This window comes from Actinoplanes sp. NPDC049802 (assembly GCF_040656595.1).
Classification (GTDB): domain Bacteria; phylum Actinomycetota; class Actinomycetes; order Mycobacteriales; family Micromonosporaceae; genus Actinoplanes.
In genome coordinates, this window is the sequence record NZ_JBFAMR010000057.1 from 1 (window position 1) to 56,771 (window position 56,771).

Below are 56,771 nucleotides of genomic sequence, written 5' to 3' on the forward strand. Positions count from 1 at the left end.
TCGTCGTTGAACGATCTACCGGAGACCTCTTCATTTATCGATCACCGACACACCCGTACAGCCGGTCAGGCAAGCCACTTCTTAAACACGGCCTAATGGGCCTCCCGGCGTACGGGGTCCACGCCCGTGAGCTGTCACTGCAGCTCCAGCTCGACGCCCTCCCGGATGAGGAATCGGACTAGGTCATCGAAGGTGAGAGCGGGCCGCCAGGTGTGCCGGTCGTAGCCGGGAACCAGGTGGGCTCGCGCCACCGCGGAGTCGTGCCAGATCAGCCGGAAGCCGGGGGTGGCGCCGTCGCCGGTGGCGGCGCACTCGTGCACCCAGAACAGGTCGGTGCCGAACCAGCCCCCAGGACCGTTGATCGCCTCGCCGAGCGCGCAGTAGAAGGCGTCCTCGTCGGTCACATGGCGTCCGTCCAAGTGGTACACGATGCCGGCGGGTTTGTCCGGCTCGTGTGAGCGGTGCAGCGCGGCTGCTCGCACCCAGCGCCGGCGGCCTCCGCGGTCGAGGGGCGCCCATAGGTTGGGCTCGGTGGGGCCGCCGGAACGCCACATGTCCCAGAGGGCGCGATCGCCGCCTGCGAGCGGATCCACGATCGGCCGGTTGAGGGTGAGATCGACGAGACCGTCACCGTGGGCCGACGGGCGGGTGGCGACGATCCTTCCGTTCACACAGTGCTCCCAGGTCATCCTGCTGACCGTGCCGTCGGTGCGCACGTGTGCCAGTTCGGCCGCGATCGAGCCGGTGGGACCGGGGCGGCAGCCGAGCAGCGTGACCGGTGGACCCGGAGGCCAGGGATCCGGCCGCTCCCGGAAGAGCCCGGCGATGTCACCGCAGTCACCGGCCCGCTCGTCCAGCCGTCCGTCCATGCCCGTGACGATCAGCCGGTATCCGAAGGCTTCCGGCGCGGTGGTGCCGTGCCGGTTGTTGTCGTCGTCGTAGCGGTGACCGGTCAGGTCGACATCGAGCCGGTCCGAACCGTCGGCGGCGGGCCGGTACCCGACGAGGCGAACGTCGAGAAGTTCCTCCACGCTGAAGGCGCACTCGTGGCAGGCGCTGGGATCGCAGTATTCATCGACCGGGCGGCCGGGGACATGCGCGGGCTCGATGACCAAGATGCCGAGCCAGTCCGGGCCGGTGCCGTCGATCGCGGCCCGCAACGGCCCGGCGGGGTGGCAGCTGACCAGCGTGTAGCGCTCGTACACCGGCGCGACCGGGAACACCCGGTCGGTGAAGAGACCCTCGATGTCGCTGCACTCGGTGATGGTCTTGCCGCTCTCGATGTCGAGCAGACGCCAGCGGAAGGGGATCGGCACGAGCCGAGCCTAATCGGGGCGGGCTAACCAGAAGAGGACGGCCGCCGCTGCTAGGCAACGTTGGTAGCGTGAATCCGCACGTCAGCAGCATCAGGGTCTACGTTCTCCGGTGCGAATCCGCATCAGATGCTGTATGACACCTTCTGCCGGGCACGTACAGATATTCCAGAGGTGTGAATGGGTCGGCTCAGCCGACCGTTGACCTTCGGCTCCAGCCCGGCGAACCTGTCAGCCCAGGCGGACGGACCCGCAACTCAGACATGAAACTCTCCCGGCGGTCGTCAGGTGATCAGTGAATAGATGCCGTACAACGCGACGTCCCCGAGCAGGACCAAGCCGCCGGCGATCGCGAGCCGCCGAGCCGACATCCGCGGATCGCGAGCCACCATGCTCAACACCGCGAACACCACACCGACGAGGTTTACCGGTGCCGCGACGATCACCGGCACCCACGCGTTGTCGGCAACTGAATCCGACGCCACGAGCGCCATACCGACGACTGGCACAGCCGCGAAGAAGATCAATGCCAGGCCCGCGTACCAGCGCATCTGTTCGGTCGGGTCGTCCGAGCTCACGGGTTCCTCCGGCGGCGACAGCAGTCGCTGAACGTTATCGATTGAAACGGGCGCCCGCCGGCACCGGCGGCTCTCATAAGCGGAGCACCCCACGTGCGTGGGGGTGCTCCGGCCACCCGGTCCCGTACGACAGGTGATCAGGGTCCTCCCCACGCACGTGGGGGTGCTCCGCTCCTCGACGGCTGACCCCGCCGCAAACCGTCAGTCAAGACAGAATTCGTTGCCCTCGACGTCCTGCATCACGAGGCACGACTCGTCATAGCCATCAGCGGTCAGCAGTCGCACGCGTACCGCGCCGAGCGCGACCAGCCGGGCGCATTCGGCCTCGAGGACCGCCAGGCGCTCGTCACCCACGAGCCCGGTACCGACCCGTACATCGAGGTGCACCCGATTTTTCACGACCTTGTTCTCGGGAACGCGCTGGAAGAAGAGGCGCGGGCCGACGCCGGTGGGGTCGACGCACGCGAACCAGGCGCCGCGCCGCTCCTCCGGCTGCGACCGCTGGTAGTCGTCCCAACTGCCGAAGCCGCGCGGTGGCGGCGCCTCGTAGCCGAGCACCTCGCACCAGAAACGCGCGACCCGCTCCGGGTCCGCGCAGTCGAAAGTGACCTGGAACTGTTTCACCGATGCCATTCGATCACCATAAAGCCTGACAGAGGCCCTTGCAGGGCCGCCATACAGTCATCGACATGAATGGCGTGACGGCTGGCGCGATCATCGGTGCGGCGCTCCTGGCCGCCGTTCTCGTCGTGACCGTGGTGATGCGGCGCAGACGGGCCCGGCAGGTTCCGGACCGTGACGAGATCCTGCGCCGCGCGCGGGCCGCCTCCGGGCGGATCGCCCGCGGCAACCGGCGCACCGGCCGCGGATCGATGCGCGGCGGCGGCCTCGGCGAGGGCACCGAACCCCACCAGTCCACGTACGGCTCCGACTCCGGCGGAACCCCTTGACCGGGTCGCGCCGGCGGGAGCAGGCCGGCGTGCGGATGTTCGAGAATCGGGTATGCGCGCCGCCCGGCTGATCAATCTCGTCCTGTTGCTGCGATCGCGGGACACGATGACCGCCGCCTGGTCCGGCGTCCGGTTCGACGGCACATTCTTTCCGGTACGCGTGACCCCGTCCCGCCGAACAGGACCGTCCCGCCCGAGCGGCGCTCACCTGCCGGCCGGTCCGGCCTCTGCCGCGCCCGCCGGGCTGAGCTCGGTGGTCACCCGGGGCGCGGGAGTGGGTGGGACGGCGTCCCGCGTACCGGTCAGGCGGATTCGAGGCCGGAGGTCCGGCCGGCACCGCCGCGGGCGGCGGCCGCGCTGCCGCTCGATGCGGCGCACACACTGCCGCTCGATGCGGCGCACACACTGCCGCTCGATGCGGCGCACGCACTGCCGCTCGATGCGGCGCACGCGCTGACCGTTTTCCTCAGATCCGGCACCTGAGGGCCGACCGTATGGCCCGTGAACCAGACAGGGCCGGCCGTGCCGGGACTCAGCGCGCTGGAGCCGATCGGCCGGGGCGCGCACAGTGTCGTCTACCGTGCCGAGCGCTCCGACGGCACCCCGGTGGCGGTGAAGGTGCTGCTCGACCCGGCGGGCCGGGCCGCCCTGCGCCGCGAGGCGACGTGGACGGCCACCTGCGGAAACGGCCTGCCCGAGGTGTATCACACCGGGGAGGCGGACGGGCTTCCGTACGCGGTCATGGAGTTCGTCGCCGGTGATTGCCTCGCTGATCTGCTGGCGGCCGGGCCGCGGGACGCCGCGACGACGGCCCGGATCGGCGCGGACGTGGCGACGACGCTGGCCGCCCTGCACCGGCTGAACCTGGCGCACCGCGACGTCAAGCCGGAGAACGTCATCATCGCCCCGGACGGCCGCGCCCGCCTGGTCGACCTGGGCCTGACCAAGCGGGCGGGCGGGCACGCCGGGGACGAGGTCGCCGGCACGCTCACCTACGCGTCGCCGGAGCAGAACGGCACCCTGCAACGCCCGGTCGACGCCCGCAGCGACCTGTACGCGCTGGGCGCCGTCCTGCACGAGTGCCTGTCCGGGCGGCCGCCGTTCCAGGCCGCGGACGCGGGCGAGCTGATCCGCCTGCACGCGGTCGCCGTCGCGCCCGTGCTGCCCGGACCGCTGGGCACGGTGATCGCCCGGCTGCTCGCCAAGGACCCCGACGACCGGTACGCGGGCGCGCCCGCGGTCGCCGCGATCCTGCGGGCGGTGGCCGCCGGCGGCCCGGTTCCGGAGGTCGCCGACGAGCCGGTCCGCCCGATCGAGACGCCGTTCGCCGGGCGGGCGGCCGAGACGGCCGCGCTCACCGCCGAATGGGCACTCGTCCGGGAGGGGGCACGGAGCGCCGTGATCCGGGGCGGCGCCGGTCTCGGCAAGACCCGTCTGTTGCGCGAGTTCACGGCCGGGGTGCGGGCCGCCGGTGTGCCGGTGCTGCGCGCGACCTGCCGCCCCGGCGACGCGCCGCTCGCGGTGCTGGCCCGCGCGGTCGACAGCCACCTGAAGTGGATCGCCCGGCACGCGGACGCGGCGGCCACCGCCCGAATCCGGGACGCGGCCGGCACGGCGGCCCCGTATCTGAGCCGCCTCTCCCCCGGCCTGCGGGAGGTGCTCGGCGCCGCGGCGGCGACCGGCGACGCCTATCCACGGGCGGTGGCCGCCTTCCTCGCCGAACTGGCCGCCCGGTCCGGTGGCGCGATCCTGGCCTTCGACGACGCGCACTGGCTGGACGACGCGACCGCCCAGGTGACCCAGCGGATCCTGGCCCGGCACGCCGGCGAGCCGCTGCTGATCCTGACCGCGACAGCCGCTTCCGGCGCCGGCGCTCCCGGGGTACGGGCCATCGATCTGAAACCGCTCGACCGTGCCGCCGTGGCACAGCTGATCGAGCCGTACAGCGGTGGCTACCCACTGGCCGGCGGCCTGTTCGACCGGCTGCTGGCCGGCGGCGGCGGGCTGCCCCTGGGCATCTTGACGCTGATGCGGGTGGCCGTCGACAACGGCCTGGTCGCGCCCCGCGACGGCCGCCTCGACCTGGACGGCGACGGGCTCGCGTTCGTGGACATCCCCACCGACCTGGAGGGCCTGCTGCTGAGCCGGATCGCGGATCTCGGCCCGGCCGGCCGGGACCTGCTCACCGCGGCCGCGGTCGCCGGCTTCCAGTTCGACCCCGCGTCGGCGGCCCGGGTGGCCGGGACGGATGAGGGCGAGGCACGGGCCGGGTTCGACACCGCGGCCGGGCTCGGCGTGCTGGAGCCGGTGGGCGGCGGTTTCGCGTTCGTCCACGAGCGGATGCACCGGGCGCTGCTCGGCGCGCTGTCCGCGGGCCGGTTGCGGGACCTGCACCAGCGGGCCGCCGACGTGGTCGCCGGGCCGGCCCGGGAACTGGCCCGTCACCTGCTGGACGGGCATCCGGAGCGGGACCCGGCACGGACCGTGGCCGCCTGCCTGGCGGCGGCCCGCGCCGCCCTGGACGATCACGCCGGCCAGGACGCCGTGGTGTTCCTGGAGGCCGCGGAACGGTTCCGGGACCGGGTGGACGCGGCGACCGCGGCGGCGCTCGACACGTCATTGGGCGCCGCCTACGCGCAGGCGGGCCGGCCCACCGAGGCCGGGCACCGCTTCCGGGCGGCGCTCGCCGCCGGCCCGGATCGGCGGACGCGTGCCCGCCTGCACGAGCAACTGGCCCAGCTCGAACTGACCCGCTGGCACGTCGGCGCCGCCCTCGACGAGGTGGACCGGGGACTCGCGGCGCTCGGCGACACGGCCGTCACCGCCGGGGCGCGCGGGCTGGCCGGCACGCTCGGCCATCTGCTGGCGGCCGTGGCGATCGAGCGCACCGGCATCGGGTTCGGTACGGCCGACCCGGAGCGGCTGGCCCGGTTCCGGCAGCGGTTCGCCCTGCACGCGATCGGCTCGTACGCGGGCATTCTGACGACGAACCCGGCGATGCTGGCCGGGCACGAGATGCGGTCCCGGTACACGGCGGCCCGGATCGGGATGTCTCCCGAGTACGCCCGTCAGGTCGTCCACCGGGCGGCCCTGAAGCAGACGATCACCCGGCGGCCGGCCCGCCGCGAGTTCGCGCGGGCGTACCGGCTCGCGGCCACGGTCGGTGACCCGGCGGTAATCGTCCACGCCGAGTACATGCGGCGGCTCGCCGAGATCCAGACCGGCGAACCGGATCTGCCCGAGTTCTCGCGCTGGCTGCGGCGGCACAGCGCGCTGCTGAACACGACCGAGAACCTCAGCTACGCGCTGTCGGTCGGCTCCCGCTGGTTCCTGCGCGGCCGGATGGGCGAGATGCGGGCCTCGGTCGCCCAAGGGGTGGGCAGCCTGGACCACGAGGACCAGCACCGGGTGCCGGTCGCCCGTCTCCACGGTGACCGCCGGATCTCGGGCGCCGCCGACGTGGTGACGCCGCCGGCGGACCAGTCACGCGGCCAGGACACCGTGGCCCGGCTCATGATGCTCAGTGCGGTGCTGGACCAAGCCTTGCAGGACCACGAGTTCGGGGAGACGTTCGACCGGGCCGCCGCCGAACTGGCCGCGCTGCGGATCCGGCCGATCGCGCTGCCGTCCACGATGCGGACGGTGTTCCTGACGGTGGCGTACGGGCGGGTGGAGCAGCTTCGCACCGCCGCGCCCGGGTTGCGGGCGGCCCCGCTGGCCGAGGCCCGGCGCGCGCTCCGGCAGTTGCGGACGGCCTCTTTCTCCGGCCGTGGCGCCTGCCGTCAACTGGCCGCCCACCACGCCGTCCTCAAGGCACATGTGGACTGGCTGGGCGCGGACGGTGACCGGGCCCGTCGCCGGGCCGTCCGGTCACTGGCCGCGGTGGACCGGCGCACCCGCGACGACGACGTCCCGGTGGTCACCGCGTCGGCGGCGCTGCTGCGGGCCCGGGACGCGGCACGGTCCGGGCACACCGAGGAGGCGGTGACGTTCGCCGAGGCGGCGGCCGGGCTCGCCGACCGGATCGGGATGCTGCAGTTCGCGCACGCCGTACGCCGGGAATTCGCCCTGACCGCGAGCGACACCGCCCGACGTGCCGCCTCCGGCGACGGTGGCGCCGCGGACCGGCGGCGGCTGGCCGCGCTGGAGCGGCTGAGCCGCACGGTGTCCGGCATGGTGAACCTGGACGCGCTGAGCCGTGCCGTCCTCGACGAGACGGTGCGGATCCTCAACGCCGAGCGGGCCTACCTGTTCCTGCTCGACGACGCCGGCCGCCTCCAGCCGCACAGCGGCCGCGACGCCGGCGGCCAGGATCTGGAGGTGCTCACCGACTACGGCTCGACGATCGTGGACCGGGTACGGCGGACCGGGGAGCCGGTGGTGGTGACCGGCGCCGAGGAGGGGGCGGCGCTGGGCTCCCGCAGCGTGGTGCTGCACGGGCTGCGCAGCATCATGGCGGCGCCGCTGATCCTGGACGGCCGCCTGCTCGGGGTGGTCTACCTGGACAGCCGGGTGGCCAAGGGCATGTTCACGGCCGCCGACGCCGGGATTCTCGCCGCCGTCACGCAGCACGTGGCGGCGGCGGTGGAGACGGCCCGGGCGGCGCAACTGGCGGTCGCGGTGCGGGCCGCCGAGCAGCAGCGCGACATGGCCGACACGCTGCGCGAGTCGATGATCCGGTTCAGCCGTTCGCTGGAGCCGGAGGCCGTCCTCGAGGAGTTGCGGGCCACCCTGGCGCGGGTGCTGCCGGCCGCGCGGTCGCACCTGGTGCGGGCGTCCGGGGACGGTGATCTCACCCTGGACGGGACGGTCGCGGTGGAGCGGACCGCTGCGCTGAACGCGCTGCTCGCCGCCCCCGGGCCGGTGCCGGTGGACGGCCTGCCGGCGATCACGCCGGACGCCGGGTGTCTGGTGGTGCCGCTGCACCGGCCGGACACCCCGGTCGGGCTGGTGGTGCTGACGGCGGAGGGGCCGGGCGCGTACGGGCCGACCGAGGTGAAGCTGGCCGCGGCGCTCGCCGAGGAGGCGATGGTCGCCTACGACAACGCGGTCCTGTTCGCTCAGGTCCGCTACCTGGCGACGACCGACCCGCTGACCGGGATCAGCAACCGGCGGCACTTCTTCGGCCTGGCCGGGGACACCCATGCGGCGGCCCACCGGGCGGGTGCGCCGTTCGTGGCGGTGATGGCCGACATCGATCATTTCAAGCAGATCAACGACCGGTACGGGCACCAGGCCGGCGATCAGGTCATCGCCACGGTCGCCGCACGACTGCGGGAGGCTCTGCCGGAGGGCGGCCGGCTGGGCCGTTACGGCGGTGAGGAGTTCGCGGCCGTGTGGATCTGCGACGGCGCTCCGGAGGCGGCGGCCGAACGGCTGCGGCGGGCGGTCACCGGCCGGCCGGTGGAGACCGGCGCCGGGACGCTGGCGGTGACCGTCAGCGTCGGGGTGTTCGCGGCGCCGGCCACCGGGACCGGCCCGGAGGCCGCGCTGGGTGCCGCCGACGGCGCACTGTACGCGGCCAAGGAGGCGGGCCGGAACCGGGTGGCGGTCGCCGCCGGTCACCGGGGCATCGCCCGGAACCATCCGTCCCGGTCGGCCGGGTCGGGTCCCCGCCGGGGCAGCGCCGGCGGGTCCTCGCCGGTGACCGGCGCATAGTGGTCGAAGTGGGTGGTCAGCACGGCCTCGCCACCGGTCAGGTCGGGCAGCGCGGCGACCACCAGCGGCACCCGCGACGACGGCAGGGTGCCGGTCATCTCCAGGTATCCGCCGGATCCGCCGGTGTCGTCGATGGCCGCGCCGGCCCGGCCCAGCAGCGCGGTGACCGCGTCGGCCTGGTGGTGCGGCAGGTTGACGTCGAACCGCTCGACCGGCTGGCACACCCGGACGCCGGCCCGGCGCAGCGCGGCGGTCACCACGACCGGGGCCAGGTTGCGGAAGTCGCCTGCCACCGTGGAGATCGACTTGTCGAACTTCTGGTGCGGTCTGCTCTGCCGTGGACAGTACTGCGACGACGTCATGGTGACGACGCAGTCGGTGACCGGCCAGCCGTGCCGCCCGTGCCGGAGCGCGGCCCGCACACCCTCCTCGGTCGCCGCGACGAAGGCCGGGGGCAGCCGGCCCGGCTCGATCCCGGGACGGAACTCGATGCCGTGACCCACCGGCGCGGCCTCGATCCGCAAACCCAGGCCCGCGAGGTACGGGTTGCCGCGTTCCCGGATCCGGTCCTCGGCGGTTCCGGTGCCCACCACCCGTTCGATGCAGGCGGTGAGCGTGCCGGAGAACCGCACGCGTACGCCGTACCGCTCCTCCAGAAGCGCGGCGATCACCTCCTTCTGCACCTCGCCGTGCAGCCGGATCACCGCCTCCGACCGGTGCTCGTCGAGTCGCAGGTCCACCAGCGGGTCCTCGTCGGCCAGGTCGGCCAGCCCGGCGAACAGCGCCAGCCGCTGCGCCGGATCCACCGGCTCGACCAGGGCCTGCCGGGTCGGCGGAGGGAAACGGTAGAGGTGGCGGCGCGGCGGATCGCCGACGTGCTGGCCGATCCGCGCCGACAGCCCGCGCACCGCCGCGATCTGCCCGGCCGTCGCCGCAGGGCGAACCAGGACACCGTCGGGCTCGCTCACCGCGATCTGCGTCACCGTCTGCGGGCGGGTCCCGCTCAGACAGACCCGATCGCGTACGCGCAGACGACCCGACCACAACCGCAGCCAGGCCCGCCGCCCGTGGGTGTCCCGGTCGACGGCGAACACCGTGCCCGCCACCGGGCCGTCCCGCTCGTCACAGCGGGGCAGCAGGTCGGCCAGAAGGTGACGCAGTTGCGGCACACCGGCGCCGGTGATCGCCGAGCCGCACGCCACCGGGACGAGACTCGTGACGCGGACCCCGGCCCGGACGGCGCGGCGCACGTCGCGTGCCCGGACCGGCTCGCCGCTGAGCCACCGCGCGGCGATCGCGTCGTCGGCCTCGGCGACGGCCGCCACCACCGGCTCGGCGTCGAGTCGCAGCGCCCGCACCCGGGCGTCGCGCCCACCCTGGCCGGCGACGGTGGTGAGCATGACCGGGCAGGTGGCGAGGCGTCGCCGGATCTGGGTAAGCACCCGGTCGACGTCGGCGCCGCGACGGTCCACCTTGTTGACGAAGAAGAGCGTGGGCACGCCGATGCGGCGCAGCGCCCGCCAGATGGCGACGGTCTGCGGCTGGACGCCCTCCACACTGGACACCACGAGCACGGCGGCGTCGAGCACGGCCAGGGGCCGCTCCACCTCGGCGATGAAGTCCGGGTGGCCGGGAGTGTCGAGCAGGTTGACGGTCAGGTCGCCGAGATGCAGAGAGGTGACGGCCGCCCGGATGGTGATGCCACGACGGCGCTCCAGCTCCATCGAGTCGGTGCGCGTGGTGCCGTCGTCGACGCTCCCCGGCCGGGACACTGCCCCGGCCTCGTAGAGGAGGCGCTCGGTCAGGCTGGTCTTGCCGGCATCAACATGGGCGACGATTCCGAGGTTCAGCAAAGGCAAAGCAGGTCTCCACGGTAGGACGGGTCGGGGTCCGGAGCGTGGAAGCTGCTCGCATGGGTCTTCTCCTCGTTGAGACGGATGTTGTACGAGCCCACCCTGGCATGCCGCGCCGTGGGTCCACCACCGATTTGGCCCGCCGATCCGCTCCGGCGCGCTTAGCCTGGGAGGCATGTCGTACGTCGCCGCCCGGGACGGACGCAAGAACCGCAGCGCCGCAAGCCGGGCTCCCGCCGTCCCTGACCGGATCGACGATCTGCACGGCAACAGCCTCGGGATGCTCGAGGTGCCGCATCACATGGCCTGTGGTCATGCCAGCCGCCGCCGCTACGACCTGGAGGATCCGGTCCAGCTGCGGCACGCCTACGAGAAGGTGCTGTGCGAGGCCGTCGAGTGCGGCGAGGTCGCGGATCTGATCAATCCGATGATGCTGCGCCGCGTGTGGCGGGACCTGCACCTGCCGTCGCGGGTGCGGGAGGCGTGGGAGTCCCGGCATCCGGGCTTGCGCCACACCGTGAACCGCAGCATCGCCGACGACGAGGTGGTCGCCACCCGGACCGGCAGCAGCCGGTCGTCGGCGTCCGGATTCACCCGTCAGAGCCGGGCTCCGGTGAACCGGAAGATCACCCGCGCCGGGATGCCCGTCTGAGGCGCGGCCGCCGTCCAGGCCGCGGCCCGCGGCCTGGACCGGGAACGGGTGTGCTCAGCGCTGACAGGACAGACGTCGCGGCCTGGTGAGAACAGCCCGCTCAGCGCTGACAGACGTCGCGGCCTGGTATGGAAACAGCCCGCTCAGCGCTGGTAGACGTCGCGGCCTGGTATGGAAACAGCCCGCTCAGCGCTGGTAGACGTCGGGGATGTCGTCGCCGTCCCGGTCGGCGCGCTCCTCCTCCGCCAGCAGCCGGTAGGTGCGGTTGCGGACCCGCAGCAGCACGCTCGCCAGCAGGGCGGCCGTCAGCGACCCGGCCAGGACGGCGATCTTGACGTGGTCGTTGCGGTCGCTGCCGGCGCCGAACGCCAGCTCCCCGATCAGCAGAGAGACGGTGAAGCCGATGCCGGCCAGCACGGACAGGCCCAGCATGTCGATCCAGGTCAGCCCGTCGCCCATCCGGGCCCGGGTGAACCGGGCGAGCAGCCAGGTCGCGGCGAGGATGCCGACCGGCTTGCCGAGGACCAGGCCCAGCACGACCCCGATCGAGGCCGGGTCGGTCAGCGCCGTGCCCAGCCCGGCCAGGCCGCCGATCGCCACTCCGGCCGACATGAGGGCGAAGACCGGCACCGCTATGCCCGCCGAGATCGGCCGGAACCGGTGCTCGAAATGCTCGGCGAGACCGTGCCCGGCCGTGTCGGCGGACGGGTGCGCCGGGGTGAGCACGGGCACGGCGAAGCCGAGCAGCACCCCGGCCACGGTGGCGTGCACCCCGGAGGCGTGCACCAGCGCCCAGGCGGCGAACGCCAGCGGCAGCAGCAGCCACCAGGACCGGATCCGGCGCTGCACCAGCCAGGTGAACAGGCCGAGCGGCACGAGCGCGCCGAGCAGCGGGAGGACCGCGAGGTCGCTGGTGTAGAACACCGCGATGATCATGATGGCGAGCAGGTCGTCGACGACCGCGAGGGTGAGCAGGAAGGTGCGCATGGCGGTCGGCAGGCTGCGCCCCACGACGGCCAGCACGGCGAGCGCGAAGGCGATGTCGGTGGCGGTCGGGACGGCCCAGCCCTCGACCGCGCCGCCCCAGTTGACCGCCAGGTAGAGGATCGCGGGCACGGCGACCCCGCCGACCGCCGCGGCGACCGGGATCGCCGCCCGGCGCGGGTCTCGCAGGTCGCCGGCGACGAACTCGCGTTTCAGCTCGAGCCCGGCCACGAAGAAGAAGACCGCCAGCAGACCGTCGGCCGCCCAGGTGGCCAGCGTGAGGTCGAGATGCAGGGCGGCCGGGCCGATCGTGAAGCCGGTCATCCTCTGGTAGGAGCCGGACCACGGCGAGTTGGCCCAGATCAGGGCGATCAGCGCACCCGACAGCAGCAGCACGCCTCCGACGGTCTCCTTGCGGAGCACGTCGGCGATCCGGCGGGCCTCGGCCCAGGAGCCGCGGCCGAGCAGGGGCGGGGACGGGCGGGAGTCGTCTGGCACGGGGCCTCCATATCCAGGGTCGGTGAAACACCCGCCGACCAGACTTCCCGGCACACCTCCCGCCAGCCTATCGAGCACCGGCCGTTCCGGGACCGTTCCCGCACCGGATCATTGCGTGACCTGGCGCACCGGCTGAGAATCGCGACGAGCCGGCCGGCGGATACCAGCCATTGGCAGATGTCGAGCAGCGTACGCAGGCCTTCTTCCATCACGATCCCCCGTGCCTTTTCCGGCGTCGTTTCCGATGTGGGGCAATCGTCACCCGGGTGGCCGGGCCCGCACATCGAGCCGCGGCGGTAGCCGTCCGCGGTAGGTGGCGGGTTCCGGGCCGGTGCCGTCTACCGCGCGGGCATTAACGCGACCGCGGTAGCGAGGGCGGCGGAATTACCGCCGAAGCCGGTCGCGGTGACCGTTTCCAGCGCCGACGATAGGTGCATGTCAGACAAAACCACTATTTCGTACGGCGTACGCTGGCTGACGGGCCTCGTGAGCGTGGCGACGACCGCTTCGGTACTTCTCGCAGGCCCGGCCCCGGCCGTGGCCACCCCGCCGCCCGGCACGCCCCTCTCGATCGCCGACCAGCTCAGCCCCTCGCCCGTCCCGTTCCCGGTCGCCTGCCCCGTCTGCGCGCCGGTCCAGCAGGTGATCACGAACGGTTCGTTCTGGGACCTGTTCAAGCCGCGGAGGCCCTGAGGATGATCCTGCTCGATCAGGAGCCCGGCCGGAGCGCGGCGGCGCCGGGATGGCTCCCCGAACTCGCGGTCCTCTTCGTCACCGGGTCGGTCGACCTGCTGGTGTGGTCCGGCGACAACGAACTGCGCGGCGGCGCCGGGGTCGCGGCCGGCTGGCTGGTCCCGGCGGGCAGTCTCACAATGGTCGCCGCGCTGCTGTTCCGGCGCCGGCACCCGGTGGCGGTGCTGGCCGTGCAGATGTCGTGGGCGGGCGCGTGTGCCCTCGTGTTCACGGCGTACACGCCGGTGACCGCGCTGCTCGTCGCGGTCGGCGCCGCCGGCCGGCAGCTGCCGCCGGCCCGTTCCCTGGCCGGATGGGCGGCGTGCCTGCTGCCGTTCGTCCTCCAGGCGCGGGGTGCCGGGACGTGGCTGTTCGAGACGACGTACGTGGTCGTGTTCATGCTGGTCGCCGGCGCCGCATGGCTGATCGGGTATCGTGCCCGGCTGGCCCGTCAGCAGGCGGCCGAGCAGGACGCGGCAACCGCGGAGGCGGTCCGCCGCGAACGCCTGCGCATCGCCCGGGAGCTGCACGACATCGTCGCCCACGCGGTGAGTGTGATGGTGCTCCAGGTCGCGGGCGCCCGTGCCGTGCTCGCCAGCGACCCCCGCCGGGCCGAGGAGGCCCTCGACACCGTGCAGGACGTCGGCCGGCAGTCCATGAACGAGCTACGCCGCCTGCTCGGCCTGCTGCGTTCCGCCTCCGGCGGCCTCGCGGTCTCCGGCGGCGAGCCGCAGCCCGACCTGGACGCCGTCGACGCGCTGCTGGCCGGGGCCCGCGGCGCCGGGCTGACGGTGGGCAAGCAGGTGTCCGGCGTACCGGGATTGCTCGACCCGAGCGTCGGCCTCGCCGCCTACCGCCTCGTGCAGGAGGGGCTCACCAACGCCGTCAAGCACGCCGGGCCCGGCGCCACCGTCCAGGTCGGCCTGAGGTGGACGGCCGAGCACGTCACCGTGACCGTACGGGACGACGGTCCCGGCCCGGGCCGGCGGGCACGCGGCCCGGCGCCGCTGTCCACCGGCCACGGCCTGCTCGGCCTGCGGGAACGGGTGCAGATCGCCGGCGGCGTCCTGCACGCCGGGCCGTCCGGCGACGGCTTCCTGGTCGAGGCGGTCCTCCCGGTGGTCGTGCCGGCGGCGGCCCTGCCGGAGAGGATCGCCGGCTGATGCCCACCACCATCCTGCTCGCCGACGACGAGAGGCTGGTCCGCAGCGGACTGCGCATGATCCTGTCGGTGCACCCTGATCTGGAGGTCGTCGGCGAGGCGCCCGACGGCGCCGAAGCCCTGCTGATGACCCGCGACCTGACACCCGACGTGGTACTCATGGATCTGAACATGCCGGGCGTCGACGGCATCGAGGCCACCCGGCGGCTCACCGCGGACGACTTCACCCCCGATCCGAACTACACCGCCAAGGTGCTGGTCCTGACCGGGCTCGGCGACGACGAGCACGTCTTCGCGGCGCTGCGCGCCGGGGCGTCGGGTTTCGTGCTCAAGGACGCCGCCCCGGCCGAGCTGGCCTCCGCCATCGGATGCGTGGCCGAGGGCAACTGCTACCTGGCGCCCTCCGTGACCCGCGGCGTGATCAGCGGTCTCGCGCCCCGGCCCGTGCCGCATCGCCCGGTGGCCGGGATCCTCGACCGGCTGACGCCCCGGGAACTGGAGGTCCTCAAGCTGATGGCACACGGCCTGACCAACGAGGAGATCGCCGCGCGACTGCATCTGGCCATGCACACCGTCAAGACCCACGTCTGCCGGGTCATCATGCGCCTGGAGGTGAAGAACCGCACCCAGGCGGTCGTCGTCGCGTACCAGAACAGGCTCGTCGAACCCGGCGGCGAGCTGCCCGGCTGAGCCCGCTCCCCGGCCATGGACCGGGTGGCGCGGCACGACGCCGGCGGCGCGGGGCCGGGCCGGGCGGTGCCTGGCGCGGCGTGAGCCGGTACGGCACCGTGGTGGGTTCGCCGGCCGGCCGCGGGCGTCAGCCGGACCACATCTGCCTGACGGCCCGGGCCGTGGCCGGCGCTGCACGACGTCACACTGCACCGGATTCGAGATCGGCGGTAAGAATCCGGTCTCCCGGCGCATTACCAGGTGACAGCACACCTTCACTAAGGACGGCCCATCAGTGGCAGACCCTGAGAATGCGCAGGAGTTCACCGCGCTGTATGCCGAACACCACCCCCGGGTGTACGCCTACGCGGTCGCCCGCGCCGGGCGACCGCTCGCGGACGAGATCGTGGCGGAGACGTTCCTGGTGGCCTGGCGGCGCTTCGCCCGCATGCCGGCCGGAGCGGCGCTGCCGTGGCTGCTCGGCGTCGCCCGCAACGTGATCCGCGAACGCTACCGGGACGAACAGCGGCAGCGGGCGCTCGCCGCCGAGATGCTGGCGTGGGCGGCCGACACCCCCGACGTTGCCGACGCCGTCGCCGAACGGTCGGCGGTACTGACCGCCCTCGCCCAGCTCTCCGAGAACGACCGGGAAGCGCTGACCCTGACCGCCTGGGACGGGCTGCCGGCCCGTGCGGCGGCCCGGGTCATGAACTGTTCCACCGCGACGTTCCTGGTACGCCTGCACCGCGCCCGCACCCGCCTCGAACGCGCCCTCGCCGCCGCCGGGGAACCGACCACCACCACCATGCCGCCGCCGGTCCTGAGACCGGCCGTCATCGAGGAGCCGAGCCGATGAGAAACCAGCCCGACGTCATGAAGGCCCTGGCCGACGCCCGGCCGGCGCGGCTCGACCCGCCCGGCACGCCACCGCTGCCCTTCCCCCTGACGGCCGCGCCCGGCGCGGCGCGGCGGACCCGGCGCCCGCGGGCCGCCGCGCTGATCCCGGCCGGGGCGCTCGCGGCCGCGGCCGTCGCCGCGGTCGCCGCGGTCGTGATCGACGGGGAAGCCTCGGCGCCCGCGCCGCCGGGAACCGGCTCGTCGGTGCAGACGGCCACCGGGCTGACCGCGCCGCAGCTCCTGCTGGCGGCGGCCGAGCACAGCAGCACGGACGCCCCCGGCACCGGACGGTATCTGGTCCTCCGGACCGAGAACGGCTCGGTGCTCACCGTGGGCTCCGGCGCCGCGACCTACCGGATGACGGCGAAATCGTCGTCCGAGATCTGGTTGTCCCGCTCGGGCGGCGGACCCACCCGGGTGGTCTCCCAGCCCCTCGGCCTCACCCCGGCGACGCCCGCCGACGACGACGCCTGGCGTGCCGCCGGCTCACCCGGGCAGGTGCTGGTCGGCAAACCCCTGCCCAACGGCGAGACCGGGCCGGGAACACCCGTCGGCATCGGCGCCGGGCCGCGGACCGTGTCGACGAGTGACGCGCGGGTGCACGCCTTCCTCTCCGTACCCGATCTGGAGAAACTGCCGGCCGAGCCGGAGGCCCTGCGGGCCGCGCTGCTGAAGCATTTCGACGGCGGCGGCGGGGACATGCCCACCGACCGGGACCAGTGGCTGCTCAACGTGGCGTCCGGCCTCGTCACCGAGATCCCGGTCAGCGGCGAGGTCCGGGCGGCCGCGTTCCGGCTGATCGCCACCCTGCCCGGCACCCGCTCCCTGGGCGTCGTGGCCGACCGGCACGGGCGGACCGGCGAGGGCTTCGCCTTCACCACCGCGAGCGCCTTCACCGGCTCGATCGAACGCCGCTTCGTCATCGACGCCGCGACCGGGCGGGCCCTCGGCCAGGAGTCCCGCGTGGTGCGGCCGGCGGGCACGACCGCGCGGCTGGCGCCCGGCGACCTGCTCACCTACAGCGTCGTGCTGGAGCAGAAGATCACCGACGCGGTGCCGCCGCGGCGGTAGGTCACCAGGTCCGCAGGTTGGGCAGGGCCATGTTCAGCAGGTGCCGCAGCTCGGCGAGGCGCATCAGCCGCCCGGCGAGCAGGTAGCCGGCGCCACCCGCGGTCACCGCGCCCAGCAGGGTGAACAGGGCGCCCGTCCAGGTGGCCGGGGCGGAGGCCCACACGACGAGGCCGGCGCATCCCGCGCCGGCCACCGTCGCGACGAAGACCCGCAGATGGGTACGCACGAGCCGCCGCCCGTCGATGTGACCCAACCGCCGGCGCAGCACCAGAGCGGTCACACTCAGCCCGGTGAGATAGGCGATCGCGTACGCCACCGGAATGCCGACCACGATGTCCCGGGCCGGCAGCAGCGCCCCGGCGGCGGCGCATCCGGCCACCCCGACCGCGGCGACCAGCACCGTGATCAGCGCCGACGTGCGGGTGTCCTGCAAGGCGTACAGGCCGCGTTGCAGGATCATGTAGCTGGTGAACGGGACCAGCGTGAACCCGAACGCCGCCAGGACCAGCCCGAGCACGCGTACCGTGGCGGGGTCGCTGTTGCCGTGCTCGAAGAGCACCACCGCGATGGTGGGCCCGAGCAGCACGAAGGCGGCCGCGACCGGCGCCATCACGACCAGCGCGGTCCGCACCGCCCGGGACAGTCCGACGGTGACCCGCTGGTGGTCGCCGTGGGCCGCGTGCCGGCTGAGCCGCGGCAGCATGGCGGTCATCACCGACACCGCGATCACCGCGAACGGCACCAGGTAGACGGCGCTCGCGTTCTGGTAGGCGGTGATGCCGCCGACGCCGCCCCACGACGCGGCCCGGGTCGCCGCGGCGGTCAGCGTCTGCGAGGCGACGACCGCCACCAGCACCCACACGCCGAGTTCACCGATGCGCCGGATGGCGATGCCCCGCGGGTCCAGATGCAGCCGGATCGGGAATCCGCTGCGCCGCAGCTGCCACCCCACCAGCAGCGCCTGCGCGAACACGCCGAACGTGGTGCCGACCGCGAGCAGCAGCAGATGCCCGGTGCTCAGGTCGGTGCCGGTGGCGCCGCCGACCGCCAGGTAGGTCAGCCCGACCGCGATGACGATGACGCTGTTGCACAGCGGGGCCCACGCCTGGGTGGCGAACCGGCCCCGGATGTTGAGAATCGCGCCGGTGGTGGCGCTGACGCCGTAGAACAGGATCTGCGGCAGGAAGAACCGGCTGAACACGATCGCCAGGTCGCGCTGTTCCGGGGTGAAGCCGGGCGCGTACAGGTCGACGAGCAGCGGCGCCGTGAGGACGGCCAGCACGGTGACCGCGCCGAGGACGTAGACGATCAGCGACAGCAGCCGTTGCGCGTAGAGCACCCCGCCGTCGGGTTCCCGCAACGCCGCCCGGGTGAGCAGCGGCACCACGACACTGGCCATGGCACCGCCGACGATCAGCTCGTAGACGGCGTTCGGCAGGGTGTTCGCCAGGTTGTAGGTGTCGAGCAGCTCACCGCCCAGCCCGAGCGCGGCGGCGAGCACCAGGATCCGCAGGAACCCGGCGATCCGTGAGGCGAGCGTGGCGACGGCCATCCGCTTCCCGGCACGCCCTATCGAAGATCCGTCTGTCACGTGACGTGCATACCGTCTCCCCCACCCGGCGGGCGAATCGGGTCGGCGCGCCCGGCGCGAACGTGGCCGGACGCCGCCGGGTGAGAGAGGATCGGGCGATGCGGACATTGGGACGGTACGGAGTGTGGGCCCCCTGGCAGATCTGGCCGCGCGAGGCCGGCGCGATCGCCGAGGCGGCCCGGGAGGTGGAGGCCCTCGGCTTCGGGACACTGTGGATCGGCGGCAGCCCGGGCGACGACCTCGACCTGGCCGAGTCGGTGCTCGCGGCCACCACCACGCTGGTCGTCGGCACCAGCATCGTGGACATCTGGACCAGCGACGGCGCCCGGGTGGCCGCCTCGCACGCCCGCGTCCGGCAGCGCTTCCCGGAGCGGTTCTACCTGGGTGTCGGTTCGGGGCACGCGGTCACGGCCGAGGCGCACGGGCAGGCGTACACGCGCCCGCTGACCCGGCTGCGCGAGTTCCTGACCGGCCCGCTCGCGACGGTTCCCGCCGGGGAGCGGATGATCGCCGCCCTCGGGCCGAGGACGCTGCGCACGGCGGCCGAGCTGACGGCCGGCGCGCTGCCCTACCTGATGCCCCCGTCGCACACCGCCGAGGCCCGCCGGGTCCTGGGCACCGGCCCGCTGCTCGCCCCCGAGCAGAAGATCGTCCTCACCGCGGACCCGGCCGTGGCCCGGCAGGCGGCCCGCCGCACTCTGCGCCCGTACCTGTCGCTGCCCAACTACACCAGGCAGCTGGCCCGGTACGGCCTCGACGAGTCCGACCTGACCGGCGACGGCAGCGACCGTCTCGTCGACCAGGCGGTGCTGTGGGGCGACGCCGGCACGATCCGCGCCGGCGTCGACGCCCACCTGGCGGCCGGTGCCGACCACGTGGCCGTGCAGGTTCTGACCGAGACCGGCAACCCGGCGACGATCCCCCGCCCCCAATGGCGCGAGCTGGCCGAACTGCTCGGCCTCGGCACGGCTACAGAGCACAACCGGGAAACACTGCCTTGAGGGCCGGCAGGTTGCCCGAAGCGTGGCGGGCGACCTGCGGCGCGACGGCCTTGTGCCCGAGCCGGCCGGTGGCGATGTCGTGCACGAAGTGGTGGAACGCGTCGACCACCGGCAGAAAACGTAGATCCTCCACGTCATCGGCGCTGAGCGCGCGTTTCTCCCGAGCCGCCTGCGCGAAGACGCGAACAACGCCACGCCACGATCGGTACCGGGCCTCCACCAGCTCACTGCGGGCGTTGAGCCCCAGCACCTCGATGGTTTCGCGGCCCTGTGCGGTCAGGTCGATGAAGTGGCCGGTGCTGGCGAGCGTCATGTGATCGGCGGAGTCGTCCACGCTCGGGTCCAGCAGAAGTGGGCGCCCTGTCGTGTCTATCGGGAAGGCTTCCCGCTTGGCCTGCTGGTTGCAGTAACCGCAGGCGAGGATGTGGTTGTCCCACACGAAGGTGCGCAGCGGGTCATGGGCGATCGGCACGAAGTGGTCGACGTCCGTGCCCCGGCTCTCGTAGCAGTACATGCAGAAGGACGGCCGCGCGCACATGGTCGAGAGCTCGGTCTTGAGCCGCCGGCGGGTGGTCGTCGCGCCGCTCCAGCTCGTACGGGCGGTCTGCCGAGGGGTCGAACTGGCGGCGATCGTGGCGGTCGAATCGGCGAGTTGCCGGCAGATCCGTGCGGGGAGCGGCCGGCGCTGGATCGGGATCAAGAGCCGTCCCCGAGCACGTCGCGTACCCGGCTGCCGGGCGACGGCGCGATCACCTCGGACAATCGTGCCAGCTCAGCGAGGTCCTCGCGACGCGCCTGGCCGCGGATGGCGAGCCGTTCCAGGCGGGTCAGTGCCGATCGCAGCTCGTCGACACGTTCCGAGTAAGGGGAGTCCAACCCGAAGAGCTCGGTCAGAACGGCGTCGTCTCCGCTGCCGTTGACGACCCGACGAAAGAGCTCCTCGTCGGCGACCCGGGGCGGGAACTCGTCCTCGGGCCCGGGCAACTGGATCAGGCCGCCGGGTGAGGCGCTCTGACAGATGTACGGGCTGTGACTCGTGACGATGAACTGCAGGTAGGGGAAGTGCTTCAGCAGCCAGGGCGCGATGCGCTTCTGCCAGGAGACGTGGAGATGAACGTCGATCTCGTCGATGAGCACGACCCCTGACGTCCAGATCTCCGGGCGGCCGTTCGGGGACCATTCGATTCCGCCGTCGTAGCATTCGTGGATCTGGCGCACGATGTCGGTCACCAGCGCGGTGATGGTGCGGTAGCCGTCGCTCATCTCGTCGACGCGGATGGGAGTTCCGGATTCTCTGGTGATCCACAGCCCGTCGGGATCCACTCGGTCGACCGTGTACCCGTCGGGGAACAGGCCGTCGTTGAGGAGCCCGATGACGCCCTCCTCCAACTCGGCGTATCCCGGGCGATTGGACCGGGCGCGATAGTTGACCTGCTGAAGCCACTGAACGGTCTCCGCGAGGGACGCCTCCTCACGAAACAGTGTCGCGAACCGCGCCGCGGTCCAGTCGCCGGCCATCAGTCGTGCGACCTCGCCACTCGTGCCGGCCAGGCGCCGGAACGGCCCGTAGCCCGCGGCGAACCAGCCGGCCGGTTTCGGCGACCAGAGCGATCGCTCAGCCATCTTGCCGCCCGGCCCTCGCCGGTTGTCGGCTTGGGGCCGGGCACGCGCGCCCTCAGTCTGTTCCCACCTGAGTGCGGCTGAGAAAGCCTCGGCGGGCCGTCCCGCACCGAGGTTGATCTCGTGGCCGTCCCGGACGACGTCGGCGTTGACTGTTGCGACGGCCTGTCCGTGGCTGACCCAGTCCCGATCTCCCTCGGTCAGGCTGTTCGCCACCTCCGGACCGGCCAGCGCGGTCGCGGCCGCCCGGAGAAGCGTCGTCTTCCCGGACCCGTTCCGTCCGGCGACGACGTAGAACCCCCGATAGCGGTCGTAGATGGTGCTGTCGTCGTATTCCTGTTCGAAGCGCAGGTCAACGGCCCGGGACCCGTGAAATCCCCGCACTCCGTTGATTCGCAGGCGATGCAGGTACACGGACGGGCCCCTCTACTGCACGTGAGTCTGACCGCCAGAGTCTACTGGGGCGTACGAGCCGCTCTGAGCACTGCGGATGCGCCGAAACGGCCTGGTGTCAGTGCAGGCGGGCGCCGACGGCCCGGAGGTGGGCGTCGAAGGCGGCGACCATGTCGAAGGTGTCGTCGAGCAGCCACTGGGTCTGCAGACCGTCCATGACGGCGATGATGCCGGCGGCGATCTCGGCGGCGGGCGGGCCGGCGGGCAGGTCGCCCCGTTCGCGGGCCGCCTCGACGCCGGAGGTCACCGCGGTGCGGACCAGCGCGTACCGGTCGCGGAAGAATCGGTGTGCCGGATGGCCGGCCTCGGTGGCCTCGGCCGCCAGGGTGGCGAAGAGCCGGACCATCGGGCGGTCGGCCGCGTTCACCCGGATCAGCTCGCGCAGGCCCTCGATGAACGTGCCGCCGGCCGGGTTCTGCAGGTCCAGGTTGCTGCCGATGTCACGTTCCTCGAGCAGCGCCACGAGCAGCCCCTGCTTGGACCCGAAGTGGTGGATGATGTTGCCGGCGCTGACCCCGGCGCGTTCGGCCACGTCACGCAGGACGCCGCCGCGGAAGCCGCGCTCGGCGAACACGTCACGGGCCGCGTCGAGGATCGTCCGCTGGGCCTCCCGGCCGGAGACGTACGGGCCGCGACGTTTACGGGGCTCGGTGGTCACGCCTTTCGACCGTAGTCGGGCAGCGGCCGGTGTCGCCGCCGGGGTCCCTCCTCCTCGATCGCCGTGCCGGGCGGCGTGAGTCTCATCGATGCCGGTGTTCCCACAGCAGCCGGATCGTCGCGGCGGCCCCGTCGTTGAGCACGGCCAGGTCGCCGTCACCGAAGGCACGGCTGTGGGGGTCGACGGCACAGTGCGCGCCGAGCGCCTGACCGGCCACGATCAGCGGCACCCCGAGGTAGCTGCGCATTCCGGTCGTCCGCATGAACGGGCTGTCCGCGTGTCTCGGGTCGGCGTCGCTGTCGGTGACCTGGTACGGCTCGCCGGTGAGCACCGTGTAGGTGCACATCGCCCACTCCGCCGGCGTCCCCTGCGCCTCCGCGATCCAGCCGCCGAGACCGTGGGACCCGAGGACGAGCTGAGCGGAGTCCAGCACCAGGGTGACGAGGGCGATCGGGGTTCGCAGCAGTGTCGCGCTTCGCCGGGCGACGGCGTCGAGCCCGGCGCGCAGCCCCGGGTCCAGGATGTCGAACGCGGCGATCTGCCTCATCCGTGCCGGGTCGCCGAGGCGCTCGAAGAGGTCGGGGTTTACCGGAGGTCCGCCAGGATGCCCCGTCCTTCAGGGCGGGGAGGAATGGCGGCTCCGTCTGGAGCGGCCCGGCGCAGCCGGGACGGTCTGAGGACGCAGTCCGGAAGCAAACCCGCGTACACTTGACTCATGACATCCTCTCGGTAAGCTGTCGATATGCGTACGGTGTACAAATGTCGGGCCTACCCGACTCCCGAGCAGGCTGCGGTGTTGCACCGCACCTTCGGGTGTGTGCGCCCGCGGTCTGGAACAAGACCCTCGCCGACCGGCGCGCGGCGTTCTCCCAGCGCGGCGAGAAGACCTCGTACCAGCAGACCGACGCGGCGCTGACCGGCTGGAAGAAGACCGCAGAGCTGGCGTTCCTGTCCGAGGTGTCCCCGGTGCCGTTGCAGCAGACCCTGCGCCACCAGCACACCGCGTTCGGTAGCTGTTCAAGTCCCGCCACGAACATCCTTGCGGCTGGACGAGCCGTAGCCGGAGACAACCCCGGCGAAGCCTGTGGAGCTGATGTCAGACAGCAAGGGTCCTCCCTTCTGCGGTCGGCTGTGTAGCAGGAACCCCACACCGCGAGGCGTCCGGCGTAAGCCGGTTCGGCCGCAAGGACGAAGGGAATCCCCGTTCCTTCTGTCAGGGCGGGGAGGAAGTCAAGTCAGCTCCTGCTTCCTGGTGTGGGGCCGCGCGGGTGCGGCGATCTCCCCGGCGTTCCGGCCACCCTGCGGGAACACCGTGCTCATCGATTCGGCCCGGCGACGGGAACACTGACGGGCCGGGCGGGCAACGATCCGGGACCTTGGTCCCGGATCGGGCGACGGGCCCGGGCGGGCCGGAAATCGGGGTGCAAGGCGCGACTTTCGGCACCCGGCGCCCGCCGATGGCGTATGACCGGTTCAGGAGACTTGCACGGCCCGCGGGCGCGACGTTCCGCCCGCGGGGATCCGACCTTTCCCGGCATGACTCGAACGTGAGGGGGTCCGCGGTGGCCGACGGTGGGGTGCTGGTGCACGAAGTGTTCGAACAACTGCTCGACGTGGCGCCGGATGCGATCCTCGGCGCGGATTCGTCGGGCCGCATAGTGTTCGTCAACGCGCAGGCCGAGCGGCTGTTCGGTTACGACCGTGCGGAGCTCATCGGCCGCCCTGTCGAGACGCTGGTGCCCGACGAACTGGTGTCGATCCACCAGAGTGTCCGGCAGCGGTATGTCGACCACCCGGTGCACCGGGCCATGGGCGCCGGCCGGCCGCTGTGGGCCCGGCACCGGGACGGAACGGTGTTCCCGGTCGAGATCAGCCTGAGCGGAATGCGGTCCCCGACCGGGCTGATCGTGTGCGCCGCGGTCCGGGACATCAGCGACCGGCTCCAGGCGGAGGCCGAGCGGACCCGGCTGCGGGAGGAGGCACAGCAGGCACGGCTGCAGGAGCAGTTGCAGCGAACCCAGCGCATCGAGAGCCTCGGGCAGTTGGCCGGCGGGGTCGCCCACGACTTCAACAACCTGCTCGCGGTGATCATCAACTACGCCGCCTTCATCAGCGACAGCGCCGCGGAGCAGGCGGGAGCCGGCCCCGTACCGGAGGTGTGGAATCAGATCCACCACGACTCACAGCAGATTCTGCGCGCCGCGCGCCGAGGCGGCACGCTGACCCGGCAACTGCTGGCGTTCGCCCGGCAGGAGGTGACCCGCCCGCAGGCCGTCGACCTCTCGACGGTCGTGCACGAGGTGGAGGACATGCTGCGCCGCTCCATCGGCGAGCACATCAGGCTGGTCATCGACGGTGACGGCGGCTGCGGCCCGGTCCTGGCCGACCCCGGACAGCTCGAGCAGGTTCTGGTCAACCTGGCGGTGAACGCCCGGGACGCCATGCCGGGTGGCGGGACGCTGACGATCTCGACCGACAACGTCATCGCCGCCCGGGGGGATCTCACCGTGCCCGGCGACCATCCGTCTCTTCCGGCGGGCGAGTACGCGCGGCTGCGGGTGAGCGACACCGGCACCGGCATGCCGCCGGAGGTCATCGAGCGCGTCTTCGAGCCGTTCTTCACCACCAAGCCGGTGGGAAAGGGCACCGGGCTGGGGCTGGCGATGGTGTACGGCATCGTCACCGGCGCCGGCGGCACGGTCGCCATCGACTCCGAGCCGGGCCGGGGAACCCACATCGACGTGCTCCTCCCGGTCACCTCCCGGCGCCCCGCGTCGACGGGCGGCGAGCCGGAGGACGCCGACCTGCGCGGGCACGGCGAGACCATCCTGCTCGTCGAGGACGAGCCGTCTCTGCGGCAGATCTGTCAGCGGATGCTGTCGGCCGACGGTTACCGGGTTCTCGATCCGGACGGCGCCGACGCCGCCCTCCGCTGGGTCGCGGACCATCCCGGCGAGGTCGACCTGCTGCTCACCGACGTGGTGATGCCGCAGATGCTGGGCACCGCTCTGGCCGAGGAGGTGACCGCCGCCGGAAACGACATCAAAGTGCTCTACATGTCCGGTTACTCGACCCCGTTGCTGGACACGCAGGGCGCCCACGACGGTGATGTGGCGCTCCTGGAGAAGCCGTTCACGCGGGCCGAGCTGCTCACCGCCGTCCATCAGGCGCTGGTCGGCACGTGACCGGGGCGGGCGTCTAAGCCGCGACGGCGGCGTACGCCGGACGGTAGGTGGCGATCCCGTCGGCGGGCATGGGACGGCCGTACAGGTAGCCCTGCGCGTACCGGTAGCCCAGACGGTGCAGTTCGGCCGCCTGTTCGGCGGTCTCCACCCCCTCGGCGACGGCGCGCAGCCCCATGCCCTGGCAGATGCCGATGAGCGCGGCCACGATGACGGCCGGCTGTCCGTCCTCGGTGACGTCGTCGACGAACGATTTGTCGACCTTGAGGATGTCGGCGGGGCAGGTGCGCAGCAGGCCGAGCGACGAGTGCCCGGTGCCGAAGTCGTCGAGCGCGATCTTCACGCCGAGCGCGGCGATGGCCTGGAGCTCGCCGAGGGCCGTGCCGCCGTCGAACACCGCCGTCTCGGTGACCTCGACGGTGAGCACGTGCGGCGGCAGGCCGGTACGCCTGAGCACGGCGGCGACCTCGCCCGCGAACCCGGCCTCGCGCAACTGCCGGGCCGAGACGTTGACCGAGACGGTACGCGGAGCCGCCGCGTCCAGTTCGTCGCGCCACCGGACGGCCTGCCGGCACGCCTCCTCGAGGATCCACGCGCCGAGCGGCACGATCAGCCCGGTCCGTTCGGCGGCCGGGATGAACACGTTGGGGCCGACGGGCCCGCGTTCCGGGTGGGTCCAGCGGACCAGCGCCTCCACGCCGAACAGCTCGCCGCCGGGCATCGCCACGATCGGCTGGTAGAGCAGGTGCAGCTGGTCGGTGTCGAGGGCGCCGCGCAGGTCGGCGGCGAGGCGGGACTGCTCCGCGGTCCGCTGGTCCATCCGCCGGTCGTAGGTGACGTACCGGCCCTTGCCCTGGCTCTTCGCCTCGTACATGGCCAGGTCGGCGCGGCGCAGCAACTCCTCGGCGGTGTCGCCGGGTTGCGCCGGGACGAACCCGATGCTCGCCTCGACGACCAGTTCGTGGCCGTCGGCGTGCAGCGGCCGGCGCAGGTTCGCGGCGATCGCCGTCAGGATGGCCGTGTGGTCGCCGCGCAGCAGCAGCGCGTACTCGTCGCCGCCGGGGCGGGCCGCCACGCACCCGTCCGCCAGCTGTTCGGTGATGCGGTCGGCGACGGCCACGAGCAGCGCGTCACCGACCGCGTGCCCCAGGTCGTCGTTGATCTCCTTGAAGTCGTCCAGGTCGATCAGCGCGACGGTCACCCCGGTCCGGCCGTCGTCGAGGGCGGCGGCGATCTCGGCGGTCAGCGTGGTCCGGTTCACCAGTCCGGTCAGCTCGTCGTGGGTCGCCCGGTAGGACAGCTCCCGCTGGCGGGCGTCCAGGTCGTCGAGCAGCCGGGCGTTGTCCCGCAGCGCCAGGACCTGCCGCGTCGCCACGAGCAGGGTGACGACGATCGAGCCGGCGGCGATGGCCATCAGGTCGTCGGCGCCGTTCGCCGCGCCGGCCAGCAGCAGCGCGCCGGTGGCCAGGACGGCGGTGTACGGCATGACGCTGGGCCGCCGGGACAGCGGCCGGGACGCCGGCACGGCGGTCCGGGCCGCCCGCAGTTGCCGGTCCGCCGCGAGACAGACCAGCAGAGAGGTGGTGGGCAGCAGCGCGTGGCTGGTGTTCAGGTGAGGCCGCTCGGCCAGCAGCGGCGCCATCGCCCCGCCGATCGCGCCGGCCGCCCCGGCCAGCGCCAGGATGTGCAGGGCGCGGCGGTCGATCGGCCCGGTGCCGGTGAACGACACCTTGACGAAGGCGAGCATGCCGATCAGGGCGGCGGTGACCACGACCACCAGCGCGCCGGTGCCGGCCGCGCTGCCCTCGGTCCAGCCCTCCCAGCGTGGCAGGACCAGATGCCAGCCGAAGACGAGCACCGTGACGACCATGGTGGCTACGTCCAGGACGAACCGGATCCACTCCATCCGCGACCGCTGGGCTCCGGGGATCAGCAGCAGGCCCAGCATGATGGCGAGCAGGCTCGCCACGTACAGCATCGCGGTGAGGCCACCGATGTGCTGGCCGGCCTGATCGCCGCTGTAGAAGTCGCGGGCCGCGGCGGCCGAGCCGAGACCCAGCCCGGCCATCCCGGCCGAGACGTAGCGCCAGAAGGTCCGGTCCGCCGCGCCGGCCCGCCACGAGAGGTGGATCGCGATCGGCACGGCGAACAGCAGCAGGGCCCACCCGGCAATCGGCGGCGTCGGCCGGGTCAGCCCGGCGAGGAACCACACCCACGCGATCACGGCCACGCCGACAGACGCCGCGAGTGTCCTGGTCAGCCGCCACCTCTGCACGGTTACCTCATCGGCTGCACGAGGGCTTCGCTGAACGGTCCGGGCACCACCGGAAACTCCAGGGTCATGGCGCCGGCCAGCACGGTGACGACGTCCACGTGCCGGTGGTGTTCGTGCGGGCGCACCCGGAGCGCGTCGATCCGCGCCCGGGGCAGGATGGTGCGGGCCAGCGAGAGGTCGTCGCCGGGGCCGGTGAACCAGTCCCGCCGGTGGATGATCTGCCATTCGCGGTCGTCGCCCACCAGGATCGACGGGTGCATGACCACCAGCCGCATCCGGTGGCGCAGGTGCTGGCGTGCGGAGACGTTGAGCAGCCGCATCCCCGGCTCCCGGTCGATCAGCCGCCGGTAGTCGGTGAGCAGGCCGGTGTCCTCGGGACCCAGGTGGAGCTCGGGACGGTAGGGGTCGTCCGGTGCGGGCGGCACCACCGGCAGGTACGCCTCGCGCAGCACCTGGATCAGGTCGCGCACCGGGCCGCCGGACGCCCCGTTGTAGGTGACGGTCAGCGACGGCCCGTCCAGCGTGCGGATCGTGAGACGGCCGTCGAGCAGTCGCACGCTGTTCTGGATGGCGCCGATCCGGTCGTACGGGATACGCGCCGTCCCGTAGGTGTCCCCGTTCCGGATGAGCACCGTGAGGACCTCGTCGCCGACCGCGATCAGGTAGTCGTACAGATGCATGTGGGGGTTGGCGTCGCGGCGCTCGATGTCGCGCGGCACCTTGAGCACGAGCCGGTGAGATCGCGGTTCGACGCCGGAGTCCCGGAAGAGGCGGGGCAGGTCGTCGACGGTCTCGACCTCGTCGATCCATGGTCCGAACCGGTCGAACTCGGTTGTGCTCTGCATGTTCGCCAGCAAAGCAGACGCCGGCCGTCCGCCCCGGTCCGGGTCGTCGTGTCAGCGTCGGGCCCACCGGGAGACCACGGCACGGTACGGTCGCTGCGCTGCCGAATCTCAGGGGGAAGGCATGGCGGGTCCGGAGTCCGCGCTGATCGGGCACTACATGGAGTTGTTCGCGCGGCTGGACGGCAGTGAGTGGATCGTCGGAGAGTCGCTGTGCTGGACGGTGGTGCGCCCGCACACCGTCGACGCGGTGGTGCGCCTGATCGGTGGTGATCCGGCGGCGATGACGACGGCGTGCCCCGCAGACCTGGGGTGGCAGGACGATCAGGTCTTCGTCGAGCAGCGTGGCGACGCCGTCGTCCTGGTCGGTCCCAGCGACGCCGGTCAGGAGGAGGAGAAGCTGCGCCGGCTGAGCAGTGGCGGGACCGTGCACCAGGTGCTCTGGATGATCAACAACTACAACCGGCTGATCCACGTCGCCGACGACGTGGTGATCACCGAACTGGACACGCTCGATCCGGGCCGGCGGTGGGGCGCCGACCCGGACGCTCTCGACGGTCACCTCGGAGCCCTGCACGACCTGGACGCCCTCGAGGACGCCCGGGGCGCGGACGCGGACTGGCCGACCGCGATGGCGACCATGGAGTCGATCACCGGGGTACGGCTGGACGCCGACTGGTTCCTTCGGCCGCGCCCGCTGGCCACGATCACGCGTTAGCGGCCGGCGGCCGGGATGATCCGTTCAGAGATCGACAGGTACCCTTCCGCGTCGTGCGTACGTTGTTCGTGACCGCGGTCGCCGTGATCGCCGCCTTTCTGATCAGCCCGCTGGTGCGCGCCGACGAGAACTGCGCCCCCTCCCCCGCCCCGTCGCCGGCGCTCAGCGGCTGGAGTGACGAGCAGATCGCGAACGCGCGCCTCATCGTCGAGATCGGCGGCGCACGGCGGGTGCCGGACGAGGCGGTGGTGATCGCGGTGGCGACGGCGCTGCAGGAGTCCGGCCTGCGCAACCTGCGTGGTGGCGACCGCGACTCGATCGGCCTCTTCCAGCAGCGGCCCAGCCAGGGGTGGGGTACGCGCCGGCAGCTGACCGATCCGGCGTACCAGACCGGGAAGTTCTACGACAAGCTGCTGACGATCGACGGCTGGCAGCGGATGCGGCTCACCGAGGCGGCCCAGGCGGTGCAGGTGTCGGCCTTCCCGGAGGCGTACGCGAAACACGCCGGGACCGCGGCCGGCCTGGTCGGCGCGCTGGGTGGCGCCACCTCCTGCCGATGACGCCGCAGCCGGGCCGATAGCATCGCCCGGGAAGCCGAACGACCGGAAATCGGAGATCACGTGGCATCGGATGACATCTCACACCGTGAGGCGGAGCGGCTGCGCGGGCTGGACGAGGCGGCGCGGGTGGCCACGACGTTCGAGGCCATCGCCGAGCGGGGCGCGGTGTGGGTGTGGGGCGACGAGGGCGACATCCTGTTCACCGAGGACGCCCGGCGGCGCAACCTGCTGCCGATCTGGCCGTTCGCGACGGTCGCCCGCCTGGAGAACGAGGGCGAGGTCGACGGGGAGCACGCCATCCGGATCCCGGTGAAGGCGTTCGTGACCCAGTGGCTGCCGCAGCTCGAGGAGGACGACGCCGACATCGCGGTGTTCCCGGTCGAGGAGCGGAACGCGGCGATCCTCACCCTCGCCGAGTTCCGCTCCCGGTTGCGCTGACCTACAGGGTCACCTGCGCCGGAGTTCCGCGCTGGGTGGTGGTGCCGTCGCCGAGCTGGCCGCTGCCGTTGCCGCCCCAGCACCACAGGCTCGCGTCGGTACGGACCGCGCACGCGTGGTAGTTGACGGCGACGTCGCTGCTCCAGGTGGTGGCGGTGCCGACCCGGGTGGGCGCGGAGCGGTGGGTGGTGGTGCTGTCGCCCAGCTGGCCGGACGCGTTGTTGCCCCAGCACCACAGGCTGCCGTCGGCACGGTCGGCGCAGGCCGTGCTGTCGCCGGCGGCGACCCGCTTCCAGGTGCTGTCCGTGCCGACCCGGGTGGGCGTGGTCTGGTAGGCCCCGGTCGCGCCGAGCTGGCCGTAGCCGTTCTCGCCCCAGCACCACAGCGTGCCGTCGGTCCGGGTGCCGCAGGTGAAGCCGTAGCCGGCGGAGACCTCGGCCCAGGTGGTCTCGGTGCCGACCCGCTCCGGGGTGGTGCGGTAGCTCAGCACACCGATGCCGAGCTGGCCGGTGGTGCCGTCACCCCAGCACCACAGGCCGCCGTCGGTACGGGTGGCGCAGGTGTGCCCGTACCCGGCGGTGACGTTCGCCCAGGTGGTTGCGGTGCCGACCTGCACCGGCGCGGTCTCGTAGTAGTTGGTGCCGGTGCCGAGCTGGCCGAGCCGGTTGAAGCCCCAGCACCACAGGGTGCCGCCGGTACGCACACCGCAGGCGTGACTGTCGCCGGCGCTGACGGTGGCCCAGTCGGAGGCGGCGCCGACGCGTACCGGGGTGGCGCGGTTGGTGGTGGTGCCGTCGCCGAGCTGGCCGCGCAGGTTGTTGCCCCAGCACCAGAGGCTGCCGTCGGTGCGCAGGGCGCAGTTGTAGGAGGGCCCGGCGTCGATGCCGGCCCAGTCGGAGGCGGTGCCGACACGCGCCGGGGTGGCGCGGGCGGTGGTGGTGCCGTCGCCGAGCTGGCCACGGCCGTTGCCGCCCCAGCACCACAACCCGCCGTCGGACTTGACGGCACAGGTGTGCGAGTAGCCGGTGGCGACCGCGGTGTCCGCGGCGGCGCGGGCGGCCGTCACGCCGACCGTCACCAGGACGGCGGCGGCGGCCGTCACGACGGCGGCTCTGAGTAGTTGCGTAGCCCCGTGTGGGAGCGCTCCCAGGTTCATGCAAAGTTCATACCATCGACACACGGCAATGACTAGGAGCGTGTTCGTCATCGTTTCGGTACGGTGCCGGCTCCCGCCCGGGCCGAACCGGCCGGTCGCCCTCCCCGGCCACGGCACAGCCACCACCGGCAGCACGGCGGGTGACAACCGGCCGGGCCCGGCCGGCCGGCCACCGAGCTCAGCCCGGCGGTCGCGGCACGGGCGGGAGCAGGCGGGCGGCCGCGCCGTCGGAGCGGGACGGTCCAGTGGATGTGGACGGGGTTCCGCGTACCAGAAAGGGCTGGATCGACGCTCGCTGCGGATGCAGCCACACCCACTGGGACAGCCCCACCAGCCTGCCGAAACCCTTCAGCCGGCCGCCAGAGCCGCCTCAGGACGCGCGAAACGGCACCGGCACAGCCAGCCGGAACGCCTCGGCCGACCGCCACGGTGGCCCCGGCCGCCGAGCGCGCGTGGCGGCTCAGGCCGAGCCGCGGACCAGCAGCGCGGTGGGGGCCATCGCGGCGGGCGGGGTCTCGCCCGCCAGGAGCCGTGCGGCCTGGGCGACGGCCAGCTCACCCATGCCGCGCTTGTCGATGTCGACGGTGGTCAGCGGCGGGTCGAGGAGCTCGCCGAAACTGAGGCCGTCGAAGCCGACCAGGGCCACGTCGCCGGGCATGCTGAGGCCGAGACGGCGGGCGGCACGGTGGGCGCCCATCGCCACCATGTCGTTGAAGGCGAGGATCGCGGTGATGTCGGGGCGGGTCTCGCGAAGCCGGGCGAGCCCGGCCTCGCCGCCGGAGCGGGTCTGATCGACCGTGACGATCGCGTCCGCGGCGATCGGCACGCCGTGGGCGGCGGCGGCCTCCAGCAGCGCCTCCCGGCGGGCCGGATCGGGCACCGGGCAATCGATCATGCCGATCCGGCGGTGCCCCCGGCCGATCAGATGGTCGACGGCGGCCCGCACCCCGGTGCGCACGTCGACCTCGACGACGCTGAACCGGGTGTGCCGGGTGGACCGGTTCATGACGACCAGGGGCAGGCCTTCGACCGCGGCGGCGATCTCCGCGTCCGGCGCGTACAGATAGCCGATCAGGGCGTCGACCTGGCCGGCGAGGGAGCGCAGCAGCTCGGGCTCGCGGCCTGGATCGTCCTGTGTGGTGCTGATCAGCACCTTCCAGCCGCGCTGGTCGGCGGCGCCGATCACTCCGGCGATCAGCTCGGGGAAGAACGGGTTGACGACATCGGCCACCACCAGCCCGATCGTGATGGTGTCCGGGCGGACCAGGCCGCGGGCGTGCCGGGAGGGCCGGTAGCGCAGCCGCTGGACCACTTCGAGGACCCGGCGGCGGGTCTCCGGGTCGATCTCACCCTTGTCGTTGATCGCCCGCGACACGGTCTGGTGCGAGACGCCGGCCAGTCGCGCCACGTCCCGCAGGGTCACGCGTCGGTTGGTGTCGGGCGCGCTGCCCGGGCTGTCGTTTTCCACGGTGAATGCATCGTAGCCCTCCTGGTCAGCCGGGTGATACGCGTGCGAATCGATCCCGTTACCGTTAACGTGAACGGTAACGGACCACTGAGGAGGACTCATGGACATGTCAGCGGTAGTGATCAGCATGCAGCTCGCACGACGCGACTCCGGCTCGGCGATGCCGGACGCCCCGGTGCTCGCCCATCACCCGGCACGTGACCGGCTCCGCGCGGCGGTGCTCCGCATCAGGCGCCTGTCACGACGACGGTAAAGGACCGGTACCGGCCCGCCGGAGCGGGACGGCGGTATCGGGGCACCGCCGTCGTCCTGGGCACCCGGTCCGCGACCCGGCCGGCCCGGCCGTCACACGGCGTCAGGCGAGCAGCGCGTGAGCCACCGCCCGGCCGGAGAGCCAGGCGGTCTGCACCCGTGGGCGGCCGAAGGCGTCGCCGCAGAGCCAGACCCGGCCGTCGGTGGCGTACGGGCCGTCGACGGGCTCCGGCCGGGCGAAGGTCCACCGGTGCACCCGCACCTCCGGCCGCCCGGAGAGGCCGAGCAGCTCGCCGACGGCCCCGGCGAGGATCGGCCCGGCGCTCTCGGGATCGTCCAGGTGCCGGGCGGCCAGCGCGGCGGTCGAGTGCGCGACCAGCACCGGGGCCCCGTCGCCGCGCCGGTCGCCGTCGTCGCAGACGGTGGCGAGGTACGGATGGTCGTTGACGAAGGCGCCGCTCAGGTCACCCCACTCCCGCTCCGGGTAACTGAGGACGGCCGCGATCACCGGCCGCCACACCTGCGCGGACGCGGCGGCCACGATCTCCGGCGGCGGTGACAGGCGCAGCGCCTGCGGGCCGGGCATGGCCAGGACGACGGCGTCCGCGTCCTGCGGGACGGCGCCGAGCGGGGCCGACAACCGCACGTCGAGCCCGTCGGCGAGGTCGGCGGCGAGCGAGCGCAGCCCGCCGGGGGCCGCCCACCGCACCGGCCCGGTGGTCCGGTCACCGCCCGGGTAGATCCGCAGCGTGTCGGTCCACGGCCGGGCGAGCCCGCGCGACCGCCAGGACCCGACCTGCGCCGTGAACGCCGGATCGTCGGCGACGAGGTAGGCCGCGCCGATGTCCGCGTAACGGCCGTCGTAGCGTCTGCTGGCCAGCCGCCCGCCGGCCACCCGGCCCCGTTCCACGACGCGGACCCGGGCCCCGCCGTCGGTGAGCGCCCGAGCGCAGGAGAGCCCGGCGACACCGGCGCCGACCACGATCACGTCCATGATCGGACCCTACCCGCGCCGCTCGGCGGCGAACGGCGGGTCCGGCCCCGGGCGTCTCCCGTGCGCGGCGTTCCGCGCACGGGAAACGCAGGCTAGTTGAGCAGCCGCTGCGCCCAGTAGACCTGCCCATCGGGTCCGACACAGATCAGGGCGACGAGCAGATCCGGTACGGCGACCGGCGCCGTGGCGACCATCTGCTCCGCCGGTGTCCCCGTCTCCACCGCGTGCAGCACGGTCTGGAAGGTCACCGGCGACGCGTCCATCGACGACACGGTGACGGCGGTGCCCGCGCCCCCGGTCGAGCCCATGCCGGCGCCCCGCAGCCACGGGTAGCGCTCCTCGGCGGTGATCAGCGCCCCGTCCGACCCGGTGTTGACGTGGTCGGGGTCGGCCGAGGCGACGGCGATGAAGCCGGGCATCAGGTGGCGGCGTTTGTCGAGCAGGACGATCCGGAGCGAGGTGCCGTCCCGCGCCTCGGGCGGCCGGGTCCAGGTGACCCGGCCCAGGAGGATCTGGTCGCCCTCGTCGTTCGCGAACTCGGCGTCGACCGGCGCGAGCGCGGCGTTCGCGGTCGCCTGGTCGACGAGTTCCAGCGTGGCCCGCGCGCCGAGCGCCTCCGGCCCGTAGGGAGGCCGGTTCTGCCACCGGCGCAGCCCGGCCACGCCCCCGACCGCGGCGAGCAGCAGCGCAATGCCCAGAATCAGTCCCGCCCGGCCCCGCATGAGTGTCACGGCGCGATTGTGCACCACGGGCCGTGACCATGAGGCGCCCTCGGACTCGTTGATCGATTCCGCCGTCGCCCGGGCCCGCGTGACGCGCAGACCGCCGCGGATCTGGCGGCTGAGGCCTCTGTCGCGAGTAGAGTGGGGGACTCGCTGACCTGGAGGCGCTGTCCGTGTCCGAACGTGTCGTGAATCCCACCGGGCGGGGTTTCCTGCTCCTCGACTCCCATCCGGCCGGTTGTTTCGCCACCGTCGCGCGGATGCGCGCGGAGGCGGGCGGTGACGCCGCCGGACCGGGCAAGGGGCCGGTGGCGCTGGTGGTCGGTTCGAGCGCCGGCTACGGCCTGGCCGCCACCATCGTGGGGCTGGCCCGGCACGGCATCCGCGGCGTCGGCATCGGTTTCGAGCGGCCCGCCGGACGGCGGACCGCGACCGCCGGGTGGTACAGGACGATCGCGACGGCGTCGATGGTCGCCGAGGCGGGCGGCGACTTCACGTTCGTCAACGGGGACGCCTTCGCCGAGGCGACGAAGGCCGAGGTCCTCGACCTGATCGCGGAGCGGTTCGGCGGCGTCGACCATCTCGTCTACAGCGTGGCGGCGCCGCGGCGCACCGACCCCGCCACCGGGGTCACCCACCAGTCGGTGATCAAGCCGCTCGGCGCGGCACACCGTACCCGGAGCATGGAGTTCGACGCCGACGGCACGGCCGCCCTGCGCGAGGTGATCGCGGAGCCGGCGAGCGAGGCCGAGGCCGAGGCGACGGTCCGGGTGATGGGCGGCGACGACTGGGCGTTGTGGATCGGCGCGCTCGCCGAGCGGGGCCTGGTCAACGACGGCTTCCGCACCGTCGCCCTGTCGTACATCGGATCGGCGCTGACCGCGGCCATCTACCGGGACGGCTCCATCGGCGCCGCGAAGGCGCACCTCGAGGCGACCGCCGCCGGCCTGACCGACCGGCTGGCGCCGTGGTCGGGGCAGGCGTTCACCTCGGTCAACGGCGTCGCCGTGACGCAGGCGTCGACCGCGATCCCCGGCCTCGCGCTGTATGTGGGGCTCCTGCGGGCCGTCCTCGGCGACCGGATGCAGTCGCCGGTCGAGCAGTCGGTGCAGCTGTGGGAGCAGTTGACCGGCGCCCGCCCGCTGGACCTCGACGAGCAGGGCCGCATCCGCCTGGATCGCTGGGAGCTCGACCCCGCGGTGCAGGCCGCCGTCACCGAACGCTGGGAGGCGGTGACCTCGGCGACGATCGGCGAGCACGCCGACGTCGAGTGGTTCCGCACCCAGTTCCGTAGCCTGTACGGCTTCGACGTCCCGGACGTCGACTACACCGAGCCGGTCGAGACCGATCTGCCCTGGCCCACCTGACCGGCGCGGTCCCGCGGCCCGGCGCCCGTCGTGCGGCGCGGCGAGATGCCGTGCTCGGCCCGGCGCCGCACCCCACCGCGGCCGGGCGCGTCCGGCTCAAGATCTACTGACCCCGCCTCCGCGAAGCGATCCACTCCGGGCCGGCCGTCAGCGCTGTCTCGACGTGCGTGAGACAGCGCTGACGGCCGACCGCACACGACCCGGCCGCTGCGCGCTGGTCAGGCCTTGGCGAATTTCTGGGCGGCGGTGCCGTTGCAGTCCCAGATCTGCAGGCGTACGCCGTTGGCGGTGTTGCCGGACGTCGCGTCGACGCAGCGGCCGGACTGCGGGTTGCTGATCGTGCCGTTGCTGTTGAGCACCCACGTCTGCGCCGGGTTGCCGGTGCAGTCGTGCAGCTGGAGCTGGGCGCCGTTGGCGGTGCCGCCACCGGCGACGTCGAGGCACCGGCCGAGGGTGGTCAGGGACTGCCCGGTCCAGGCCCAGTGCTGGTCGCGGGCGGTGAGCTGGCAGTCCCAGAGCTGTACGGCCGCGCCGTCGCCACCGGTGTCGTCACCTGCGACGTCGACGCATTTGCCGCCGGGCGCGGTCAGGTTGGTGGCGCCCGCGTTGTAGGCGAACCTCTGCGCCCCGGACGCGTTGCAGTCCCAGATCTGGAGCCGGGCGCCGTTGGCCGTGCTGCCGGACGGCGAGTCGGCGCACCGGCCGGACTGCGGGTTGCGCAGGGTGCCGTCGGCCCGGGTGACCCACTGCTGGCCGCCGGCGCCGTTGCAGTCCCAGAGCTGGAGTCTGCTGCCGCCGGCGGTGCTGTTGCCGGTGACGTCGAGGCAGCGGCCCAGAGTCTGCAGGGTGCCGTTCCTGAGGGTCCAGTGCTGGTCCTTGGCGCCGGCCTGGCAGTCCCACAGCTGTACGGCGGCCCCGTTGCCACCGGTGTCGTCACCTGCGACGTCGACACACTTGCCGCCGGGGCCGGTCACCGCGTACCCGGTCACCGATCCACCGCCACCGCCGCCGGTGAACGGGGAGAGGGTGACGCCCGCCGAGGTGGGGTTGCTGGAGTAGACCAGCGACTCCTGGGCCTGCACGTCGTCGAAGGCGAACGCGTACGCCTTCCCGTCGGCCATGTTCGCGTGGATGATCCGCGCGTACTGGTTGGTGGGGTTGCTCTTGTAGAAGTCGGTGGGCGTACCCCCGGGTTGGGTGTCGATCGTGCCGAGGGTGCCGCGGTTGAGCGCCGCGCAGAGGGTGCGCGCGATCGGTCCGACGACGAGGTCGTTGGGGGCGTGGAGGTTGCCGTCGCAGCCCCACACGTGGGCGCTGGTCGGCTTGTTGAAGGTGGCGACCTGCGCGCCGGACCCGTTGGTGAAGACCATGGTGTTGCCGGAGGTCCGGCCGAAGTACCTGGTGTTGGGCTGGTCGCCGAACGGTACGACGGTCAGCGTCCGGCCGGTGTAGGCGTTCCAGGCGGCGTTGATGTACGAGTCGAGGTAGGTGCCGCTGAACAGCCCGGCGTCGGCGGCCTTGCCGGGGGCGAGCACCCGCAGCACGGTCCCGTCGGAGCGGGTGACCACCGTGTTCGCCCAGCCGGGCTGGGCCTTGATCTGGTCGATGATGTTCTGCCGCCCGTTGGCGACGACCGTGCCGGTGGTCTTCGTGCCGTCGCTGCCGGAGACGGTGACCGCGTGCGGCACGGCGAACATGTCCACCTGCGAGCTGTTGAGCCACAGCCCGGCGTCGTTGTAGGTGAACTCGCTCCAGTCGAAGAGGATGTCGTGGTTGGGGTCGCCGGACGCCCACGGCGCCGGCTGGACCAGCCCGTCCGGGGTGAGGAAGAACTTCAGCTTCTGGCCGAGGGACATGTAGAGCCGGCCGGAGAAGTTGCGCGGCAGCTGGATGGTGGTGCTGCCGCCGTTGCCGGGTCCGCCGATGGCGACGTCCGGCGCGGGTGACGGCGGCAGGGAGCCGGCCGGCCAGTTGGTGAACGTTCCGCCGCCGGTGACGTAGCCGAGCCGGCCGGTGGTGAGGTTCACGCCGATCAGGTAGAGGTAGGTGGCGTCGCCGCGGCCGGTGCTGTTGGTGACGGTGAACGGCAGCAGTGCGGGGCCGGCCGCCTGGGCGGCGGGAGCGGCGACGGCCACCCCGATCGGTATCGCGGCCAGGAGCGCGGCGAGGGCGCTCAGCACCTTGGATCGTGGGGACATTGAGGACTCCTGGGGATGAGGGCGGCGTCTCCGGTATGGAGAGAGCGCTCTCAGAGAATGCTTAACAAACTTGCATGTGTCAATGCTGTGTCCTTCTGATTAACGGCTGGCGACCGGAAAAGCACCGGTGAGCCGGCCCCTGCCCGCGGAACCCGCGGGACAGGGGCCGGGCGGCCTAATCGGTGACCGTGCCGTGGATCGGGGGCAGGACCTCCGGGAACCAGGCGTCGGGCGGGTAGAGGTAGGTGTCGAACGTGAGGTGCTCGGCGCCCTCGGCCGTCGCGTCGGTGATCGTCGGAACGGTCACCTCCAGGGTCGTCGTGCCCGGATCGATCGTCAGGAACCGGACGACGCCGCCGGCGGACAGCGGCCGGGACGGTTCCGGGTCCCTGCCGGTGATCTCGGTGAACCAGGCCGGGTCGACGTCGGTGGAGGACAGCTCCGGCCCGGTCTCCGGCTCGCGTGCGATGAGCCCCAGGGTCAGCTCGCCGTCGGCCGGCGCGGACAGGGTGACCGTCCACGCGAGCGGCACGCCCTCGGTCGCGGTGGCGGTCGGCGGGGTGAAGGTGACCTCCGGGATCGGCTCGTCCTCGCGGACGAGGACGCCGCCGTCGTAGTCGCCGACCACCGCGTCGGTGATCGCCTTCGCAGCCAGCGTGTACCGGCGGTCGCCGCCGTACGTGGTGTTGCCGGCCACCGCGATCGGCACCGGGATCCGTGTGGTGCCGGGCTTGATGTCGGCCACCCAGCTCGTCGTCTCGTCGGTGCGGGAGTCGGTGAGGAACAGCCGGATCCGGGCCGCCTCGCCGCCGCGGATCAGTACCGGCACCGTGTAGGTGGTGGGGCCGGAGTCGCCCTCGTCGACGGTCAGATCGCCGACGTCCACGCGGTCGAGGCCGGCGGGGCGCGGCGCCGGCGTGCCGGGACTCCAGGCCCACGCGTCGATCAGCCAGGCGGGGCCGTCACCGCCGGGCGTGATCTCCAGGCTCGCGACGGCACGCACGGCCGGCGGCAGGGGCAGCCGGACCTCCTGCGCCCAGTACGACCACGTGTCGTCGCTGCCGGGCAAGCCGCTGATCGTGGCGGTCCCGAGCTCGGTGCGGCGGCCCCGGTCGTCGGTGACCGCGACGGTGAACGGGGTGGCCGGCGCGTTGGGCGGCACGATCAGGCGCATCGCCAGAGCCTGCGATCCGGCGACCGGCTGAGCCTTCGCCGGGGTCAGAGTGGCGCCGTCGTCGAGCGCGACCGCGTACCGGCCGGGTTCCGGGACGGCGAGCGGAACGAAGTGCGGCGACCCGGACGCCCACTTGCCGTTGTCGATGCAGCCGTCCGCGGGTTCGGCGGGCGCCTGCTCACAGAGCCGGGCCCGCCGCACGCCGAGGCTCGGATCCGGAATGATCACCGCGTCGCGGTTCGCGCCGATCGCATGGGTGAACACCCGAGCCGGCCCGGCCGAGGGCGCCCGCACCCCGGTGCCGTCCAACAGCGGCCGGGCCCGGTCGTCGCCGGCCACGAACAGCCGCGCCGCGGCGGCCAGGTACGTGGCGCCGGCCGTCTGCTGCTGCCCGGCGGTGAGCCGGGCCGGGGAGAGCCCCGCCGTGCACAGCGGATCGTCCTCGAGGAAGAAGTCGTCGAACGCCGGCCCGGCCGCCTGCCCCGGCGTCCATTCGGTGTTGAAGTAGTTGTGGTTGGCGCCGATCATGTACACCGTGCTGTGCAGCGCCCGGCCGGCGCTGACCCCCCGGGTGGCGTCGACGTACATCTGCCCCTGCAGGTCGGAGACGTCGCCGTCGCAGCCGGGCAGGAGCGTCGCCGACGGCACGTCGGGTTGCGGGTTCTGGCCGAAGGCGGTCGGCCCGACGAGGAACAGCCCGCGGATCGTCCAGCGCACCCGGCCCCGGTAGTCGTCCCGGTCGGCGGGCGGTGGGGTGAGGCTGTCCAGCGCGGCCCGGTTGGCGCCTTCGCCGCCGCGCGAGTGGCCCATCAGGAGCACCTTCGACATGTCGGCCCGGGGCGCCTGCCGGACGACGGCGGGCGCGCGGTCCCGGCCGCCGCCCGACCAGTCGGCCCAGCGCGCCAGATGGGTGCGGATCAGCGAGGAACGGGCCTGCGCGCCGCCGTCGGTGTCCACGTCGGCCTGGGCGTTGATGCCGTTCGCCGAGATCGACACGGTGACGTAGCCCTGCGACGCCAGCAATCGCTGCGACTGCAGGTAGCCGCGGTGGCTCGGCACCGGCAGGGTGCCCGCCGGGCACGGCCAGTGCACGATCAGGGTGTCCTCGTCGCCGTCGATGTAGCAGGTCCAGTGGTTGCCGTGCAGGAACAGCGCGAGCGGCCGCTCGCCCGGCGCCCCCTTCGGCGCGACCACGACGGCCCGCATCTCGACGGGCTCCGGATAGGTGGACAACGCGATGCCGGGCAGGGTGTACTCGCCGGTCGTCGTCGCGTACGGCCCCGGGGTTCCCGGGTCGAAGCGGGCGGCCGGCAGCTCCGGCGCGGTCGCCGGTGTGCCGGCCGTGCGGCGCTGCCGGGGCGCTGCCGCGTCCACCCGCTTGCCGCCGATCCGCACCTGAAGGTCGTCGAGCCTGCCCGCACCACCGGGCAGGACGAACGTGCGCAGGTCCGAGCCGCCGCGGGCGCGGCCGAGCAGCCGGTCGCCGGACCAGAACTCGACCGCCGCGCCGCCCGGCGGGATCATCCGCTCACTGGTCCAGGTCAGGCCCCGTTCACCGAGGGACCAGCCGGGTGGCAGCGCGCTCGGCGCGGGTTTCGGCGGGTCCGCCGAGGCGGGCGCCGTCACTCCCATCAGCAGTGCGCTCGCCGTCATCGCGGCGATCAGAGTTCTCCGCATGCGGCCCGTTCTACCGCACACATGCAAACATTTCCCTGGCTCGATGCATTTTTCATTTCCCGGTACGCGTGACCGCGTCCCGTCCGATCAGGACCGTCCCGCCCGTCTGCGCGCGCTCGCTGCCGGGCCCGGCCCGTGCCGCGCCCGCCGGGCTGAGATCGGTGGCCCCGCGAGGCGAGGCGGCCGGGACCGTTCCCGGTCAGCCGCCGAGAATGCGCACCTCGGCACGACCGCTCGCCGTCCCGGTCTTCTGGATCACCGCAAGGTCGGGACGCCCGTCGGCGTTCCAGTCGGTGACGGTGAGGTCGTGACGGTCGTCGATGACGCCCGCCGCGGTGACCGCCGTCGCCAGCCGCTTGCCGAGGCCGGACGCACCGTCGAGAACCCGCAGCTCCGTCTTCTTGCCGGCCGTCCCGGCGGGCCGCACCAGCACGAGGTCGGGGCGCCGGTCACCGTTCCAGTCGGTCACGGCCGCCTCGAGATCGTCGCCCACCGGCTCCGTCGTCGTGATCGGCGGTGTCACCGGCCGCTGGAAGTCCGTCGCGCCGTCCAGGACCTGCACCTCGACCTTTCCGCTGGCGGTGCCGGACGTCTGCGCCATGACGAGGTCGACCTTGCCGTCGGCGTTGAAGTCGGCCGCGGCGAACCGGTGGCGGTCGTCGGTGGCGGGCAACGCGGTGGCGGTCTCCGACGCGAGCCGCCGGAACGCCGACGATCCGTCGAGGATCCGCAGTTCGGTACGGCCGCTCGCGGTGCCGGACCTCTGCACCACCAGCAGGTCGGCCCGTTTGTCGCCGGTGACGTCGGCGGCGAGGTAGGAATGGCGGGCGTCGGTGGGGCCGAGCGGGGTGGCGACGTTCGCCGACAGCGCCGCGAAACTGGTCGCCCCGTCCATCACCCAGACGTCGGTCTTACCGGTGGCCGTGCCGCCGCCCTTGACGACCAGCAGGTCCGGGCGGCCGTCACCACTCCAGTCCGCGGTCAGCACGTCGTGATGGCCCTGGAGCGGGCCCAGCTCGGTCCCCGCGGTGACCAGAGCCCGCTGGAACGGGCCGGCCGCCGCCTTCACCGCCGACGGCGCCGGGCCGACCGCGGTCTGCGCCCACAACGCCGCCACCAGGATCTGCGCGTCGTGCACCTCCGGTGCGTACGCCATCGGGAAGGCCGAGATCTGCACGCGCTGGCAGATCGCTCCGATGTCGCCGGTCATCCACTTGCCGCCCGGGTATTTGCGCAGCATGGCGTCGAGAAACGCCCACGTCGAGTAGCGGGCGTCGGTCAACTGCCCGGGCCGGCCCCAGCCTTGCGAGGGCCGCTGCTGGAACAGCCCGAGGCTGTCGTGGTCGACCGCGGACAGGTAGTTGTGCAGCGTGCTCTCGGTGATGGCGGTGGTCACGGCGATCACCGCCGCCCGCTGCGGCAGCCCACGCTCCTGCACATGGCGGATGATCAAGCGGGCGCACGCGATGTGCCGTCCGGCCACCGACCGGCCGAGCCGGCGGCCGTTCATCGCCGGGCGCACCCGGTCCGCGACGGCCTGGTCGGCCGCGTTCGTGGCGCCGGAGTCACACAGGGCGGCCGGCGCCGCGGCCGCTCTCAGGCCCGTCGCCGGCCCGGCGGCCTGAGCGGAGGCCGGCAGGCAGACCATCCCGGCGGCGAGCGCCGCGGTGACGGCGAGCCGCGGTCCGGTAGCCGGGGACGACGAGCTTTCGGGCATGCGCGGTTTCCTCCAGGCAGAGACGATGCTGAATCAATCTGCCATATTGCCGGGTTCACTAGGAAGTGTCATCCTCGCGCATACCGTCCACCCGCACCGGTTCGGTCCGGACTGCCCGGACATTTCGTCGATTCGCGACAGCCGCTGCGCGCCACGTGATCACGGCGACGGCCCGTCCGGCACGGCCGCCGGCGAGCGGGACGGCGCCTTCGGGCGGTCGCCGGACCGCACGAGAGGCGCCGTCAGAGGTCTCCCCCTGCCCGAGCCGCGCGCCCGGAGAAGGCGCGCGGCTCGCCGCGTCCGGGTCAGCTTCCGAGGAAGGACCTGATCTGGGTGAGCGTCGTGGTGCTGGTCAGGAAGCCGAGGTGGGTCTCGCAGGCCACGTAGTTGTTGGTGGCGCCACTCAGGACGGTGCTGGTGTAGGGGATGATGATGCCGTCACACGGCGAGTACCACGTTGCGTAGCGGGTGCTGCCCGGAGTCTCGTCGCCGGCGCTGAGCGTGTTGATGAACGAGGATCCCGGATACATCTGCTGGCAGGTCACGTAGACGAGGCAGGCGCCCGCGTAGGTGGTGCCGTGGTTGGCGCCGGCGATCGACGCGAGCCGCCGGACGTACTGGGCGCCGCCCAGCTGCTTGACGTACCACAGGCTGACCAGGCCGCCCATCGAGTGGTTCACGATGTCGACCTGGGACGCGCCGGTGCGCGCCCGGACCTGGCTGACGTAACCGGCCAGCCCCTGGGCGTTGGTGATGTTGTTGCCGTAGGAGTTGTACTCGTACGCGAACAGCTCGCTGCCCGCGTAGCCGCCGGCCCGGAACACCGACATCGCGGTGGTCCAGTTCGAGGCGCTTCCGGTGTAACCGTGCACGAAGATCACCGGCGTGCCGGGTGCGGCCGCGGCGGGCGCCGCCGGGATCAGCGCGATCGCGGTCAGCAGAGCGGTGACGAGGACGAGAAGACGGCGCATGAAACCTCCAGGGGACGTTCGGGGGTCTCTGCATCGTCGATGCCATGATTTCGTCACACATCCGTGAAATCGCCGGTGGTCGATCAGCTCGTCCGGGCGGGCGAGCCGGCCCGAAGATCAAGAACTGTCGGGGGTACGCGGAAAGCTCCCCCGAGGTGTGCCGGGCCGGCCAACCGGGTGCGGGGAACCGCGGGATCAGATGCGGAAACGCCCGATGACCTGCTCCAGCTCGGCGCTGATGCCGGCCAGCTCCCGGGCGGTGGTGGCGGCCTCGGCCAGTGACGACGTGGTCGTCTGCGCCGCGGTGGCGACGCCGGTGATCGTAGCGGCGATCTCGGTGCTGCCCTGCGCGGCGTCGCTGACGCTGCGGCTCATCTCGCCGGTGGTCGCGGTCTGTTCCTCGACGGCCGAGGCGATGGTCAGCTGGTAGGCGTTGATCCGCGCGATGATCTGCGAGATCTCGCCGATCGCGGCGACCGCGTTCGCGGTGTCCGACTGGATGGCCTCCACCCGGCGGGAGATGTCGTCGGTGGCGCGCGCGGTCTCCTGGGCGAGGTCCTTCACCTCGCTGGCCACCACGGCGAAGCCCTTGCCCATCTCGCCGGCGCGCGCCGCCTCGATGGTGGCGTTGAGAGCGAGCAGGTTCGTCTGCTCGGCGATCGCGGTGATCGTCTTGACGACGTTGCCGATCTCCGCACTGGAGTCCCCCAGTTTGGAGACGGTGGCGTTGGTGTTCTCGGCGACGCCCACCGCCTCGGAGGCGACCCGGGCCGCCTCGTTGGCGCTCTCGGCGATCTCGCGGATGGAGACGCCCATCTCCTCGCTGCCGGAGGCGACGGTCTGCACGTTGGAGGAGACGGTGCCGGCCGCGGCGGCGACCGCGTCGGCCCGGCCGGCGGCCTGCCGTGCCGACTCGCCGATCCGGTCGGTGGCGGTGGTGAGCCGCCGGGTGCTCTGCCCCAGGATCTGGGAACTGCTGGTGAGGTGCCCGACCATGTCGCGCAGCCCGTCGCGGGCGGTGTTGACGGCCACCGCCATGCCGCCGAGCTCGTCACGGACCTGGACCTCCGCCGGCACGGTGAGATCGCCGCGGGCGACGGCGGCCAGCGACATGGAGACGCTGCCGAGCTGCCGGACGATGACCCGGCGGACGAACGCGGCGAGGCCGACGGCGAGGACCAGCGCGATCGCCATGAACGCGATCATCTGGTTGCGGGCGCTCTCGTACGAGCTCTGGGCGGCCGCCGCCACCTGTGCGGACTCGGTGTCCTCGGTGCGCTGGAGCTCGGCGATGGCGTCCTTGAACTCGGTCTGGGTCCGGGTCCACACGGTGGCGATCTGGTCGGCGGCGGGCACCGCGAACCCGGCGGGCGGCGCCTCCCGGAACAGCACCGCGTCGCGCAGGTTCCGGAAGTAGGCGAACGCGTCGCCGACCCGCTGCGCGGCGGCCGTGCGCTCCGGTGATCCGGCGGCCAGCCGCTGGTAGGCGCCGAGCGCGGCCTCGAACGCGTCGTCGGCGTCCTGGACCAGCGCACGGGAGGTGGGCTTCCGCGCGGCGGAGACGGACACCCACCCGAACACGTTCTGCCACGAGTCGCTGGAGGCGCCGCGCAGCGTGCTGAGCTGCACGAGAGCGTCCACGTGCGCGGTCTTCATGTTTTTGATGTCCTGGTTGAGGCTGTTCATCCGGTTGATCGACAGCACCCCGATGGCGAGCGCGGCGAGCGCGACCGCCAGCACCGACACGTAGATCTTCGTGCCGACACGCTGGTCCGCGAGCAGCCCGGACACGGGATTGCGCCCGGCGGTGACCTGATCCGGCGTCGGCCGTGCCCCCACGCTCATCGATTCGCCTCTCCCGGGTGGTCGAGATCCGTGCCTGTCCTTTCCGTTCCTATCGGTACGCCGTGAGCGTGCGTGAGGGTTTCGTCCGCCGCCGTCACGGGCCGGTAGGCTCCGAGGCGACCGGCGCCGCGAAGAAGTCGGCCAGCGCGCCGACCAGGTGCTGCGGGGCCCGGTTGAGACCGTCGTGTGCCGCGCGCGGCACCACCAGCGTGCGGGCGTGCGGCATGACCCGGGCCAGCGCCTCGTTGGTCGGCCGGTAGTAGGACGGCCCGTCGGCGCCGCAGGCCAGCAGCACCTCGGCGTCGATGCCGGCCCACTGCTGCGGCGGGCCGTCGTGGCGGTGGATCAGGGCGGCCTCGTCGAGGGTGGTCGGCAGCAGCTCGCCCATCGCCCGGCCGATGGACGTGCGCAGGAACAGCCGGCAGACGGCGACCTGGAGGCCGAGCGGCAGGCGGGACGCCGCCTGATGGGTGTTGATGCCGGCCGAGGTGATCGCCATGGCGCGGGCGACGTCGCCGGCCAGCGCCGCCTCTCGCGCGGCGGGCAGCCACGCGGTCGGGGTCATCCCGTCGACCTGGACCGCCGGGTCGTAGAGCGCGAGCCGGCGGATCGGCAGCCGCCGCACGGCGGCCCGCAGGGCGATGAAACCGCCCCCGCTGTGACCGATCACGTTGCCGGCGCCGGTGTGTGCGAGCAGCGCCGCGAGGTCGTCGATGTCCTGCTCACCGTCGTAGGGCTCGGCGCGGGCCGCGGCGTCGGCCCGGCCGCGCCGGTTGTAGAGGTGCACGGTGAACCGGTCGGCGAGCCGGACGGCGAGGCGCCTGTACATCTCCAGGGTGACGCCGCCGCCGTGCACGACGACGACGTCCGGCCCGGCGCCGACGGAGTGCAGGACGATCTCTGCTCCGTCAGCCGCCGGCACCCGTCGCACGGTCCAGCTCTGTTCCATGGTCACCCTCCCGAAAACTGCGAACGCCGTTTGCAGTTTCACTATAGCGGCTACACGGCGCCCTCGCCCAGGGCCGCCTCCCGGATCGCGGCGCGCAGAGCGGCCCCGACCGGTCCGCTGAGCTCGGTCAGCTCCTTGATCCGCCGCTTGTGGGCACGCCTCGCCTTGCGGTCGAGGACCAGACCGAGACCTCCCCCGGCGATCACCGCCACGAGCGCCGCGTCGGCGGGGTCGACCCGGCCGACGGGCTTCCTCAGGGCGTCGCCGACCCGGCCGAGAAGCGCCTTGCGGACACGGGGATCACGGATCGTCACCCTGGTCGCCGGAAAGAGCCCGAGAATCCGGTACGGCTGGAGGCGAACCCAGCCGTCGCCGCCGAGCTGGGCCCGCACCGCCTTGACCATGGCTCTCTGGCGATGACCGATCCAGTGCTGCCATCTGCGCGGCCTGGACCCGGCGACCTCCTGGCGGAGCGCCTCGAGAACCGGATCGTCGCAGGGACGGCGGCCTTCGACGGCGACGGCACGGCCACGCTCGTCGGTGAGGTGGCCGGAGGCGAACAGGTCGGCCAGAGCGGCCGCGCGGAGCATCAGGCCGAGCTCGGTGCCCCACCGGACCCGGCCCTTGCCGGGGTCGTGGGCCAGCAGGTAGACGCATTGTGGAAGGCTGCCGGGAACGTGCATGTCATTCCTCCTCCGGCTCGGGTGCGGCGGAAGGCCTGCCGGGCCCTCGCATCCGGCCGACCCCACCGGGCAGGCGGCCGGCGTCGGCGAGGGCCTTGCGCAACAGATACTCGATCTGCGCGTTCGTGCTCCGAAGCTCGTCGCCGGCCCAGCGCGCCAGCGCGTCGTGCACGGCGGGGTCGAGCCGGAGAAGCAGCTTCTTGCGCTCGGTGGCCATGCGGTCAGGAATAGAGGGTTCCCGCGTTGACCACGGGCTGAGCGTCTCTGTCGCCGCACAGGACGACCAGCAGATTGCTGACCATCGCGGCCTTGCGCTCCTCGTCGAGGTCGACCACCTCGTTCTCGGCCAGGCGCAGCAGCGCCATCTCCACCATGCCCACGGCGCCCTCGACGATCCGGGCGCGGGCGGCGACGATCGCGTTCGCCTGCTGACGGCGGAGCATGGCGTGGGCGATCTCCGGCGAGTAGGCGAGGCGGGTCAGCCGGGACTCGATGATCGACACCCCGGCGGCCGCCACCCGCACCCCGATCTCCTCGGAAAGCCGGGCGGTGATCTCGTCGGCGTTGTCGCGCAGCGACATCCGGGTGGAGTCGTGGGAGTCGTAGGAGTAACTGTTCGCGATGTGCCGCACCGCGGTCTCCGCCTGGATCGCGACGAACTCGATGAAGTCGTCCACCTCGAACACCGCGCGGGCGGTGTCCTCGACCTGCCAGACGACGACGGCCGCGATCTCGATCGGGTTGCCGTCGGCGTCGTTGACCTTGAGCACGTCGGTCTCGTGGTTGCGGATCCGGGTGGAGATCTTGCGCCGGGCGGTCAGCGGGTTGACCCAGCGGAGCCCGTCGGTGCGCACCGTCCCGGTGTAGCGGCCGAGAAGCTGGACGACACGGGCCTCACCCGGCGCGACCGGCGTGAGACCGACCAGCGCGGCCAGACCGGCCAGCCCGAGCAGGAACGCCACGCCGAGCAGAACGCCGACCATCGCGTCGCTCTCCTGCTGAACGCCGGTGACGAAGGCGGCGAAGGCGGCGAGGAGGGCCAGCAGCGCCAGCCCGAGGACCGGCCAGCCCGAGGCGTCCCGGGCGGCGTGCTCACGAACCTGCGGGGCGGGCAGGTCGAGGTGATTGGTCATGTGGAGGGCTCCTTCCCCGTAACGATGTCTCGACAGTAGCAATGTGATATCACATTTTCAACCCGTCCCGGACTCACCCGGCACAGGCGCCACATCCGCGACCCGTGACGCTCCGCCCCCGATGAACTCGTGTATGGCCACGGCGGCAGGACACCTGCCGCGCCCCGGGCAGCGGCAGGGTGGCGGGCGGTGGCAGGGTGGCCGGCGGTGGCGGGATCGCCGGGCACGGGCACGGCAGCGGCAGGATCGCCCGGCACGGGCTCCGGGCCTCCGGCGGATGTGGCCATGACGGCATCGACGCCGGAGGCTCGCCGACAACGGCCGGCGAGCCTCCGGCGCATCCGCGCCGGCCCGTCAGGCGCGGGGCAGAGCGCGGCCGTCGGGCAGGGTACGCCCGCTCAGAAGCGCCACCAGGGCGCCACTGTCCGCCTGGAGGGGCCGCCCGGTGCCCCATGCCCAGGTGATGTCGGTGGCTTCGAGGCGGACGCCACTCAGGTTCGTTCCGAACATCGTGCCGCCGGCGGCGGTGAGCAGGCCGAGCACCGCGACACGCGCCTCGGCCGGAGCGACGGCGGGCCGGTCCAGGGCGACGGTCACGTCCAGGGAGTGGATGACGGCGTGGCTCAGCGCGCCGGCCGCCCCACCGCCCGGCGGCTGCCACGTGTGCAGCCGCGGCGACCGGAGCCGGCCGAGGAGGTCGGCGGTGGGCAGCGCGCCGTCCCGGGCGGCCACGGTGTCGGAGAGGACGGTGAAGTCGCCGCCGGCGGCCGCCATCTCGGCTCCGAACCGCTCCGGAGTCAGCCACACCGGCATCGTCAGATGGGCGATCACATGACGGACCAGCCACCCGTCGCACAGCGACGGGGCGTCCCAGACCGGCTCCGGCGCGGCGGCGAGGAGGCCGGCGAGCCGTTCGTACGTGTGCGCGACCAGGGCGCCGGTCATGACCGGTCTTCCCGGGTGTGCGTGGCGAGATGCTCCTCGAGCCGGTCGAGGGAGGTGAGGAATCCGGCGCGGGCCTCGGGCGTGCGCATCGCCTCGGGCACGTGCCGCTGGCGGATGACGACCTCGGTAGTGCCGTCACCCAGGTCGCCGAGAGTGCTGGTGGTCCGCATCCCGCTGAACGGCTCCACCCAGGCGAGCCGCTCGGGCGGGACGACCTCGGTGAACACGGCGACCATCCGGTGGCTGCCGTGTGCACCGATCATCAGGGTCTCGAAGCGGCCGCCGGGGCGCAGCTCGACGATGATGCCGTCGGCCGGGGTGACCGTTCCCCGGGGACCCCAGAAGCGCGCCAGCTCGGAGGGCACGGTCAGGCACCGCCACACCAGCTCGCGGGGCGCGTGCAGGATCCGCTGGTGGATGAGCTCGTCGACGCTCACCGGGCCTCACCCTCCCGCAGCTCGGCCAGGCGGGTCTCCAGCCGGTCCATCCGGTCGGACCAGGTACGCCGGCTCTCCTCGATCCAGGAGGCCGCGGTCTCGAGGACGGCGGGTTCCAGCCGGCACGGCCGGGTCTGCCGGTGGCGGCCGCGGCTGATCAGCCCGGATCGTTCGAGCACGCCGAGATGCTGTGACACGGCCTGCATGGTCATCGTGTAGTGCTCGGCCAGCTCCTTGACGGTGGCGTCGCCCGCGCTGAGCCGGACGACGATGTCGCGCCGGGTGCGGTCGCTGAGCGCCGCGAAGAGGGCGTCCAGGCGCTGTTCCGCTACTGTGTGCTCCATCCCCGTACTAAAGCAGTTGCTTTATAAAGGGTCAACTGGAGCTAGGGTTGCCGTGTTCCCCGGCAAGCGTTACCAGGACCGGAAGCTGCTTCAGCCGCTGAAGCACTCCCGTCACGGTGGTGGTCTCGGTCCGTAAACGGATCACTTGGCGGCCGTGGTCTCTCGGCGTGCCCGGCAAGGCGGGGTGGCACGTCCCGCTCGTCACCGGCGACGGCGCCGGTGATCCCGGTCGCGGGAGCGCCCATCCGGCGGATCCGCCGGTGACCGATTAGGCCTCCCGCACAGTCGGTGTTGCTCGCCGGAGGACGCGTTCGCCGTGCCGGACAGCGCGCCGCGACGGGCGCACCGTCACGTACCCCCTGCGGGGTGAATGGTCCCCGGTGTCCGGTTCGGGACCTTCGGCTGGAACTAGGGCAGAGATGTCATATGAGCCCGGGGCCCGCCGAATGGCCCGTCACACGGGTACTTCGGCGAACGGAGAAACATGCGAGAAGCGAAGGTCACCCCCACCGGTGTCGAGAGGACGTTCGACGAGGACCGGCTGATCGTGACCAAGACCGACCGCAAGGGCATCATCACGTACGCGAACGCCATGTTTCTCGAGGTCTCCGCACTCACCGAGCGGGAGGTGCTCGGTCAGCCGCACAACGTGATCCGCCACCCGGAAATGCCGCGCTGTGTGTTCCAGTTGCTGTGGGAGCGCATCTCCCACCAGAAGGAGATCTTCGCGTACGTGGTGAACCTCGCCGCCGACGGCGCGCACTATTGGGTGCTCGCGCACGTCACCCCGTCACTCGATCCGGCCGGCTCCATCGTCGGCTACCACTCCAGCCGGCGGCTGCCGCAGCGCAAGGCGGTGCAGGAGGTTCAGGCGGTGTACGCGAAGCTCCGGGCCGAGGAGGCTCGCCACTCCCGGCCCGCCGACGCGGTGGCTGCTTCCGCCGACTTGCTGCGGGCGACCCTCGCCGAGCGCGGACAGACCTACGATCAGTTCGTGTGGGCTCTTACCGAGATCGCCCCGGTGGATGAGGTTGTGACACGCCGATGAGACTTTTCGCCAGAAGCGCGGCACAGCCCGACGTCGCCACCGACGAACAGGCCCGCTACCGCGACGCGGTGGCACGGGTGGTGGCCACGCTCAGGGCGCTGCACCAGGGCGACTTCGAGGCGCGGGTGCCCGCCCTGGACGGCGCTCCCGAACTGAAGGAGCTGCGCGACGTGCTGAACGAGTTCATCGACATCAACGACGCCTTCATCCGCGAGTCGGCCGCTTCGCTCTCCGCCGCGAGCCAGGGCGAATATCATCGCCGGTTCCTGACGCGCGGCATGAAGGGCGCCTACCGCAACGCCGCTGAGCGGATCGACACCGGCCGCGAGCAGATGAGCGACACCGCCGACACCCTGGCCCAGGGCGAACGGGACCGAGCCGAACTCGCCGACCGGATCCAGTTGGTGGCCGAGCAGGTCGCCGCCGCCTCCACGGAACTGGGCGCCTCCGCCGACACCCTGGCCGGCTCGGCCCGGCGGGTGGTGGGCCGGACGGACGCCGCGGTGCTCACCGTCGAGGCGCTGCGCACCTCGTCGGAACAGATCCAGCAGGCCGTCCTGCTGATCAAGCACATCGCCGCGCAGACCCGGCTGCTGGCGCTCAACGCGACCATCGAGGCGGCCCGCGCGGGCGCGAGCGGGCGTGGCTTCGCGGTCGTGGCCAACGAGGTGAAGACGCTGGCCGACATGGTCAACCAGTCGTCCGACGACATCGCCGCCCAGGTCGCCACGGCCCAGCACACGGCCGGCGACGCCGCGGAGGCGATCCACGAGATCGCCGTCCTGGTCGCCGAGATGGATCAGCAGGTCGGTGGGGTGGCGATCGCCGCCAACGGAGACGGCAGCGGTCAGCACGGCCTATCCCAGATGGCGGAGTCCCTGCGTGGCGAGATCGAGCATCTGGCCGCCGGCTGACCGCGCCCGCCGCGCCTTCCGGCCGGGACGTCAGCCGGCCGTGGGGATCGTCAGCGAGGCCAGAACGGCGCGATGGTCGGAGTGCCGCACGGTGTGCACCCGCAGGTCGCGCACCCCGATCCGCTCGTCGACCAGCACGTGGTCGATCGTCACCAGCCCGGAGGAACCGTCGAAGGACGGCCAGGTGGGGGTCAGGCCCTCGCCCACGGCGTCGGCCGCGTCACGGTAGCCGGTGTCGATCAGGTCCCGCAGCTCCTCGTGGTCGAGGGTGGCGTTGAAGTCGCCGAGCAGGATCGGAAGCGGCCCGTCCCCGCCGGCGTGCGGCTGTTCCCGCAGGTCGGCGGCCCATCGCGGATACATCTCCGGGCCGACCGGCGCGAGCGGGTGCACCGACTCGACGTGCACCGCGACGGCGCCGGCCGGCTGGATCGTCGCGAACGCCTGCTGGAAGCCACCGTCGTTGCGGCGGGTCGCCTGCGTCAGCATCGGATAGCGCGAGTAGAGGCCGGAGCCGCCCGCGTCAGTCGCCGCGGAGAGCTGCTGATAGGGCAGCAACTGCCCGATGCCGGCCGCTTTCAGGGCCGCCTCGCCGCCGGGCGTGAACTCCTGCACGGCGAGCACGGCCACGTCGTTGTCCCGGACGAGCTGGACGATCTGCGCCGGGTCGGCCTCGCCGTAGAGGGTGTTGAGGGTGAGCACCCGCAGCGCGACCCCGTCGGACGGGCCCTTGTCGAGGTCGGGCACGGCACGGGGCAGCACACAGGCGCCCATGCCGGCGGCGACCAGCCCGGCCACGACGGCGGCCCGCCACCGTTTGGCGGCCAGGGCACCCAGGAACGGGATCACGGTCCAGGCGGCGACGAACGGGGTCCCGGCGAAGAAGGTGATCAGCGGGCCGCGCTCGAGTCCGAAGGCCCGCCCCAGGAGCCAGAGGGTACCGGGGGCCAGCGTCACCCAGATCAGCACGGAGAGGGCGACGCGGCGCCGTTTCGGGCGCTTCTCCGGCGGCGCGTCGGTCGTCGTCATGGCGGCAAAGCTAGCCAGTGACCGCTGACAGAACCCTGTGACAGCGGCCGAAGTCACACCATCGCCCCGGGTCGATCCCGGCGCGTTCCGATCCGCCGGAGCCGACCTCGGCGGCCGGCGCTCACTCCAGGACTTCGCCGACCGGGCGGCGCGGGGTCGCGGCGGCCGGCGCCGCATAGCCCAGCCGGATGATCATCTGTGGCCAGCGGTGGTCGCCCGCGCCGGTGAGCATCGCGCGTACCGCCGGCACCTCGAGCGGCTGGCTGATCGGCGTGGTCGCCAGATGCAGGTGGGTGGCGGTCAGCAGGACCCGCTGCAGCGCCTGCCCGGCCCGGATCCAGTCGGCCGGCCCGTCGCCGCCGGTGGCCAGCACGACGATCGCCGGATGCGGCTCGAAACGCTCGGAGGGCCGGAACGGCTGCCGGTGCACCAGCCCGAAGTCACGGATCGGCATGTGCTCCAGGGCGTCCCACGGCCCGAACGCGGTCGGCGGGATGCCGTCGCGGCGGTTCGGGCCGGGCCGGGTCCACCGGCCGAGCTCGGCCCGGTAGCCGCCGCGCCCGCCCAGCCGCGCCTCGGCGACCTGGGACAGCCCGATGATCGCGTCACGGCTGACCGCGCCCGCCACGGTGAGCGTCGCGCCTTCCCGTGCCGCCGCCCCGATCAGCTGCTCCATGATGTCGGCGGGGACCACGGCGTCGGTGAACGGGCGCCGGTTGGTGTGCCGGGCCGGGATCGCCGCCGCCAGGACACCGACCTCCTCCGGTGGTGTGGTGACCTGGTCCGCCCGGATCCGGGCCACCAGATCCGGGTGTTCCGGGTCGGGCAGCACCGACACCTCGGGGTCCCGGCCCCGCACGCCGATCGCGAGACGCAGCGTGAACACCGCGGCGCCGACGCTGATCAGCAGTTCCCGTCCGGCCGGGTCGAGGACGTCGAGCTGCCGGCGGCGGTCGGCGTACACCTCGACCGCGCCGTCGACGATCCGGAACCGCCACGGCTGGCTGTTGTGCAGTGACGGCGCGAGCGCCGCGGTCTGCACGCAGTGGGTGAGAGTCAGTCGGTCGAGCGGTGTCACGGCACGCCTCCCTCGCGGATGAGGGCGGAATTCGTACGCCTCGCCGGTGTACGGTTCGGGCCTCTTCCTCTTCGGAAGTTATCTCGGCGGTGACCCGCGCGGACAGGACCGTCCGGCTCACCGGCCGGGTCCATCGGGCCCGGCCGGCGACGGTCAGGCGACGGTGACACGCAGACCGCGCTGTGAGAAGTGCCCGGCCGCCGTGGCCAGCTGCTCCGCGGTCGGCGGGACGGTGTCCGTCAGCGGGTAGCGCATCCCCAGCTCCCGGTACTTGGCGACGCCGAGACGGTGGTAGCCGAGGATGTCGACCTGTTCCACGTTGCCGCCGTCGTCGGTGCTGCCCCAGCGGGCGGCGTGGTCGGCGACCCCGGCGATGTTGTCCGGGTCGTCGGTCAGGCCGGGCACCAGCACGAACCGGACCCGGACCCGATTGCCGCGGGCGGCCAGCCGGTCCCCGAAGTCGATGGTCGGGTGCAGGGCCACACCGGTCACCTTGCGGTACGTGACCGGGTCGCTGGACTTGACGTCCAGCAGCACCAGGTCGGTGTCGTCGAGCAGTTGGTCGCCGGCGCGGGCGCCGAGGAACCCGGCGGTGTCGAGGGCGGTGTGCATGCCCTCCTCCTTGCAGCGGCGCAGGTACGCCTCGACGAAGTGGTTCTGCAGCAGCGGCTCGCCGCCGGAGACGGTCACCCCGCCGCCCGACGCCTGGATGAACCGTTTGAAGCTGAGCATCTTGGCGACCAGGTCGTCGAGGGTCACGTGCTGGCCGTTACGGCCCTCCCAGGTGTCCGGGTTGTGGCAGTACAGGCAGCGCAGGTGGCAGCCGGCGAGGAAGGTGACGAAGCGGGTGCCGGGCCCGTCAGCGGCGGTGACGACGTCCCAGGAGTGCACCGACGCGACCGGCACCCCGTGCGGCGGGTGCGTCCCGACCGGGGTGATGCCCAGGTCGGGACGCTGAATGTCGCCCCCGGTCACAGCGCGCCGTGGAAGGTGCGGGAGATGACGTCGCGCTGCTGCTCCTCGGTGAGCCGCACGAAGTTGACCGCGTACCCGGAGACCCGGATGGTCAGCTGCGGGTAGTTCTCCGGATGCGCCATGGCGTCCTCCAGGGTGGCCCGGTCGAGCACGTTGACGTTCATGTGGAAGCCGTCGACCGACGTGTAGCCGTCGAGCACGCCGACGAGGTTGCGGACCCGTTCGTCGCGGGTGTTGCCGAGCCCGTTCGGGGTGACCGTGGTGGTCAGCGAGATGCCGTCCTGGGCGTGCTCGTACGGCAGTTTCGCCACCGACAGCGCCGCGGCGACCATGCCGTGCGAGTCACGGGCGTTCATCGGGTTGGCGCCCGGGGCGAACGGCTGCCCGGCCCGGCGGCCGTCCGGGGTGTTGCCGGTGTGCTTTCCGTAGACGACGTTCGAGGTGATGGTCAGCACCGACTGGGTGTGCACGGCGCCCCGGTGGGTGGGGTGCTTGCGGATCTTCGCCATGAACGACTCGACCAGTTCGGCGGCGATGGCGTCGGCACGGTCGTCGTTGTTGCCGTAGGTGGGGAACGCCCCGTCGACGGTGTAGTCCACGATCAGGCCGCGGTCGTCACGGACCGGCCGGACGCTCGCGTGCTTGATCGCCGACAGCGAGTCGGCGGCCACCGACAGGCCGGCGATACCGCACGCCAGGGTACGCAGGATGTCGGTGTCGTGCAGGGCCATCTCGATGCGCTCGTACGCGTACCGGTCGTGCATGTAATGGATGATGTTGAGGGCGTTGACGTAGGTGGCGGCCAGCCATTCCATCATCGTGTCGAACCGCTGCGCGACGGTGTCGTAGTCGAGCACGTCACCGGTCAGGGGCGGCAGCTCGGGCCCGACCTGGGCGCCGGAGTTCTCGTCGCGGCCGCCGTTGATCGCGTACAGCAGGGTCTTCGCCAGATTGACGCGGGCGCCGAAGAACTGCATCTGCTTGCCGACCGCCATCGCGGACACGCAGCAGGCGATCGCCGTGTCGTCGCCGAAGCGGGGCCGCATCAGCTCGTCGTTCTCGTACTGGATGGCGCTGGTGTCGATCGACACCCGCGCACAGAAGTCCTTGAAGCCCTGCGGCAGCAGCGGCGACCAGAAGACGGTCAGGTTCGGTTCCGGGGCGGGGCCGAGGTTGTAGAGGGTCTGCAGGTAGCGGAAGCTGGTCCGGGTGACCAGGGGGCGGTTGTCGGCGCCGATGCCGCCGATCGACTCGGTGACCCAGGTGGGGTCGCCGGAGAACAGCTCGTCGTATTCGGGGGTGCGCAGGAAGCGGATGATTCGCAGCTTGATGACGAAGTCGTC

General features: G+C 72.6%; 49 protein-coding genes and 1 pseudogene. 18 read left to right on the forward strand and 32 right to left on the reverse strand.

The genetic code is table 11. The features are described 5' to 3' along the window. Positions 1–134 precede the first annotated feature (134 nt). The 3 genes from AB0I88_RS30140 to AB0I88_RS30150 all read right to left on the reverse strand — a co-directional run bounded on the left by AB0I88_RS30140 (position 135) and on the right by AB0I88_RS30150 (position 2,524). Positions 135–1,316, reverse strand: coding sequence for a hypothetical protein (locus AB0I88_RS30140; RefSeq protein WP_361032065.1), 1,182 nt, complete (start codon positions 1,314–1,316; stop codon positions 135–137). Between the two features lie 281 nt (positions 1,317–1,597). Next, positions 1,598–1,891: a hypothetical protein gene (locus AB0I88_RS30145; RefSeq protein ID WP_361032068.1), complete on the reverse strand. Its 294-nt coding sequence runs from the start codon at positions 1,889–1,891 to the stop codon at positions 1,598–1,600. Between the two features lie 201 nt (positions 1,892–2,092). Next, on the reverse strand, positions 2,093–2,524 hold the full coding sequence (locus tag AB0I88_RS30150) for a VOC family protein (RefSeq protein WP_361032071.1): 432 nt from the start codon (positions 2,522–2,524) through the stop codon (positions 2,093–2,095). 56 nt (positions 2,525–2,580) lie between these two features. Between AB0I88_RS30150 and AB0I88_RS30155 the strand changes: the two genes are divergently transcribed. Both AB0I88_RS30155 and AB0I88_RS30160 read left to right on the forward strand, forming a co-directional pair. Then, positions 2,581–2,841, forward strand: coding sequence for a hypothetical protein (locus AB0I88_RS30155; RefSeq protein WP_361032074.1), 261 nt, complete (start codon positions 2,581–2,583; stop codon positions 2,839–2,841). 501 nt (positions 2,842–3,342) lie between these two features. Then, the gene (locus AB0I88_RS30160) at positions 3,343–8,499 is read left to right on the forward strand and encodes a diguanylate cyclase (protein ID WP_361032077.1); all 5,157 of its coding nucleotides are present in this window, start codon (positions 3,343–3,345) and stop codon (positions 8,497–8,499) included. Here AB0I88_RS30160 and AB0I88_RS30165 read toward each other — a convergent pair. Then, positions 8,403–10,358, reverse strand: coding sequence for a translation factor GTPase family protein (locus tag AB0I88_RS30165; protein ID WP_361032080.1), 1,956 nt, complete (start codon positions 10,356–10,358; stop codon positions 8,403–8,405). The two genes, AB0I88_RS30160 and AB0I88_RS30165, sit on opposite strands and share 97 nt — an antisense overlap. Before the next feature lie 169 nt (positions 10,359–10,527). Between AB0I88_RS30165 and AB0I88_RS30170 the strand changes: the two genes are divergently transcribed. Further along, positions 10,528–11,004: a hypothetical protein gene (locus AB0I88_RS30170; protein ID WP_361032083.1), complete on the forward strand. Its 477-nt coding sequence runs from the start codon at positions 10,528–10,530 to the stop codon at positions 11,002–11,004. A 186-nt stretch (positions 11,005–11,190) separates the two neighbouring features. Here AB0I88_RS30170 and nhaA read toward each other — a convergent pair whose 3' ends face one another. Beyond that, the gene (gene nhaA, locus AB0I88_RS30175) at positions 11,191–12,486 is read right to left on the reverse strand and encodes a Na+/H+ antiporter NhaA (protein ID WP_361032086.1); all 1,296 of its coding nucleotides are present in this window, start codon (positions 12,484–12,486) and stop codon (positions 11,191–11,193) included. 435 nt (positions 12,487–12,921) lie between these two features. Between nhaA and AB0I88_RS30180 the strand changes: the two genes are divergently transcribed. The 5 genes from AB0I88_RS30180 (at position 12,922) to AB0I88_RS30200 (ending at position 17,017) form a co-directional block, all read left to right on the forward strand. Further along, positions 12,922–13,179, forward strand: coding sequence for a hypothetical protein (locus AB0I88_RS30180; RefSeq protein WP_361032089.1), 258 nt, complete (start codon positions 12,922–12,924; stop codon positions 13,177–13,179). A gap of 2 nt (positions 13,180–13,181) precedes the next feature. Continuing rightward, positions 13,182–14,381, forward strand: a complete 1,200-nt coding sequence (locus AB0I88_RS30185) for a sensor histidine kinase (RefSeq protein WP_361032092.1) — start codon at positions 13,182–13,184, stop codon at positions 14,379–14,381. Beyond that, entirely contained in the window at positions 14,381–15,070 is a 690-nt protein-coding gene (locus AB0I88_RS30190) for a response regulator transcription factor (RefSeq protein WP_361032095.1), read from the forward strand. Before AB0I88_RS30185 ends, AB0I88_RS30190 begins: the two co-directional genes overlap by 1 nt. Before the next feature lie 274 nt (positions 15,071–15,344). Then, positions 15,345–15,905 (forward strand): sigma-70 family RNA polymerase sigma factor, encoded by a 561-nt coding sequence (locus tag AB0I88_RS30195; protein WP_361032098.1) that lies wholly within the window; start codon positions 15,345–15,347, stop codon positions 15,903–15,905. Further along, positions 15,902–17,017: a CU044_5270 family protein gene (locus AB0I88_RS30200; RefSeq protein WP_361032101.1), complete on the forward strand. Its 1,116-nt coding sequence runs from the start codon at positions 15,902–15,904 to the stop codon at positions 17,015–17,017. Before AB0I88_RS30195 ends, AB0I88_RS30200 begins: the two co-directional genes overlap by 4 nt. A gap of 1 nt (position 17,018) precedes the next feature. Here AB0I88_RS30200 and murJ read toward each other — a convergent pair whose 3' ends face one another. Then, positions 17,019–18,569 carry a murein biosynthesis integral membrane protein MurJ gene (gene murJ / locus AB0I88_RS30205; protein ID WP_361032205.1) on the reverse strand — a complete coding sequence of 517 codons (1,551 nt, stop codon included), beginning with the start codon at positions 18,567–18,569 and terminating at the stop codon, positions 17,019–17,021. A gap of 137 nt (positions 18,570–18,706) precedes the next feature. Here murJ and AB0I88_RS30210 point away from each other — a divergent pair, with 137 nt between their 5' ends. Then, positions 18,707–19,609, forward strand: a complete 903-nt coding sequence (locus AB0I88_RS30210; RefSeq protein ID WP_361032104.1) for a TIGR03620 family F420-dependent LLM class oxidoreductase — start codon at positions 18,707–18,709, stop codon at positions 19,607–19,609. Here the strand turns inward: AB0I88_RS30210 and AB0I88_RS30215 are convergent. The 4 genes from AB0I88_RS30215 to AB0I88_RS30230 form a co-directional block, all read right to left on the reverse strand. Next, positions 19,578–20,309, reverse strand: coding sequence for an HNH endonuclease (locus AB0I88_RS30215; protein WP_361032107.1), 732 nt, complete (start codon positions 20,307–20,309; stop codon positions 19,578–19,580). The two genes, AB0I88_RS30210 and AB0I88_RS30215, sit on opposite strands and share 32 nt — an antisense overlap. After that, a complete protein-coding gene (locus AB0I88_RS30220; RefSeq protein ID WP_361032110.1) occupies positions 20,306–21,643 on the reverse strand; it encodes an AAA family ATPase in 1,338 nt (445 codons plus the stop codon). Before AB0I88_RS30220 ends, AB0I88_RS30215 begins: the two co-directional genes overlap by 4 nt. Positions 21,644–21,740: 97 nt before the next feature. After that, positions 21,741–22,340: a helix-turn-helix domain-containing protein gene (locus tag AB0I88_RS30225; protein WP_361032113.1), complete on the reverse strand. Its 600-nt coding sequence runs from the start codon at positions 22,338–22,340 to the stop codon at positions 21,741–21,743. Between the two features lie 82 nt (positions 22,341–22,422). Further along, positions 22,423–22,887, reverse strand: a complete 465-nt coding sequence (locus AB0I88_RS30230) for a GAF domain-containing protein (RefSeq protein WP_361032116.1) — start codon at positions 22,885–22,887, stop codon at positions 22,423–22,425. A 195-nt stretch (positions 22,888–23,082) separates the two neighbouring features. Here AB0I88_RS30230 and AB0I88_RS30235 point away from each other — a divergent pair. From AB0I88_RS30235 to AB0I88_RS30245, 3 genes and pseudogenes are all read left to right on the forward strand, one after another. Continuing rightward, positions 23,083–23,127: pseudogene (locus AB0I88_RS30235) on the forward strand (helix-turn-helix domain-containing protein); the annotation flags it as partial. 26 nt (positions 23,128–23,153) lie between these two features. Beyond that, positions 23,154–23,477 (forward strand): hypothetical protein, encoded by a 324-nt coding sequence (locus AB0I88_RS30240; RefSeq protein ID WP_361032208.1) that lies wholly within the window; start codon positions 23,154–23,156, stop codon positions 23,475–23,477. Between the two features lie 410 nt (positions 23,478–23,887). Beyond that, complete coding sequence (locus tag AB0I88_RS30245; protein WP_361032119.1) at positions 23,888–25,525, forward strand: PAS domain S-box protein; 1,638 nt, start codon at positions 23,888–23,890, stop codon at positions 25,523–25,525. Between the two features lie 13 nt (positions 25,526–25,538). Here the strand turns inward: AB0I88_RS30245 and AB0I88_RS30250 are convergent, their stop codons facing one another. Further along, complete coding sequence (locus AB0I88_RS30250) at positions 25,539–27,797, reverse strand: EAL domain-containing protein (protein ID WP_361032122.1); 2,259 nt, start codon at positions 27,795–27,797, stop codon at positions 25,539–25,541. A gap of 2 nt (positions 27,798–27,799) precedes the next feature. Further along, positions 27,800–28,642, reverse strand: a complete 843-nt coding sequence (locus AB0I88_RS30255; RefSeq protein WP_361032125.1) for a hypothetical protein — start codon at positions 28,640–28,642, stop codon at positions 27,800–27,802. 121 nt (positions 28,643–28,763) lie between these two features. On the opposite strand from AB0I88_RS30255, the gene AB0I88_RS30260 reads away from it, so the two are divergent. Genes AB0I88_RS30260 through AB0I88_RS30270 form a run of 3 tightly spaced genes read left to right on the forward strand, consistent with a single transcriptional unit; the run spans position 28,764 to position 30,355 of the window. Continuing rightward, a complete protein-coding gene (locus AB0I88_RS30260) occupies positions 28,764–29,357 on the forward strand; it encodes a DUF6461 domain-containing protein (protein ID WP_361032128.1) in 594 nt (197 codons plus the stop codon). A 53-nt stretch (positions 29,358–29,410) separates the two neighbouring features. Next, a complete protein-coding gene (locus AB0I88_RS30265; RefSeq protein WP_361032131.1) occupies positions 29,411–29,917 on the forward strand; it encodes a peptidase M23 in 507 nt (168 codons plus the stop codon). Between the two features lie 60 nt (positions 29,918–29,977). Beyond that, positions 29,978–30,355 carry a DUF2750 domain-containing protein gene (locus AB0I88_RS30270; protein ID WP_361032134.1) on the forward strand — a complete coding sequence of 126 codons (378 nt, stop codon included), beginning with the start codon at positions 29,978–29,980 and terminating at the stop codon, positions 30,353–30,355. Position 30,356: 1 nt separating this feature from the next. Here the strand turns inward: AB0I88_RS30270 and AB0I88_RS30275 are convergent, their stop codons facing one another. From AB0I88_RS30275 to AB0I88_RS30290, 4 genes are all read right to left on the reverse strand, one after another. After that, a complete protein-coding gene (locus AB0I88_RS30275; protein WP_361032137.1) occupies positions 30,357–31,511 on the reverse strand; it encodes a hypothetical protein in 1,155 nt (384 codons plus the stop codon). A gap of 460 nt (positions 31,512–31,971) precedes the next feature. Next, positions 31,972–32,979, reverse strand: a complete 1,008-nt coding sequence (locus AB0I88_RS30280; protein ID WP_361032139.1) for a LacI family DNA-binding transcriptional regulator — start codon at positions 32,977–32,979, stop codon at positions 31,972–31,974. A gap of 355 nt (positions 32,980–33,334) precedes the next feature. Continuing rightward, complete coding sequence (locus AB0I88_RS30285) at positions 33,335–34,225, reverse strand: FAD-dependent oxidoreductase (protein WP_361032142.1); 891 nt, start codon at positions 34,223–34,225, stop codon at positions 33,335–33,337. 92 nt (positions 34,226–34,317) lie between these two features. After that, positions 34,318–34,956, reverse strand: coding sequence for a hypothetical protein (locus tag AB0I88_RS30290; RefSeq protein WP_361032145.1), 639 nt, complete (start codon positions 34,954–34,956; stop codon positions 34,318–34,320). A gap of 164 nt (positions 34,957–35,120) precedes the next feature. On the opposite strand from AB0I88_RS30290, the gene fabV reads away from it, so the two are divergent. After that, positions 35,121–36,314, forward strand: coding sequence for an enoyl-[acyl-carrier-protein] reductase FabV (gene fabV / locus AB0I88_RS30295; RefSeq protein ID WP_361032148.1), 1,194 nt, complete (start codon positions 35,121–35,123; stop codon positions 36,312–36,314). A 218-nt stretch (positions 36,315–36,532) separates the two neighbouring features. Here the strand turns inward: fabV and AB0I88_RS30300 are convergent, their stop codons facing one another. From AB0I88_RS30300 to AB0I88_RS30355, 12 genes are all read right to left on the reverse strand, one after another. Beyond that, positions 36,533–38,512 (reverse strand): beta-1,3-glucanase family protein, encoded by a 1,980-nt coding sequence (locus tag AB0I88_RS30300; protein ID WP_361032151.1) that lies wholly within the window; start codon positions 38,510–38,512, stop codon positions 36,533–36,535. 175 nt (positions 38,513–38,687) lie between these two features. After that, entirely contained in the window at positions 38,688–41,363 is a 2,676-nt protein-coding gene (locus AB0I88_RS30305; protein WP_361032154.1) for a hypothetical protein, read from the reverse strand. Positions 41,364–41,562: 199 nt separating this feature from the next. Beyond that, a complete protein-coding gene (locus AB0I88_RS30310; protein ID WP_361032157.1) occupies positions 41,563–43,080 on the reverse strand; it encodes a VCBS repeat-containing protein in 1,518 nt (505 codons plus the stop codon). Between the two features lie 305 nt (positions 43,081–43,385). Beyond that, complete coding sequence (locus AB0I88_RS30315; RefSeq protein ID WP_361032160.1) at positions 43,386–44,051, reverse strand: alpha/beta fold hydrolase; 666 nt, start codon at positions 44,049–44,051, stop codon at positions 43,386–43,388. A 195-nt stretch (positions 44,052–44,246) separates the two neighbouring features. Next, positions 44,247–45,896, reverse strand: coding sequence for a methyl-accepting chemotaxis protein (locus AB0I88_RS30320; protein ID WP_361032163.1), 1,650 nt, complete (start codon positions 45,894–45,896; stop codon positions 44,247–44,249). Positions 45,897–45,990: 94 nt separating this feature from the next. After that, entirely contained in the window at positions 45,991–46,845 is an 855-nt protein-coding gene (locus AB0I88_RS30325; protein ID WP_361032166.1) for an alpha/beta hydrolase, read from the reverse strand. A gap of 50 nt (positions 46,846–46,895) precedes the next feature. Then, positions 46,896–47,528: a GPP34 family phosphoprotein gene (locus AB0I88_RS30330; RefSeq protein WP_361032169.1), complete on the reverse strand. Its 633-nt coding sequence runs from the start codon at positions 47,526–47,528 to the stop codon at positions 46,896–46,898. Position 47,529: 1 nt separating this feature from the next. Continuing rightward, a complete protein-coding gene (locus AB0I88_RS30335; protein ID WP_361032172.1) occupies positions 47,530–47,745 on the reverse strand; it encodes a hypothetical protein in 216 nt (71 codons plus the stop codon). A 4-nt stretch (positions 47,746–47,749) separates the two neighbouring features. Continuing rightward, positions 47,750–48,661, reverse strand: coding sequence for an SPFH domain-containing protein (locus AB0I88_RS30340; RefSeq protein ID WP_361032175.1), 912 nt, complete (start codon positions 48,659–48,661; stop codon positions 47,750–47,752). A gap of 354 nt (positions 48,662–49,015) precedes the next feature. Next, positions 49,016–49,606, reverse strand: coding sequence for a maleylpyruvate isomerase family mycothiol-dependent enzyme (locus AB0I88_RS30345; protein ID WP_361032178.1), 591 nt, complete (start codon positions 49,604–49,606; stop codon positions 49,016–49,018). Further along, positions 49,603–50,043: an SRPBCC domain-containing protein gene (locus AB0I88_RS30350; RefSeq protein WP_361032181.1), complete on the reverse strand. Its 441-nt coding sequence runs from the start codon at positions 50,041–50,043 to the stop codon at positions 49,603–49,605. Before AB0I88_RS30350 ends, AB0I88_RS30345 begins: the two co-directional genes overlap by 4 nt. After that, positions 50,040–50,387 carry a metalloregulator ArsR/SmtB family transcription factor gene (locus AB0I88_RS30355; RefSeq protein WP_361032184.1) on the reverse strand — a complete coding sequence of 116 codons (348 nt, stop codon included), beginning with the start codon at positions 50,385–50,387 and terminating at the stop codon, positions 50,040–50,042. Before AB0I88_RS30355 ends, AB0I88_RS30350 begins: the two co-directional genes overlap by 4 nt. 484 nt (positions 50,388–50,871) lie before the next feature. Between AB0I88_RS30355 and AB0I88_RS30360 the strand changes: the two genes are divergently transcribed. Both AB0I88_RS30360 and AB0I88_RS30365 read left to right on the forward strand, forming a co-directional pair. Beyond that, positions 50,872–51,435, forward strand: a complete 564-nt coding sequence (locus AB0I88_RS30360) for a PAS domain-containing protein (protein ID WP_361032187.1) — start codon at positions 50,872–50,874, stop codon at positions 51,433–51,435. Next, the gene (locus tag AB0I88_RS30365) at positions 51,432–52,349 is read left to right on the forward strand and encodes a methyl-accepting chemotaxis protein (protein ID WP_361032190.1); all 918 of its coding nucleotides are present in this window, start codon (positions 51,432–51,434) and stop codon (positions 52,347–52,349) included. The genes AB0I88_RS30360 and AB0I88_RS30365 overlap by 4 nt, the downstream gene beginning before the upstream one ends. Before the next feature lie 30 nt (positions 52,350–52,379). On the opposite strand, the gene AB0I88_RS30370 is transcribed toward AB0I88_RS30365, so the two are convergent. The 4 genes from AB0I88_RS30370 to AB0I88_RS30385 all read right to left on the reverse strand — a co-directional run. Beyond that, a complete protein-coding gene (locus AB0I88_RS30370; RefSeq protein ID WP_361032193.1) occupies positions 52,380–53,375 on the reverse strand; it encodes an endonuclease/exonuclease/phosphatase family protein in 996 nt (331 codons plus the stop codon). 121 nt (positions 53,376–53,496) lie between these two features. Then, complete coding sequence (locus tag AB0I88_RS30375) at positions 53,497–54,453, reverse strand: nitroreductase family protein (protein ID WP_361032196.1); 957 nt, start codon at positions 54,451–54,453, stop codon at positions 53,497–53,499. Between the two features lie 153 nt (positions 54,454–54,606). Further along, complete coding sequence (gene pflA, locus AB0I88_RS30380; RefSeq protein ID WP_361032199.1) at positions 54,607–55,428, reverse strand: pyruvate formate-lyase-activating protein; 822 nt, start codon at positions 55,426–55,428, stop codon at positions 54,607–54,609. Further along, the coding region (locus AB0I88_RS30385) for a pyruvate formate lyase family protein (protein ID WP_361032202.1) at positions 55,425–56,771 on the reverse strand (1,347 nt) is incomplete at its 5' end. The genes AB0I88_RS30385 and pflA, both read right to left, overlap by 4 nt.

What these genes read in the sequence shown, in the direction of transcription:
- AB0I88_RS30150 (WP_361032071.1), bottom strand. Translation starts at nt 2,524, where the DNA reads ATGGCATCGGTGAAACAGTTCCAGGTCACTTTCGACTGCGCGGACCCG.
- AB0I88_RS30155 (WP_361032074.1), top strand. Translation starts at nt 2,581, where the DNA reads ATGAATGGCGTGACGGCTGGCGCGATCATCGGTGCGGCGCTCCTGGCC.
- AB0I88_RS30170 (WP_361032083.1), top strand. Translation starts at nt 10,528, where the DNA reads ATGTCGTACGTCGCCGCCCGGGACGGACGCAAGAACCGCAGCGCCGCA.
- AB0I88_RS30180 (WP_361032089.1), top strand. Translation starts at nt 12,922, where the DNA reads ATGTCAGACAAAACCACTATTTCGTACGGCGTACGCTGGCTGACGGGC.
- AB0I88_RS30185 (WP_361032092.1), top strand. Translation starts at nt 13,182, where the DNA reads ATGATCCTGCTCGATCAGGAGCCCGGCCGGAGCGCGGCGGCGCCGGGA.
- AB0I88_RS30190 (WP_361032095.1), top strand. Translation starts at nt 14,381, where the DNA reads ATGCCCACCACCATCCTGCTCGCCGACGACGAGAGGCTGGTCCGCAGC.
- AB0I88_RS30200 (WP_361032101.1), top strand. Translation starts at nt 15,902, where the DNA reads ATGAGAAACCAGCCCGACGTCATGAAGGCCCTGGCCGACGCCCGGCCG.
- murJ (WP_361032205.1), bottom strand. Translation starts at nt 18,569, where the DNA reads ATGGCCGTCGCCACGCTCGCCTCACGGATCGCCGGGTTCCTGCGGATC.
- AB0I88_RS30210 (WP_361032104.1), top strand. Translation starts at nt 18,707, where the DNA reads ATGCGGACATTGGGACGGTACGGAGTGTGGGCCCCCTGGCAGATCTGG.
- AB0I88_RS30230 (WP_361032116.1), bottom strand. Translation starts at nt 22,887, where the DNA reads ATGAGGCAGATCGCCGCGTTCGACATCCTGGACCCGGGGCTGCGCGCC.
- AB0I88_RS30255 (WP_361032125.1), bottom strand. Translation starts at nt 28,642, where the DNA reads ATGCAGAGCACAACCGAGTTCGACCGGTTCGGACCATGGATCGACGAG.
- AB0I88_RS30260 (WP_361032128.1), top strand. Translation starts at nt 28,764, where the DNA reads ATGGCGGGTCCGGAGTCCGCGCTGATCGGGCACTACATGGAGTTGTTC.
- AB0I88_RS30275 (WP_361032137.1), bottom strand. Translation starts at nt 31,511, where the DNA reads ATGAACCTGGGAGCGCTCCCACACGGGGCTACGCAACTACTCAGAGCC.
- AB0I88_RS30285 (WP_361032142.1), bottom strand. Translation starts at nt 34,225, where the DNA reads ATGGACGTGATCGTGGTCGGCGCCGGTGTCGCCGGGCTCTCCTGCGCT.
- AB0I88_RS30300 (WP_361032151.1), bottom strand. Translation starts at nt 38,512, where the DNA reads ATGTCCCCACGATCCAAGGTGCTGAGCGCCCTCGCCGCGCTCCTGGCC.
- AB0I88_RS30305 (WP_361032154.1), bottom strand. Translation starts at nt 41,363, where the DNA reads ATGCGGAGAACTCTGATCGCCGCGATGACGGCGAGCGCACTGCTGATG.
- AB0I88_RS30310 (WP_361032157.1), bottom strand. Translation starts at nt 43,080, where the DNA reads ATGCCCGAAAGCTCGTCGTCCCCGGCTACCGGACCGCGGCTCGCCGTC.
- AB0I88_RS30315 (WP_361032160.1), bottom strand. Translation starts at nt 44,051, where the DNA reads ATGCGCCGTCTTCTCGTCCTCGTCACCGCTCTGCTGACCGCGATCGCG.
- AB0I88_RS30320 (WP_361032163.1), bottom strand. Translation starts at nt 45,896, where the DNA reads ATGAGCGTGGGGGCACGGCCGACGCCGGATCAGGTCACCGCCGGGCGC.
- AB0I88_RS30325 (WP_361032166.1), bottom strand. Translation starts at nt 46,845, where the DNA reads ATGGAACAGAGCTGGACCGTGCGACGGGTGCCGGCGGCTGACGGAGCA.
- AB0I88_RS30330 (WP_361032169.1), bottom strand. Translation starts at nt 47,528, where the DNA reads ATGCACGTTCCCGGCAGCCTTCCACAATGCGTCTACCTGCTGGCCCAC.
- AB0I88_RS30335 (WP_361032172.1), bottom strand. Translation starts at nt 47,745, where the DNA reads ATGGCCACCGAGCGCAAGAAGCTGCTTCTCCGGCTCGACCCCGCCGTG.
- AB0I88_RS30340 (WP_361032175.1), bottom strand. Translation starts at nt 48,661, where the DNA reads ATGACCAATCACCTCGACCTGCCCGCCCCGCAGGTTCGTGAGCACGCC.
- AB0I88_RS30345 (WP_361032178.1), bottom strand. Translation starts at nt 49,606, where the DNA reads ATGACCGGCGCCCTGGTCGCGCACACGTACGAACGGCTCGCCGGCCTC.
- AB0I88_RS30355 (WP_361032184.1), bottom strand. Translation starts at nt 50,387, where the DNA reads ATGGAGCACACAGTAGCGGAACAGCGCCTGGACGCCCTCTTCGCGGCG.
- AB0I88_RS30360 (WP_361032187.1), top strand. Translation starts at nt 50,872, where the DNA reads ATGCGAGAAGCGAAGGTCACCCCCACCGGTGTCGAGAGGACGTTCGAC.
- AB0I88_RS30365 (WP_361032190.1), top strand. Translation starts at nt 51,432, where the DNA reads ATGAGACTTTTCGCCAGAAGCGCGGCACAGCCCGACGTCGCCACCGAC.
- AB0I88_RS30370 (WP_361032193.1), bottom strand. Translation starts at nt 53,375, where the DNA reads ATGACGACGACCGACGCGCCGCCGGAGAAGCGCCCGAAACGGCGCCGC.